This is a genomic window from Micromonospora chalcea, assembly GCF_028768405.1.
Classification (GTDB): domain Bacteria; phylum Actinomycetota; class Actinomycetes; order Mycobacteriales; family Micromonosporaceae; genus Micromonospora; species Micromonospora chalcea.
Genome location: NZ_CP118233.1, coordinates 6302635 through 6358693, shown reverse-complemented (window position 1 = coordinate 6358693; position 56059 = coordinate 6302635). Strand labels below are relative to the sequence as shown.

The window sequence follows — 56059 nt, the reverse complement described above, 5'->3', positions numbered from 1 at the left end:
TCGGCCCGGACCGCGAAGCGCACCAGCGACACCGAACCGATGAAGCCGAGCAGGGAGAGCACCACGAGCACGGGCAGCGTGGTGGCGTGCCGGTTCACGGCGGCCTCCGCCCCCACCGCGGCGAGCATAGCCGACAGCAGCAGGTCGGCGCCGACGACCCGGTCGAGCAGGGACGGGCCGCGGTAGATGCGGGCCAGGGCGAGCAGCGCGGTGGCCGAGAGCAGCACGGTGAGCGCGACGGCGAGCAGGACTGTCACGGGTGGTTCCTCCGTTCGGCGGGTTCGAGGTCGAGCCGGCGTACCTCGGCGGGAGATCCGATGGCGCGGACGATGCGCCGTTCGACGGCGAGCACGCGCTCGCGGCTGCCGGTGATGTCCTCGGGGCCGCGCACGTCGAGCACGTGCACGTAGAGCACGCCCGCGGCCCGGTCGACGTCGATGATCAGCGTGCCCGGCACCAGCGAGATCACCTCGGCGGTGAGCGCCAGGTTGAGGTCGGTACGCACGCGCAGCGGCACCGCGATGATGGCGCCGCGCGGGCGGTAACCGAAGCGCAGCGCCACGGCGGCCACGTGCAGGCTGGCGCTCACCAGCTCCGCGATGAAGGTGATCAGGAAGACCAGCAGCGCGCGGGGGCGGAACCGGCCGCCGAACGTGACCGGCGGCAGCGGGAAGAACAGCAGCACGGCCGCGCCGACCACCAGCCCGGCGATGAGGTTGCCCACTGACACGTCGCCCCACAGCAGCAGCCACGCGGCGACCAGCCAGCCGAGCGCGAGCGCCTGGTCGCGGCGCCGCCCACCCCGGCCCACCACCTGAATCGGCGCGTCGGGCTCGGGCGCGGCCCGGGGTACGCCCGTCGGCTCCCCGGTCGCGCCCCCGCCCGGGGGCAGGTCGTCGGTCATGGCACGTCCCGGGGCAGGACCGCCCGCACGTACGGGGTGCGTTCGCGCAGGTCGGTGGCCGCGTTCGAGGTGACCTGGAACAGCGGCCCGGCCGCCAGCGTGAACAGCACGCCGAGCGCGACCAGGGCGGTGGTGGCGCCGACCATCAGGCCGGGCAGCCGGGCCGGCACGGTGGTGGAGGCCAGCCGGGGCGCCCGCCAGAACGCGATGTTCCACACCCGGGAGGCCGCGTAGAGCGTGAGCAGGCTGGTCAGCGTGCCGGCCCCGACCAGCACGGCGGGCAGCGTCCCGCCCGCCGCCACGCCGGCCTGGAGCAGACCCAGCTTGCCGAGGAAGCCGGAGAACGGCGGGATGCCCGCCAGGTTCATCGCCGGGACGAAGAAGAGCACGCCGAGCATCGGGGCGACCCGCGCCAGCCCGCCGATACGGCGCAGGTCGGTGCTGCCCGCCCGCTCCTCGACCAGGCCGGCGACCAGGAACAGCGTGGTCTGGATGGTGATGTGGTGCACCACGTAGAAGATCGCCCCGGACAGGCCGGCGACGCTGCTCAGCGCCACCCCGAAGATCATGTAACCGATGTGGCTGACCAGCGTGAACGACAGCAGCCGCTTCAGGTCCGACTGGGCCACCGCGCCGAGGATGCCGACCACCATGGTCAGGCCGGCCACCACCATCAGCAGGCCGGCGACCTGGCCGCCGGGGAACAGCAGCGTCTCGGTGCGGATGATCGCGTACACGCCGACCTTGGTGAGCAGGCCGGCGAAGACAGCGGTCACCGGCGCGGGCGCGGTCGGGTAGCTGTCCGGCAACCACGCCGACAGCGGGAACACCGCCGCCTTGATCCCGAACGCGAGCAGCAGCATCAGTTGCAGCGTCAGGCGTACGCCCGACGGCAGCGCGTCCAGCCGGCCGGCGAGCTGCGCCATGTTCAGCGTGCCGGTGGCCGCGTACACCAGCCCCACCGCGGACAGGAACAGCAGCGACGACAGGATGCTGACCACCACGTACGTCGAGCCGGTGCGCAGCCGCACCTCGGTGCCGCCCAGCGTGATCAGCACGAAGCTCGCCGCGAGCAGGATCTCGAAGCCGACGAAGAGGTTGAACAGGTCCCCGGCCAGGAAGGCGTTCGTCACGCCCGCGGTGAGCACCAGGTACGTGGGGTGGTAGATGCTCACCGGCGCGGTCTCGCTGGTCTCCCCCCGGCCCTGGCCGATCGAGTAGAGCAGCACGCACAAGGTCACCGCTGAGGAGACCAGCACCATCAGCGCCGCCAGCTGGTCGGCCACCAGCACGATGCCCACCGGCGCCGGCCAGCCGCCCACCTGCACCACCACCGGCCCGAACCGGTACGCCTCGACCAGCAGCACCGCCGCCACCACCAGGACGCTGGACAGGCAGAGCACGCTTATCGACCGCTGCAGGCGGGGCCGCCCGGACAGCAGGAGGGTGAGCGCCGCGCCGAGCAGCGGCACCACCACCGGCAGCGGCACGAGCCCGCTCATGTCTCACCGTCCCGGCGCAGCCGCCGGCGGGCCGGCTCCGGGTCCACCTGCTCCGGGTCGTCGTCCGGGCCCTCGCCGCCGTGGTCCGCGGTCGACACCTCGTTGCTCTCGGCGAGCCGGACGATCTGCCGGTCCTCCAGGTCGTCCTGCACCTCGTCGTCGCCGCTGGTGTACCAGCTGCGGTACGCGACGGCGAGCAGGAACGCGGTCAGCCCGAACGTGATCACCACTGCGGTGAGCACCATGGCCTGGGGCAGCGCGTCGCTCATCTCACCCTGCGGGGAGGAGCCCACGAACGGTGCGGCGCCGGCTCGCCCGCCGAGCAGGATGAGCAGGTTCACGCCGTTGCCGAGCAGGATGATGCCGAGCAGGATCCGGGTCAGGCTGCGTTCCAGCAGCAACGTGACACCGGCGGCGACGAGCACCCCGACCGCCAGCACCAGCACCAGCGTCGGACCGGCCGCGCCCCTGGTCACTGAGCCACCTCTGTTCGCGACTGCGGGGCTCGCAAACCCGGCTCACTCCTCGCGCTCACGGGTGCCACCTCTGTTCGCGACTGCGGGGCTCGCAAACCCGGCTCACTCCTCGCGCTCACGGTGGCCCGTCCCGCTGGACGATCAACCCGCGTCCCGCCTCGCCGGCGGCCTCCACGTGCCGGTCCACCTCGGCGCCCAGGCTGCGCAGGATGTCCAGCACCAGCCCGACCACCACCAGGTAGACGCCGATGTCGAAGAAGAGCGACGTGACCAGGTAGAAGTCGCCGATCACCGGCAGCCACAGGCCGACCTTGACGCTCTGCAGCACGTCGCCGGTCAGCGCCAGCCCGAGCACCCCGCTGCCGACCGAGATGCCCAGACCCGCGCCGAGCACGGTGCCGGCCCCGACCGGCGCCGCCTCGGCCAGCTCGTACCGGCCGCCGGCCAGATAGCGCAGGGCCAGCGCGAGGCCCGCCACCAGGCCGCCGGCGAAACCGCCACCGGGGGCGTTGTGCCCGGAGAAGAGCAGGAACAGCGAGAAGATCAGTACGGTGTGGAAGATCAGCCGGGTGACCACCTCGAACACGATCGAGCGCCGCCGCTCCGGCAGCGTCTGCCCGCCGCGCAGCCACACCGTGCGCCGGTCACCGGCGCGCATCGCGACCGGCCGCGGGCGGCGCGGACGCGGCCCGGTGCGGGAACGCTCGTAGATCAGGCTGGCCACACCGGTCGCGGTCACCACGAGCACCGAGATCTCCCCCATGGTGTCCCAGGCCCGGATGTCCACCAGGGTCACGTTCACGACGTTGCGGCCGTACCCCTCGACGAGGGCGAGCTGGGGGAAGTCGGCGGAGATCGACGGCGCCCGGCGCGCTCCGGCCGCGGTCAGCGCCAGGCCGGCCATCACCACGCCGGCGGCGATCCCGATGCCGCGCCGCACCCAGCGGCTGCGGCGCAGCGGACGGGCCGAGAAGCGTTCCGGCAGCCGGCGCAGCACCAGCACGAACACGGCGATCGTGGCGGTCTCCACCAGGAACTGGGTCAGCGCCACGTCCGGCGCGCCGTAGAGGACGAACATCATCGCGGTGCCGTAGCCGGTGACCCCGACCAGCAGCATCGCGGTGAGCCGGCGACGCGCGCCGACCGCGAGCAGCGCGGCCACCGCGATCACCACCGCGACCACGAGCTGGGCCGGGTTGTCCCACACCGCCAGCTCGACCCGCCACGGCGCGGTGGCGAGCATCGCCCCGCCGGGCACGAACACCAGCGCGAGCAGCACCGTACCGAGGTACTGCGGCAGCGAGCCGCGCTGGGTGGCGCCGGTGACCTCGATGGCGAGCCGGTCGAAGCCGTGCGTCACCCACTCGTACCCCTGGTTGCCGCTCACCGGCGAGCGCAGCCGCGCCAGCGCGGGCGCGAGCGGGCCGCGGACCAGGTGCAGCGCCGCGCCGCCGGCCAGCACGAGGGCGGAGAGGCCGAGCGCCGCGGTCGGCCCGTGCCAGAGCGCCAGATGCTCCTCGACCGGTCCGAACAACTCCGCGTACGGCTCGAACAGGCCGCTCAGCCACCCGGCGGCCGGACCGGCGGCGAGCCCGGCCACGGCGAGCAGCGCCGGGGGTACGAGCATCGCGGCCGGTGGCCGGGCCACCTCCGTGTCCGCGACGCCGGGCCGGGTGCCGAACGCGCCCCAGACGAACCTGATGCTGTACGCGACGGTGAGCGCGCTGCCGGCCACCAGCACGGCGAGCACGAACGGGTCGCCGGTGAACGCGGCGAGCACCGACTCCTTGGCCACGAACCCCAGCAGCGGCGGCACGCCGGCCATCGAGGCGGCGGCGAGCGTGGCGACGATCGCCAGCCACGGCGCGGCCCGGCCCACCCCGGACAGGTCCCGCAGGTCACGGGTGCCCGCCTCGTGGTCGAGGATGCCGACGACCAGGAACAGCGCCGCCTTGAACAGCGCGTGCGCCGCCAGCATCGCCACGCCGGCCAGCGCCGCCTTCGGGGTGCCCGCCCCGAACAGCACGGCGAGCAGCCCGAGTTGGCTGACCGTGCCGTACGCCAGCAACAGCTTCAGGTCGGTCTGCCGCAGCGCCGCCCAGCCGCCCAGGACCAGCGAGAGCAGCCCGGCGACGACGGTGACCGGCCGCCACGGTCCGGCCGCGGCGAGCGCCGGGCCGAGCAGTCCGATGAGGAAGATGCCGGCCTTCACCATGGCCGCCGCGTGCAGGTACGCGCTGACCGGTGTCGGCGCGGCCATCGCCACCGGCAGCCAGGCGTTGAACGGGAACACCGCCGACTTCGCCAGCGCGCCGGCGAGGACGAGCAGCACCGCCAGCGCCAGGTATCCGCCGCCGGGCAGCGGCGCGGACGCCACCGACGACCAGCGGTAGCCGCCCGCGTGGTGACCGAGCATCAGGAACCCGACGAGCATCGCCAGGCCGCCCAGCGTGGTCACGGTGAGCGCCTGCGCGGCCGCCCACCGGCTGGACCGGCGCTCGGTGCTGTGCCCGATCAGCAGGTACGAGAAGACGGTGGTCAGTTCCCAGAAGACGTAGAGCAGCAGCAGGTCGTCGGAGACGACGAGGCCGAGCATCGCCCCGGCGAAGGCGACCATGACGGCGGCGAACCGGGCCAGCCCGACCGACCCGGGCTCGAAGTAGCGGGCGGAGTAGACGAGCACCAGTGCGCCGACGCCACCGACCAGCAGCAGCATCAACCAGGACAGCGTGGTGACCCGCAGCGCCACGTCGAACTGCAGCTCCGGGATCCACTGGTACGTCTCGACGACCGCGCCGCCGTCGCGTACCGCCCCGGTGTGGGCCACCGCCCAGACCGCGGTTGCGGCCGGGGCGAGCGCGAGCAGCAGGCAGGCGCGCGGACCCCACCGGCGGACCAGCAGCGGGGCGAGCAGCGCCGCCACCAGGTGCACGATCAGCAGGACGAGCACGCGTACTCCCGGTCGAGGTGACAGCGCGCCGGAACACGCTGGGACACAACCGATCAGACTTCACAACCAACCCCAACCGCGCCCTTTTCCCCAAAAGCCACCCATCTCCCACCCACCCACCCACCCCACCCGCCTTCTCGCGGTGATCAAGGAGTTTGTGTCCGGAGCAGGCCCGTGCGCTGACACAAACTCCTTGATCAACGCGGAGTTCGGGCGCCGGTCAGGTCGGGTGGGCCGGTCAGGACAGGGCGGTGGAGTCCAGCTGGCGGGCGGCCCGGTCGACGGCGCGCTGGGCGACGGCGAGGGACCGCAGTGGCAGCCGGGCGTCGCGGCTCTCCCGGCGCTGGACGAAGTAGTGCACGGCGGCCCGCACGCGCGCCCGGTCGGCGGCACTGGAACGGGCGGTGGCGAGGATCATCTCGCGCAGCCGCCGGGCCAGTTCCTCGGCCAGTTCGAGGTCGGGACCGCGCAGCCCGGCGCGGAGCGCGGCCAGCCGGCCGTCGACCTGACGGAGGAGCAGGTCGGTGCCGGGCCCGAAGCCTCGTTCCTCGACGGTCATCCACGCCTCCAGCCCACGCCGCATCGCGAGTGAAGTTACTTTATGTTGCAGTGCACAAGCAACCAGTTAAGTAAGACTTAACGGAATAACCACCCATTTCCCTCCCTGAGCGTCGTCGCCGGGACAGATCGCTCCGGCGAGGCGGCCGGATGTCACACCGGCGCGGCAGGATGGGGTCGTGGCGGACGAGGTGACCCGGTCGGGCGGGGTGCTCCAGGAGTTCGGCGCGGCGACCCGGGAGTGGTTCACCGCGGCGTTCGCCGCGCCCACCCCGGCCCAGCAGGGCGCCTGGCACTCGGTGGCCGCCGGGCGCAACGCCCTGGTCGTCGCGCCGACCGGCTCCGGCAAGACGCTCGCGGCCTTCCTCTGGTCACTGGACCGGCTCGCCAAGGAACCGCCGCCGGCCGACCCCCGCCGACGCTGCCGCGTGCTCTACGTCAGCCCGCTCAAGGCGCTCGCCGTCGACGTCGAACGCAACCTGCGTGCCCCGCTCACCGGGATCCGCCAGGCCGCCGCCCGGCTCGACCTGGCCCCGCCCGACGTCACCGTCGGCATGCGAACCGGGGACACCCCGGCCGACGAGCGCCGCGCCTTCGCCCGCACCCCGCCGGACATCCTCATCACCACGCCCGAGTCCCTGTTCCTGCTGCTCACCTCCGCCGCCCGCGACTCGCTGCGCGGCGTGGACACGGTCATCCTGGACGAGGTGCACGCGGTCGCGGGCACCAAGCGCGGCGCCCACCTCGCGCTGTCCCTGGAACGCCTCGACGCGCTGCTGGAGCGGCCCGCCCAGCGGATCGGGCTCTCCGCCACGGTCCGGCCGATCGACGTGTGCGCCCGCTTCCTCGGCGGTGCCCGCCCGGTCGACGTGGTGCAGCCGCCGGCCGACAAGACCATCGAGGTGAGCGTCCAGGTCCCGGTGGAGGACATGACGCGCCTCGACGAGCAGGAGCCACCGGAGGACGACCTCGGCGGGCTCGCCCCCCGCCGCCCCTCGATCTGGCCGGCCGTCGAGGAACGCGTGTTCTCGCTGATCCGCGCGCACCGGTCCACGATCGTGTTCACCAACTCCCGGCGCAGCGCCGAACGGCTCTGCGCCCGCCTCAACGAGCTGGCCGCCGAGGAGTTGGAGGCGGCGTCCGCCCCGGATGGCAGCCGCGTGGCCCGGGGCGGGGAGCCGGTGCGCGTATCCGATCTGCTGCCCGGCGTCGACGGCCCGCCGGCCGGCGACGAGGCCGGGCTCGACGACGCCGACGGGCTCGGCCCGATGTCCGGCGGCGGGCCGGCCGACGGGAGCCGGGCCCGGCGCGGGGCGGAGGCGTTCGGCGGGCCGGTGGGGCCGGTGCGCGCGCCGCGGCAGCCGGCCGAGGTGATGGCGCAGTCCGGCGCGGCGACCGGGGCCCCGGCGGTGATCGCGCGGGCGCACCACGGCAGCGTGTCCCGGGAGGAGCGCAAGCAGATCGAGGAGGCGCTCAAGTCCGGGCGCCTGCCCGCCGTGGTGGCCACGTCCAGCCTGGAGCTGGGCATCGACATGGGCGCCGTCGACCTGGTGGTGCAGATCGAGGCGCCGCCGAGCGTGGCCGCCGGGCTGCAACGGGTCGGGCGGGCCGGGCACCAGGTGGGCGCGGTCTCGCGCGGCGTCGTCTTCCCCAAGCACCGGGGCGACCTGCTCTCCTGCACGGTGGTGGCCGAGCGGATGGGCGCCGGGGCGATCGAGGAGCTGCACTACCCGCGCAACCCGCTCGACGTGCTGGCCCAGCAGATCGTCGCGATGGTGGCGCTGGAGCCGTGGCGGCTCGGCGACCTGGCCGTGCTGATCCGCCGGGCGGCGCCGTTCGCGGAGCTGCCCGACTCGGCGCTGCACGCGGTGCTCGACATGCTCTCCGGGCGCTACCCGTCCACCGCGTTCGCCGAGCTGCGGCCGCGGCTGGTCTGGGACCGCGCCACCGACGTGCTGACCGGCCGGCCCGGCGCCCAGCGGCTCGCCGTGACCAGCGGCGGCACCATCCCCGACCGGGGCCTGTTCGGTGTGTTCCTGGCCGGCGCCGAGCGGGCCGCCCGGGTGGGTGAGCTGGACGAGGAGATGGTCTACGAGTCCCGGGTGGGTGACGTGTTCCTGCTCGGCTCGTCGTCCTGGCGGATCGAGGAGATCACGCCCGACCGGGTGCTCGTCTCCCCCGCGCCGGGGCAGGCGGCCCGGATGCCGTTCTGGAAGGGCGACCAGCTCGGCCGTCCGGTCGAGCTGGGCCGGGCGATCGGCGCCCGGGTCCGGGCGCTGCTGCGGCAGTCCGACGCCGACGCGGTGGCGGCGCTGCGCGCCGGTGGGCTGGACGACTGGGCCGCCGGCAACCTGATGAACTACCTGCGCGAGCAGAAGGCGGCCACCCGGTCGCTGCCGGACGACCGGACGGTGGTGGTCGAACGGTTCCGCGACGAGCTGGGCGACTGGCGGCTCGCCGTGCACTCGGTGCTCGGCGCGCGCGTCAACGGGCCGTGGGCGCTCGCGATCGGCCGCCGGCTGGCCGAGCGGTACGGCGTGGACGCCCAGGTCATGCCCTCCGACGACGGCATCGTGGTGCGCCTGCCGGACACCGCCGAGACGCCGCCCGGCGCCGACGTGGTCGTGTTCGAGCCGGACGAGATCGCCCAGCTGGTCGAGGAGTCGGTGGGCACGTCCGCGCTGTTCGCGTCCCGGTTCCGCGAGTGCGCGGCCCGGTCGCTGCTGCTGCCCCGGCGTGACCCCCGGCGGCGGCAGCCGCTGTGGCAGCAACGCCAGCGGGCCGCGCAACTGCTCGACGTGGCCCGCGAGTACGCCGACTTCCCGGTCACGCTGGAGGCCGCCCGCGAGTGCCTCCAGGACGTCTTCGACCAGCCCGCTCTCGGCGAGCTGATGCGTGACCTGGCTGCCCGCAAGGTACGCCTGGTCGAGGTGGAGTCCGAGCGCCCGTCGCCGTTCGCGCGGTCGCTGCTGTTCGGGTACGTCGGCGCGTTCCTCTACGAGGGCGACGCCCCGCTGGCCGAGCGGCGGGCCGCCGCGCTGGCGCTCGACTCCGGGCTGCTCGGCGAACTGCTGGGCCGGGTCGATCTGCGGGAGCTGCTCGACCCGGAGGTGCTCGCCGAGACCGCCCGTCAACTGCGCTGGCGCACCGAGCAGCGGCGGCCCCGCGACCCGGAGGACGTGGTCGAGCTGCTGCGCGTGGTCGGTGACCTGAGCAGCGCCGAGCTGGCCGAGCGGGGCGTGCCGGAGTCCTGGGCCGACGAGCTGGCGGCGGCGCGGCGGGTGCTGCGGGTCCGGATCGCCGGCGAGGACCGCTGGGTGGTCGTGGAGGACGCCGCCCGGCTGCGCGACGCGCTCGGCGTGGCGCTGCCCGTCGGGGTCGCCGAGGCGTACCTCGCGCCGGTGGCCGATCCGCTCACCGACCTGGTCGCCCGGTACGCCCGCACGCACGGCCCGTTCGCGGCGGCCACCTGCGCGGCCCGGTTCGGGCTCGGTGTGTTCGTGGTGGAGCAGGCGCTGCGGCGGCTCGCGGCGAACGGCCGGGTGGTCTCCGGCGAGTTCGCCCCGGACACGGTGGGCACGCAGTGGTGCGACGCGGAGGTGCTGCGCCTGCTGCGCCGCCGCTCGCTGGCCGCCCTGCGCCGGGAGATCGAACCGGTGCCGCCGCGCGCGCTCGCCACGTTCCTGCCCCGCTGGCAGCAGGTCGGCTCGTCGGCCCGGGGCGTCGAGGCGGTCGCCGCCGCCCTCGAACAGTTGCAGGGCGTGAACGTGCCGGCGTCCGCGCTGGAACGCCTGGTGCTGCCCGCCCGGGTCGCCGACTACTCCCCCGCCCAGCTCGACGAGCTGTGCGCCAGTGGTGAGGTGGTGTGGGCCGGCGCGGGCGCGATCTCCGGCGGCGACGGGTGGGTGACGCTCGCGTACGCCGACGTCGCCCCGCTGCTGCTTCCCCCGCCGGACGAGGCGCTGACGCTGACCCCGCTGCACGAATCAGTGCTCGACGCGCTCGCCGACGGGCAGGCGCTGTTCTTCCGGTCGCTCTCCGACCGGGTCGGCGCCACCGACGACGCCGCCCTGTCCGGCGCGGTGTGGGACCTGGTGTGGGCCGGTCACCTCACGAACGACACGCTCGCCCCGTTGCGGGCCGCGCTCGGCGCGGGCGGGGCGCACCGGTCCCGGCCGTCGGCGCCGCGCACCCGCTACCGCCGGCCCGGCCGGGTGGCGCTGCCCAGCCGGGGCGGCCCGCCCACAATGGCCGGTCGCTGGTCCCGGCTGCCCGAACGCGACAGCGATCCCACCCGACGTGCTGCCGCGCTCGCCGACCTGCTGCTGGAACGGCACGGCGTGGTGACCCGGGGCGCGGTCGTGGCCGAACAGGTCACCGGTGGTTTCGCCGCCGTCTACCCGGTGCTGTCCGCGCTGGAGGAACGCGGGGCGGCCCGGCGCGGCTACTTCGTGGAAGGGCTGGGCGCGGCACAGTTCGCGGTGCCCGGCGCGGTCGACCGGATCCGGGCGCTCGCCGACGACTCCCAGGGCCGGGGCGGCCCGGCGGTGGTGCTCGCCGCCACCGATCCGGCGAACCCGTACGGCGCGGCGCTGCCCTGGCCCGAGCGCGTGGTCGACTCCGGCGACGGCGCGGCCCCCGCCACCGGGCACCGGGCCGGGCGCAAGGCGGGCGCGCTGGTCGTCCTGGTCGGTGGTGACGTGGTGCTGTACGTGGAGCGGGGCGGCCGGACGATCCTGTCGTTCACCGACGACACCGACACGCTCGGCGCGGCCGGCAAGGCGCTCGCCGACGCGGTGCACTCCGGCGCGCTCGGCGCGATCTCGGTGGAACGCGCCGACGGCGAGGCCGTGCACGCGTCCCCGCTGCGCGACGCGCTCACCGCCGCCGGTTTCCGCGCCACCCCGCGCGGCCTGCGGCTGCGCGGCTGACCGCCCGGCCGCCCCGGTTAGGGTGTGCCGGTGGCCTCGATCCGGGTACGCCAGGCGCGCGACGAGGACCGCGCGGCGCTGGCGGCGTTGCACGAACGGGAGTGGGGCGGGCCGATCGTGGTGGTCCACGACACCCGCTACGACCTGCGTGACCTGCCCGCGCTGGTGGCGGTGGACGAGACCGGCGGGTTCGCCGGGGCGCTGGCGTACCGGGTCGACGCCGACGGGCTGGAAGTGGTCAGCCTGGCCGCGGCGGCACCGGGCAACGGCGCGGGCACCGCCCTGCTGGCCGCCGCGCAGGAGACGGCCACCGCCGCCGGGGCGGACCGGATCTGGCTGGTCACGACGAACGACAACCTGGGCGCGCTGCGCTTCTACCAGCGCCGGGGGCTGCGGATCGTCGCTGTGGACGCGGGCGCTGTCGACCGGGCCCGCGCGGTCAAGCCGACGATCCCGGAGGTCGGGGCGGACGGCATCCCGCTGCACGACGAGTTGCGCCTGGCCCGGCGCCTGACCGTGGCGGAGCGGCGATGAGCGGCCCGGTCTCCGCGGGCCAGGGCCGCGCCACGCCGGACGACGTTCCGAGCTGTGTCTCGCTGACCACCGACTACGGGCTGGCCGACGGGTTCGTGGCGGCGTGCCACGGGGTGCTGGCCCGGCTCGCCCCGGCTGTCCGGGTGATCGACGTGACGCACCTGGTGCCGCCGGCCGACGTACGCCGGGGCGCGGCCGTGCTCGCGCAGACAGTGCCGTACCTGCCGTGGGGCGTGCACGTGGCGGTGGTCGATCCGGGTGTCGGCACCGCGCGGCGCGGCATCGCGCTGGCCGCGCCCGGCGGGCTGCTGGTCGGGCCGGACAACGGGCTGCTGCTTCCGGCCGCCGAGGCGCTCGGCGGGGTGAGCGCGGCGGTGGAGCTGACCAACCCGGACTGGCTCGGCCCGGCCGTCTCCCGCACGTTCCACGGGCGGGACGTGTTCGCGCCGGTGGCCGCGCGGCTGGCGCTGGGCGCGCCACTGGCCGGGGCCGGTCCGGCCGTGGATCCGGGCACGCTGGTCCGGCTGCCGGAGCCGGTGGTCCGCGCCGAGCCGGGCAGCCTCACCGCCGAGGTGCTGACCGTCGACCACTTCGGCAACGTCCAGCTCGCCGCGCCGGGCACGCTGCTCGACGGCCTGCCGCCCCGGGTGCTGGTGAACGGCCGGGAGGCGGTCCACGGCCGCACGTTCGGCGACGCCCCGCCCGGCGCCCTGGTGGTCTACGTCGACTCCGCCGGCCTGGTCGCCGTAGCGGTGAACACCGGCCGAGCCGCAGAAACCCTCCACACCACCCCCGGCGCCCTCCTCACCCTCACCACCCCCCACCCCTGACCCCCGCGATCTTGCAGTTGGCGCCCCGGCACAGAGGACAAATGCCCCACCGAAAGGGCCGAAACTGCAAGATCAACGGGAGTCAGGGGGCGAGAGGGCAGGGTCAGCAGCGGGGGACGGTGCCGCCGTAGATCGAGGACAGGTACGCGTGGCTGACGTAGGTGCCGCCGACCAGGCGGTACCACCTCGTCGTGGTGCGATAGGTACCGGTGATCTTCTGCCCGGTCACGTAGCACTGCACCGGCACCTGGGCGTACGTGGCGGCCAGGCCACGGCTCGCGTACGAGGTGCCCGCCCCGGCGCGCAGGTTCAGCGGCCCGGAGCCGACGACCGCTCGCGCCCCGCCACCTGTCCACAGCAGCATTACGTCCACCCACGCGTTGTCGGTGAGCCGCAGCCCGTCCCAGAACGTCCCGTCGGCCAGGTCCAGCCCGGCCGGGTTGCGCACGGTGCGTCCGAACTGGTCCAGCCCGCCGTTGTAGTTGCTCTGGTACGCCGCCTGGGCCTCGGGCCGCCCGCGCGGCAGGTCCTTCCAGTTTTCCCGGATCGACGACGGGTTCCACCAGTCGTCGCGGGTGTTCCACGGGCCGACGTCCCAGACCGGGGCGTACTCGCAGCGGCTTCCGCTGGTGGTGCAGACCTTGACCGTGTAGTCGCCGGTGCCACGCGGGGACAGTCCGCGCCGGCTGGGCAGCGCCGCGAAGTGGTCCCGGGCGCGTACGGTGTGCCCGTTCGCGGTGGTGCCGCCGACCAGGCCGATCCGGGTCGCGTACACCCGGTAGGTGAGCGGGGCGGCCGGCTGGACCGCCGTGGTGGCGGCCGAGTCGGCGGCGAGCGTCAGCCCGGTGACGGTGGCCTCCGAGGCGGCGTCCCGGGTGGTCAGCACGACGCGCGCCTGCACCCGGCGGACCGGTTCGTCGAACACGGCCTCGGCGGCGTCGCGCCACTCGGTCCAGCCCCGGGCGCGCCAGCCGCGCACCTGGGCCACCGCCGTACCCCCGTCGCCGGTGCGGGCGGTTAGCCGGGCGCGTACCCGGGTGGCGGGCCGGTCCAGGACGCGCGGCGCGGAGAGCAGGATGCCCTCGGCGACCGGACCGCCCACGGCGGCCGGGCGGGTGCGGGCGGAGGGGCGGGGATCGGCCAGCCGGAGGCGGCCGGAACGCCAGGCGACGTTGACGTCGTCGCCACCGGCGACGGCGAGGTCGACGGACCAGCGTTCGGGGTCGGGCGCGCCGGCGCGAGCCGGCACGGCGGTGGATGGGTGCGCGGCCGACGCGGGCGTGCCGGGCAGTCCGGTGGCCACGGTGAGCAGGGCAGTCAGGGCGACGACGATACGACGTCCGGAATGAGCCATCAGCATTCTCCTCAGAACCCCCTGATCGTTGCGTTTCCGCTGATCAAGTGGAACCTCAGTACAAATGGCGACACATGCGAATTCTGTTCGGTAGGGAACAATGGCGGAGTGCCCGAAGGCGACACCGTCTGGAACACCGCGCGCGTCCTGGATCGCGCGCTGGCCGGGGCCCGGCTCACCGGGTCCGACTTCCGCGTGCCGCAACTCGCCGCCACCGACCTGACCGGCTGGACCGTGCGCGAGTCGGCCAGCCGGGGCAAACACCTGCTGCTGCGCCTCACCGCGCCCACCGCAGCGCAGTGGACGCTGCACTCGCACCTGCGGATGGACGGCGCATGGCGCGCGTACACCCCGGGTGAGCGCTGGACGGCGCGGCCGGCGCACCTGATCCGCGTGGTGCTCCGCTCCCCCGGCGCGGTCGCCGTCGGCTACCACCTGCACGAGCTGGCGCTGGTGCCGACGGCCGAGGAGCTGTCGCTCGTCGGTCACCTCGGCCCGGACCTGCTCGGCCCGGACTGGGACGCCGACGAGGCGGTACGCCGCCTCGCGGCCGAGCCGGAGCGCACCATCGGTGAGGCGCTGCTCGACCAGCGCAACCTCGCCGGGGTGGGCAACCTCTACAAGTGCGAGGTGCTGTTCCTGCGCGGGGTGTCCCCGTGGACGCCGGTGGGCGCGGTGCCGGACCTGCCGGGCACCGTCGCGCTGGCGCAGCGGCTGCTCGCGGCGAACCGGGGCCGCTGGACGCAGAGCACGACCGGGGTGCTGCGCCGGGGTGGCACCAGCTACGTCTACGGCCGCCGGGCCCAGCCGTGCCGGCGCTGCGGGACGGCCATCCGCAAGGAGGAGCTGGGTGAGCGGGTCACCTACTGGTGCCCGGTCTGCCAGCCCGACCGTTCCTGACGTGGAACTTCCACGAAACGCCAAAGATCGCCGAGATAGGGACGATTGGGTACTTCCGTCCCACCCCCGTGGCGTCGCATGCTGCGATTGACCGCTCACCGATCGTCAGCAGCGCGTACGCCCGCCACGCCGGGGTGTCGGCCGGCGCGCCCCGACCCCGGGGAGAGCCATGGTGCTGTTCCGCAGACTCCGGCCGGGACGGCCGGACCGGGCCGGAGTCGCCGAAGAAACCGCGTTCGCCGGTTCCGCGGCGCGGGGCGTTCCCGCCGCGCGCGCCGGCGACGAGGAGCCGGGGACCACCCCGGCGAGCCTGGACCCGGCAGCCGTCCCGCGCCTGTTCGGCCCGGTGCCGAACACCGCCGCCAGCCCGCTGCCCACGCTCGACGCCGACGGCCGCCCGGCGCCCGGCACCGGCATCCGCAAGTTCGTCGACCCGCTGCCGCTACCAGGGCAGCCCGCCACCGACGGGCTCGGCGCCCGCCTGCCCGTCGCCGTCCCGGACACCATCACCTGGCCAGGCTGCGACTACTACGAGATCGGCCTCCAGGAGTACGCGCAGCGCCTGCACCGCGACCTGCCGGCCACCCGGCTGCGCGGCTACCGGCAGCTCAACCTGGGCACCGACGCCGCCGGCCACAACACGGTCAGCCCACCGGACCGCCCCTGGCACCTCGGCCCGATGATCGTGGCGCGGCGGGGCCGCCCGGTCCGGATCAAGTTCATCAACCAGCTCCCCACCGGACGGGCGGGCGAGCTGTTCCTGCCGGTGGACGAGACCGTCGACGGGGCCGGCGCCGGCCCGCTGGACGGTCCCGCGCCGTACCCGCAGAACCGGGCCGTGCCGCACCTGTCCGGCGCGCAGACCGGGTGGATCAGCGCCGGCAACCCGTGGCAGTGGGTGACCCCGGCCGGCGAGATCACCCCGTACCCGGCCGGGGTGGGTGTCACCCCGGTGCCGGACATGCCGCCGCCCGGCGCGGGCGCCACCACGCTGTACTTCCCGAACGAGCAGAGCGGCCGGCTGATGTGGCTGCACGACAACACGCTCGGCCTGTCCCGGCTCACCGTCTACTCCGGGCAGATCGCGCTGTACCTGCTCACCGACCCCGCCGAGGACCGCCTCGTGGACGACGGCGTGCTGCCCGCGGAACAGTTCCCGCTGGTGATCGAGGACAAGACGTTCGTACCCGACGACGCGCAACTCGCCGCCCAGGACCCGACCTGGGACCGGGACCGCTGGGGCGCCAAGGGCAGCCTCTGGCACCCGCACGTCTACCAGCCCCGGCAGAACCCGTACCGGCTCACCGGCGGCAACCCCACCGGCCGCTGGGACTACGGCCCGTGGACCCACGACCCGGACGGCGGCGCCAGCCCGTGGGTCGCCCCGGTGCCGAACCCGCACCACGACCCCGACGCCGACCCGGACGAGCCGCCGCTGGCGCCCGCCGTGCCGCACCCGTCGGCGGTGCCCGAGGCGTACGGGGACACCCCGCTCGTCAACGGCGTGGTCTACCCGTACCTGGAGGTCGCCCCGCGCGCGTACCGGTTCCGGATCCTCAACGCCTGCGCGGACCGGGCGCTGAACCTGCAGCTCTACCGGGCCGCCTCGGACGGCCCGATGTGGGCCGACGACGGCAGCCCGGCCGACCCGGACGCCGGCGAGGTGCCGATGGTCGAGGCGGTACGCGCGCCCGGGCGGCCCGCGTACTGGCCGGTGGACGGGCGCGACGGCGGCGTGCCCGACCCGGCCGCCGCCGGACCCGACCTGATCCAGATAGGCAACGAGAGCGGCCTGCTCCCCGCCCCGGTGGTGCTCGCCAACCGGCCGGTGGACTACCGCTACGACAGGCAGGACCCGACGGTGCTCAACGTGGACGGCCACGCGCTGCTGCTGGCCCCCGGCGAGCGGGCCGACGTGATCGTGGACTTCGCCACCGTGCCGCCGGGCAGCACGCTGATCCTCTACAACGACTGCCCCGCGCCGCTGCCCCGGTTCGACACGCGCTACGACCACCACACCGGCGCGCCCGACCGGACCGGCTCGGGCGGGCTGCCGCCGACCCGGCCCGGCTACGGCCCGAACACCCGCACGCTGCTCCAGATCCGGGTCACCGGCACACCGGCCGAGCCGTACGACACGCGCCGGCTCGCCGACCGGCTGCCAGGGGCGTACGCGCACAGCCAGCCGCCGCCGATCGTGCCGCAACCGGCGTACGACGCCGCGTTCGGCGCCCACACCCCGCGTCCGACGCTCGTCGGCGCGCGGGACGGCTCGGTCACGTTCACCCCGCCCGGCGCGGCGGCCCCGGTCACGCTGCCGCTGGCGGTGAAGTCGGTCGGGCAGGTGTTCGAGCCCCGGCACGGCCGCGCGGTGGGCCGGCTCGGAGTCGGCCACCCGGTCAGCGGGCCGCTGCTGCCGGCCACGCTGCCGCTGGGCCCGGTGGAACCCGCCACCGAGGTGCTGCACGCCACCGACCCGGCCGTGCCGGTCGGCGCGCCGGGCGACGGCACGCAACTGTGGCGGATCGTCGGCGACGCGCCGCGCACCCATCCGGTGCACATCGAAGGCTGCGACGTGCAACTGGTCAACCGGGTCGGCTGGGACGGCACGCTGCGCCCGCCCGAGCCGGGCGAGCTGGGCTGGAAGGACACCGTCCGGGTCAACCCCCGGGAGGACGTCGTGGTGGCGCTGCGTCCCGTACCGCCGCCCCTGCCGTTCAAGATCAGCGACAGCGTACGGCTGCTCGACCCGTCCCGGCCCGCCGGCGCGCGGCTGGACGCGAGCCCGGTCAGTCCGGCCGACGGCCGCCCCGCCACGGTGGTCAACCAACTCGTCAACCTGGGCTGGGAGTACCGCTGGCAGACCCGCTCGGCGGGACTGCGCGACCAGGGCATGAGCCGTCCGCTGGTGCTGCGGGTGGCACCCAAGGCGCCCACCGGGCTGACCGCCACCCCGGCGCCCGGCAGCGCCACCGCGCTGCCCGCCATCGCGCTGACCTGGACCGGCAACGGCAGCCGCCCGGTGCCCACCAGCCACCTGCTGCAACGCGCCACCGACAGCGCCTTCACCGCCGGGCTGACCGAGATCACCGTGGCCGCCACCGCGACCCGCTACACCGACGCGACAGTCACCCCCGGCGTCACCTACCACTACCGGATCCGCGCCGAGAACGCGGTGAGCTGCTCGTCCTGGTCGAATGCCGTACCGGCGGCGGTGCGTCTGGCCGCGCCGGCCCGGCTCACCGCGGCGGTGCCGCCGACCGCGCCGCTGCGGGTGGCGCTGCGCTGGGCGAACCACTCCTTCGCCACCGGTGTGGACGTGCAGCGCGCCACCAACCCGACGTTCAGCAGCGGCCCGGGGACCACCGCCATCGCCGTGGGCGAGAACCACGTGGACCCGGCCGTCGCGCCGGACACCACGTACTACTACCGGGTACGCACGACGTACCTCGGCGCGGCGTCCCCCTGGTCGACAGTGGCCCGGGTGACCACCCCGGCCCGGCCGACGACGCCCACGGCGGTGAGCGTCATCGCGAGCGCGCCGGGACCGGACACCGCCACCGTGACGCTGAGCTGGTCGGCCGAGACGCCGGCCGGACCGGGCGCCGGCTTCATCGTGCAGCGCGCCACCGACGCCGCGTTCACCAGGGAGCCGGCCACGTTCCGCGTCACCGGCCGCGGCTTCACCAACACCGGCCTGGCGCGCTCCACCACCTACTACTACCGAGTACGCACGACGAACGTGGTTGGCACGTCCCCCTGGACTCCACCAACCCCCATAACCACCCCCACCTAGCCCTCCCTCTCAGGGTCGATCATGAAGTTGACGGCAGTTTCCGAGATCAACAACACCGCCAACCTCATGATCACCGGCGCTGGCGGGGCGATGGGCGGGTGTGGGGGTGCCTGACCGCGAGTTGCCCGCCCGGGCGGCCCGACGCCCTCCGCCCGCCCCCTGTCCGCGCCGGTGATCAAGGAGTTGGTGTACGGATTCGGCCCGCCTCAGGACACAAACTCCTTGATCAACGCGGGGGACGACCAGCGCGCGGGACGATCAGCGCGCGGGACGATCAGCGCGCGGGACGATCAGCGCGCGGACGATCGGCGTGCGGCGGGGGCGGTCAGCGTCCGGGCTGGGGGGCTCGGAGGGGGGTGCGGAGTTCGGCCAGGGCGGAGGCCACCCCGTGCAGCAGGTCGGTGGCCTCGGTCAGCCGCGCGGCGGCCGGGTGCGCGGTGTTGGGGCGGGCGTCCTCGGCTACGTAGCCGGCGGCGGCCACCACCAGCCGCTCGTACGCGGCCACCCCGTCCTCCAACTGGGCCACCAGCGTGGCGTGCACCTCGTCCAGCGTGCTCTGCGGGGTCAGCTTCGCCGCGCGTTCCACGCCCGCCACCCGGTTCGCCAGCTCACGCAGGGAACGATCGGCCTCGGCCGCCTCCCGGACCGCCGGCTCGGCCAGACCCGTCAGCCGTCCGGCGAGCCCGGCCAGGGTGAGCGCGGCCCGGTCCAGCCGTGCCCACGGCTCGGCCGCGGCGGTGCCGCGCAGCGCCATGCGGGAGCGGACCCGGCGTACCTCGGCCAGGACACCCGGCCCGACGGGCAGCCGCTCGACGGCGGCGACCAGCCGGGCGCGGGAGCGGGCGGCGGCCTCCGCCGGGTCGAGCGCGGGCGGCGCCGGCACTGCTGCGAGCGCCCGGTGGTCGGCCCAGCGCCAGGCGGCGATCGCGATGGCGCTGCCCGCGGCGCCGGCCCAGGCCGCGTCCGGCAGGCCCAGTCCGGCGTACGGGGTGAGCACCGCCGCGGCGCCGCCGAGCCCGCCGGCCAGCACGCTCCACCGTCGCGCCGAGTTGCGCAGCCTGCGCAACCTGCGGAAATATCGGGCCCGCTCGTCGGCCATGGTGTTCGCCCCTCCGTCAGCCGGTCGTGCTCTCCCCGGTGCCGCGTTCCCGGCTCATGCTGGCCCGGATCTCGTCGAGCCGGGCGGCGGCGGCCGGGTCGGCCGGCTGCCCGACGGCGGGGGTCTCCTGCCGGCCACCGAGCTGCTCGCCGGCCATGCTCGACCGGATCTGTTCCAGTCTCGCCGATCCGGCCGAGTCGAGCGTGGCCTTCTGGATCTCCAGCATCCGGCCCTCGACCGAGTTGCCGGCCAGCTCGGCGCGGCCCATGGCGGTGGCGTAGCGGCGTTCGATCCGGTCGCGGACCTCGTCGAGCGACGGGGTGTTGGCGGGTGCGGTGAGCGACGACATCGACTCCAGCGAGCGGGCCACGCTCTCCTGCATCTTGGCCTGCTCCAGCTGGCTGAGCAGCTTGGTGCGCTCGGCCAGCTTCTGCTGGAGGATCATTGAGTTGTTCTCGACCGCCCTGCGGGCCTGGGCGGCCGCGCCGAGCGCCTGGTCGTGCAGCGTCTTGAGGTCCTCCAGGGCCTGCTCGGCGGAGACCAGCTGGGTGGCCAGCATCTGGGCGGTCTGCTCGTAGCGCCCGGCCTCGGCCTCGTCGCCCCGGCCCCGGGCCTGGTCGGCCACTGCGAGCGCCTGCCGCGCGTTGCCCTGGAGCTGTTCCACCTCGGTCATCTGCCGGGACAGCTTCATCTCCAGCTGGCGCTGGTTGCCGATCACCGCGGCCGCCTGCTGCACCAGCGCCTGGTGCTGGCGCTGCGCCTCCTCGACGGCCTGCTGGATCTGCACCTTCGGATCGGCGTGCTCGTCGATCTTCGCGCCGAAGAGCGCCATCAGGTATTTCCAACCCTTGACGAACGGGTTAGCCATCTCCGCCTCGTCCCCTCAGTAGCGTCGCGCCTACATCGTTCCAGCCGGACGCCACTCCGGCACCCGTACGCTCCTGATCAACAGTACGACGCGGACGCCAGCACCGCCCACGACGCGACAGCCGGGGTCAGGCGGCGCAGACCACGTCCCGCTCCGCGGGGCGTACCCGGGTGCTGCGCAGCGTGGCCTTGAGCGGCGAGTCCTGCCGGACCTGGACGGCGACCGCGCCGTCGGTGGTGACCTGCCGGACACCGCGGTTGGTCGCCTTACGCACGGCGGCCGTGGCCACCGGGGCCGGCTCGTCGGCCACCGGGACCAGCACGCCGGGCATCTGCTCGGCGAGGGCGACGGTGTCGCTCACCTCGCGCAGCAGTTCCGACAGGCGGGCGCCGAGCGCGTCGCAGATGGCGGCCAGCAGCTCGCTCGACGGTTCCTTCTGGCCGCGTTCGATCTCGGAGAGGTAGCCCAGGCTGACGTTGGCGGCGGACGACACCTCGCGGAGGGTGCGGTGCTGCCCCTGCCTGCGTGTCCGCAGCGCGTCACCGATCACCCGGCGTAGCAGGACCATCGCACCTCCCCCTGGACGGGACCACCATGCCCGGCCGAGCCGCGCCGGGCGCCGGACGCGGAAACCGCTCCGGCGCCGACGGCGACCGTCGGAGCCTTCCCGCAACCGTACCCGTTGGTTGCCACGACGACATCCCACCCCGCCTCTGAAAATCCGTGCGGATCGGCCGGCCGGCGGGCGGGCCCGCGGCCGGGCGTGTCGGCGCCGGGCCGGCTCATCGGGGGCCGACCCCCGCCGCCTCGGTGGCGTCGGCGTCCTCGGGGAGCTGGATGCGGTCGGCGAGCAGCCGCAGCGCCTCGATCACCACGGCCGAGCGGATGTGGTCGCGGCCGCCGTCGAGGTCGAGCCGGCGCACCTGCGTGCCGTCCGGCCCGGCGACCGCCACGTAGACCAGGCCGACCGGCTTGCCGTCCTGCGGCTCCGGCCCGGCGACGCCGGTGGTGGCCAGGCCCCAGTCCGCGCCGCACCGCTGCCGTCCGCCCTCGGCCAGGGCGGCGGCCACGTCGGGATCGACCGGGCCGCGCTCGGCCAGCAGGTCCTCCGGTACGCCGGCGAGCGTCGCCTTGAGTTCGGTGGCGTAGACCACCATGCCGCCCCGGTAGATCGAGCTGACCCCGGCGATCTCCACGACCGCCGCGGCGAGCAGCCCGCCGGTCAGCGACTCGACGGTGGCCAGCGTCTGGCCGCACTCGTGCAGGCGGTGCACGACGGAGGCCGCCGGGTTGCCGGCGGGCCGCTGGTGTCTCTCGTCGGTGTCCATGCCCGCCCTCTCTTCCCGCGCCAGGGCGGCTTACTCTTCGGCCGCCCGGAGCGACGAGCCGGCTGCCCGGGTCAACGGGCCGGACGCCGCAGCCGCAACGCCTGGGCGATGTAGTCGAACCCGGTGACCACGGTGACCACCACCGCCGCGCCCATGATCCACGGGCCGATCGCGGCGAGCGCCTCCGGCATCGGCCAGAGGTACCAGGTGATCGCCAGGATCTGCAGCGCCGTCTTGACCTTGCCGCCCCGGCTGGCCGCGATCACGCCGTGCCGGATCACCCAGAAGCGCAGCGCGGTGATGCCCAGCTCACGGGCGAGGATCACCACAGTCACCCACCAGGGCAGCCGGTCGTAGACGGAGAGCAGCACCAGCGCGGCGCCGGTGAGCGCCTTGTCGGCGATCGGGTCGGCGACCTTGCCCAGCGAGGTGACCAGCTCGAACCGGCGGGCGATCCAGCCGTCGACCAGGTCGGTCGCCGACGCCACCACGAAGATCAGGCAGGCGGCCATCCGCCAGCCCGCGTGGGTCATCGCGGACGCGACCACGGTGGCCGCGAAGACGGGCACCAGCACCAGGCGCGCGCCGGTCAGCACATTCGCCGCGTTGAGCAGCGGTACGGGGGCGGCCGCCGTCGACTCCGCGCCCGTCATGTCCCGCATCGCCCCACGTGGCTTCCCCGCTTCGTCCGGGCCCGCCGTCACCGTACCGCGCCGGGCGCCGCCGAGATCATCTCATCCGGTACGGCGACCAGGTCCACGCCCTCGGTGGCGGTGACGGTGGCCCGGACCAGGTCACCGGGGCGCAACGCGGCCAGGTCGACGCCGCCGCCGACCGGCGCGACGAGCGTGGTCGAGCCGTCGACCTCGGGCGCCTGGTGGGCGGCCCGCCCCTCCACCACGCCGTCCGCGACCGAGTCCACAAGCACCTCCACCGTCGCGCCGAGGCGCTCCTCGGCGCGCTGCGAGCAGAGTTCGTCGGCCAGCGCGCTGAGCTTGTCGTACCGCCGCTTGATCGTGGCGGCGGAGACCTTGCCGGCCAGGCCGGCGGCCTCGGTGCCATCCTCGTCGCTGTAGTCGAACATGCCGATCGCGTCCAGCCGCGCCTCGGTCAGGAACCGGACCAGCTCGGCCACGTCCTGCTTCGTCTCGCCGGGGAAGCCGACGATGAAGTTGCTGCGCGCGCCCGCGTCCGGCGCCAGCGCGCGGGCGGAGGCGAGCAGCTCCAGGAACCGGTCGGTGGAGCCGAAGCGCCGCATCCGGCGCAGCACCGGCTCGCTGGAGTGCTGGAACGACAGGTCGAAGTACGCGGCCACGCCGGGCGTGGTGGCGATCACCTCGACCAGGCCGGGCCGGGTCTCGGCGGGCTGGAGGTAGCTGGCGCGGACCCGCACGATGCCGTCGATCGCGGCGAGTTGCGGCAGCAGCTTCTCCAGCGCGCGCGGGTCGCCCAGGTCCTTGCCGTACGAGGTGGAGTTCTCGCTGACCAGCACCAGCTCGCGGACGCCGGTCTTGGCCAGCCACTCGGCCTCGGCGAGCAGCTCGTCCGGGGTACGCGAGACGAACGCCCCGCGGAACGCCGGGATGGCGCAGAACGCGCAGCGCCGGTCGCAGCCGCTGGCGAGCTTCAGCGAGGCCACCGGGCCGGTGTCGAGCCGGTGCCGCAACACCTGCCGCAGGTGGGCCGGGGTGTGCGCGTCGGTCTCCGGCGCGACCCGGGCCGGGGTGCCGTGCCCGGGCAGCGACACCGCCGCGTCGCGGCGCTTCACCGGGGTCAGCGGCAGCAGCTCCCGCCGGTCGCGGGGAGTGTGCGCGCCGATCGCCTCACCGGCGAGCACCGAGTCGAGCCGGGCGGCGATGTCCGGGTAGTCGTCGAAGCTGAGCACCGCCTGCGCCTCGGGGAGGCTGTCGGCCAGCTCACGGCCGTACCGCTCGGCCATGCACCCGGCGGCGACGACCTTCGCGCCGGTGTCGGCGGCGGCCAGCAGCGTCTGGATCGAGTCCTGCTTGGCCTTCTCGACGAAGCCGCAGGTGTTCACCACCACCACGTCGGCACCCTCGCCGTCGGTGGTGACCTGCCATCCGTCGGCGTGCAGCCGGGCGGCCAGCTCCTCCGAGTCGACCTCGTTGCGGGCGCAGCCGAGGGTCAGCAGGGCGACCCGGCGCCCGTCGGATTGCGGGGTGGAGGAGGTGGCAGACACCATCCGAGGGTACCGGGCCGGTTCCGTACCGCCACGCCGCCCGTCCGGCACGCTCAGCGGGCGGGAGCGGCCACGCGGGCCAGCCGGTCGAGCAGGAACACCTCGGTGCCGGCCAGGCCGGTGGAGCAGAAGACCGAGATCTGGTCCGCGCCGGTCCGGCCGGGGACCGCCCCGGCCAGCACCGCGCCCAGGTCGCGCAACCGACCGGCGTACGGCTCGACGGCGGCGAGCATCGGCGGCACGTACGCGGCGGCCTGCCCGGGTGAGTCGGTGACCAGCAGGTCGGCGGCGTCGAGCAGGTCGGGGCCGAACTCGTGCCGGTCGGTCTGCTTGAAGCCGACGGTGTTGACGTGCGTGCCGGGGGCCAGGTCGGCGGCGTCGATCACCGGGACGGTGCTGGTGGTGGCGAGCACCACCACGTCGCGGTCGCGCACCGCGGCGGCGGCCGAGCCGACGGCGCGGGCCGGCAGGCCCAGCTCGGCGCGGACCCGGGCGGCGAACGCCTCCCGCCGGGCCGCCGAGCGGCTGTACACGGTCACCTCGCGCAGCGGCCGGACCGCCGCGGCGGCCCAGACCTGGGTCCACGCCTGCCGGCCGGAGCCCACCACGCCGAGCGTGGCGGCGTCCGCGCGGGCCAGGGCGTCCACCGCCACGCCACCGAGTCCTCCGGTACGCCGGGAGCCGAGTTCCTCGCCGACGGCGATGGCGCGTACCGCGCCGGTGGTCGCGTCGTGCAGCACGACCAGTTGACCGCTCTCCGGGTGGCCGAACGTGTCGTAGGAGCGGAAGCCGTACCACTGCCCGGTGAGGTGACCGGCGGTGAGCACCATCCGGCCCCCGCCCAGCGGCGCGGACGCCCGGGGCGGGGCGATGAGCCGCCCGGCGTATGCGGCCAGCAGCGCGTCCCGCATGGCCGCGACGGTGAGCGGGGCGTCCACGGCGGCCGCGACGTCGTCGTCGGAGAAGAGCACGGTCATGCCTTCCATCGTGCAACCTGAAGTTGACGTCAACTCCACCCATGGTGGGCTTTCTCACCCCGCCGCCCGTTCCGCCCGGCCGGTGCTACCGTCGGCCACGACGGCCCGCGGGCCGTCCCGGACGAGTGGTGGGCGTACCCGGTCAGGCCAAGACGCCCCGCGTGACCCGACCGTCGCCCGGCCCGCTCCGCGCCGGGCCCGCCCGTCAGAGGTGATCTCATGGCCTGGCTCGTACTGGTGCTCTCCGGACTCCTGGAGACCGCGTGGGCGATCGCGCTCGATCGCAGCGCCGGCTTCACCCGTCCCCTCCCCTCCGCCGTCTTCGGCGTCACGCTCGTCGGCAGCATGGCCGGCCTGGCGTACGCGCTGCGCGACATCCCGGTCGGCACCGGCTACGCGGTGTGGGTCGGCATCGGCGCGGTGGGCACCGCGCTGGTGGGCATGCTCGCGCTCGGCGAGCCGGTCAACCTGCCGCGCGTGGCCTGCCTGCTGCTGGTGGTCGCCGGCGTGATCGGATTGAAGTTGTTCGCCTGATCGATGCCGCATCCGGTTTGGACGACGCGGCGGCCGGGGTACCGGATCTTTCGTTGACCGGTAGCGAGATCACTCACGGAGGAACCCCATGGCCGACATCCACGCCAGCGCCCGTCCGCGTACCAACGCCGCCCGGATCTGCACGATCATCGCGTTCGTCTTCGCGGCTCTCGCGATCTTCCTGTCCCCGCTGATCTTCGGCGTCCTCGGCCTGATCCTCGGCATCGTCGGCGCCGTCCTCGGCGACAAGCCGCTGGGCTGGTACGCCGCCGCCGCGAGCGTGGTCGGCGCGATCATCGGCGCCGTGCTCGTCGCCGCGCTGCTCAACTGAGCCGGAAACCGCCGACGGCGGCTCCCACCTGACGGTGGGGGCCGCCGTCGTCCGTCGTGGGTCGTCAGTCCTCGCCGCCGCGCAGGCCGGCCAGGACCTCCTCCAGCTCGTCCGGCTTGACCAGCACGTCGCGGGCCTTGGAGCCCTCGGACGGCCCGACCACGCCGCGGGTCTCCATCAGGTCCATCAACCGGCCCGCCTTGGCGAAACCGACACGCAGCTTGCGCTGGAGCATCGAGGTCGACCCGAACTGCGAGGTGACCACCAGCTCGACCGCCTGCACGAGCAGGTCCAGGTCGTCGCCGATGTCCTCGTCGATCTTCTTCTTGCTGTCCTGCGCCGGGGCGAGCACGTCCGGGCGGAACTCCGGCTCCCGCTGGTCCTTGCAGAACTTGACCACGTCGGCGATCTCGCGCTCGGTGACCCAGGCGCCCTGGATGCGCTGCGGCTTCGACGCGCCCATCGGCAGGAACAGGCCGTCGCCGCGGCCCAGCAGCTTCTCCGCGCCGGGCTGGTCCAGGATGACCCGCGAGTCGGCGAGCGAGGAGGTGGCGAACGCGAGCCGGGACGGCACGTTCGCCTTGATCAGGCCGGTGACCACGTCCACCGAGGGCCGCTGGGTGGCCAGCACCAGGTGGATGCCGGCGGCGCGGGCGAGCTGGGTGATCCGGACGATGGAGTCCTCCACGTCGCGCGGCGCGACCATCATCAGGTCGGCCAGCTCGTCCACGATCACCAGCAGGTACGGGTACGGCCGCATCTCCCGCTCGCTGCCCGGCGGCGCCTTGATCTCGCCGTTGCGCACCTTGCGGTTGAAGTCGTCGATGTGCCGGACCCCGTTGGCGGCGAGGTCGTCGTAACGCATGTCCATCTCGCGGACGACCCACTCCAGCGAGTCGGCCGCCTTCTTCGGGTTGGTCACGATCGGCGTGACCAGGTGCGGGATGCCCTCGTAGCCGGTCATCTCGACCCGCTTCGGGTCGATCAGCAGCAGCCGCACCTCGTCCGGCGTGGCCCGGGTCAAAATGGACACAAGCAGACTGTTGAGGCAACTCGACTTGCCCGCGCCGGTGGCGCCCGCGATCAGGATGTGCGGCATCTTCGCGAGGTTGGCCACCACGTAGCCGCCCTCGATGTCCTTGCCGAGCGCCACCACCATCGGGTGGTGGTCGCTGGTCGCCTCGCGGGAGCGCAACACGTCGCCGAGCGACACGTTCTCCGGGTCGGTGTTCGGGATCTCCACGCCGACCGCGCTCTTGCCCGGGATCGGGCTGAGGATGCGCACGTCCGGCGACTTCACCGCGTACGCGATGTTGCGGGACAGCTGGGTGATCCGCTCGACCTTGACGCCCGGGCCCAGCTCCACCTCGTACCGGGTGACCGTCGGGCCGCGGGTGAACCCGGTGACCGCGGCGTCCACGTCGAACTGCTCGAAGACGCCGGTCAGCGCGGCGATCACCTCGTCGTTGGCCTTGCTCCGGCTCTTCGGCTTGGCGCCGCTGCCGAGCAGGTTCGCCGGCGGCAGCGTGTAGTCGCCGGCCAGCCCGGTGAGCGCGAGCTGCTCGGCGCGGGTGGGCAGCGGCGAGTGCTCCGGCGGCTCGACCGGCTTGCGGTTCGCCGGCACCCGCGGCGGCTTGCGCGGCAGCACGAGCGTCTCCTGGAGGTCGACGCCGGCCAGTTCGTCGTCCGGGTCCAGCGGCTCCAGCGGCGACGGCATCCGCTTCGCCGGCCGCTTACGGGCCGGCTTCGCCGCCGCCTCGGCCTCGGCTTCCTCCTCATCGTCCTCGGGCGCGGCCGGGTCGGCGCGCAGGCCGAGCCGCTCCGGGATCTTGTTGATCGGGGTCGCGGTGACCACGAGCAGGCCGAACACCAGCAGCAGAAGCAGCAGCGGCATCGCCACCCACGCGGTCACCGCCGACTTCAGCACGTCGCCCACGCCCGCGCCGATCAGGCCGCCGGCGTAGTCGCGCTGGACCTCGTCGACCGGGTTCTGCCCGATGTGCAGCATCGAGGCGGTCGCCAGCATCATCGAGCCCCAGCCGACCAGGCCGCGACCGCGGTGCTCGGGGTCGGCCGGGCTCCGCATCAGCCGCCACGCGCCGACCATGAACAGCACCGGAAGGATTATCGAGATGGCGCCGATGAACAGCCGTACGGTGTCGGCCAGGTGCCGGCCCACGGGCCCGGCGCCGCCGCCCCAGATGCCCACCGCGCTGAGGATGGCCAGGCCGAACAGCAGCAGCCCGGCGCCGTCGCGGCGGTGCTCCGGATCCAGCTCCCGGGTGGACGCGGCCTGCCGGCCGGCGGCCCGGAACGCCCAGCCCACCGTGTGGGCCAGTCCCATCCAGACGGCGCCCGCGGCGCGGCCGACGAACGCGGCCGGGGCCGGCCCGCGGCGCGCCGGCCGCCGCGCCGGTTTCCGCGCCGCCGCCTTCTTCGCCGGTTGCCGGGCGCGGTTGTTCGTGGTGCCACGCGGCGACGCGCCGCGCCGCCGGCTCGCCTGAGAGGTACGGCCCGCCATAGAGTCACGGTAACGGCGGCACCCGGTGGAACGCCGCTTTTCCGGGTCGTGTCCGCGCGTCGCAGCACGGGTCGGACCGTCGTTTGTGTTATTCGCCTCAGAAGGGATGCCCGATGGCGTCGCCGGAGATCGAGGACGGTCCGGACGGTCCGCTGACCGGACACCCCCAGGCGCTGCGCCCGCTGACCGGCGAGCTGATCGCCGCCGTGCTGGCCCACCGGGGGTACGCGGTGGTCGAGGAGCCCGACGGCGCGCTCGTGGGCCGCTGGGAACGGAACCTGATCTGGTTCCACCGCCGGGGCGCGGCAGGTGAGCTGCTCCAGGTACGCACCGTCGTCGCGCCGCACTTCGGCATCGAGCACGTGCCCGAGCTGCACGCCTTCTGCAACAGGTGGAACCACGACCGGCTCTGGCCCAAGGCGTACGTGCACGTGGCCGACGACGGGTCGGCCCAGATCTGCGGCGAGGTCACCACCGACCTGGAGCGCGGCGTCACACCGCACCAGCTCGACCGGCTGGTCGACTGCGGTGTCACCACCGGCTGTCAGCTGGCCGCCGCCGTCGCCGAGCTGACCGGCGGGACGCTCCGATGACCACGGCACGCGACCGGGGGCTGGCCGCCGCGCTCGCCGACGCCCGGGACCGGCCCGACGGCGAGGAGCGCTGCGCCGAGCTGGAGCGGATCGCCTCCCGCGCGGACGCCACCGGTGACCCGCGTACCGCCCTGTCGGCGCGGTTCGCGCTGGTCGAGGCGTACCTGCACCTGGGTGAGCGGTGGCGCGCGGTGGAGCCGGTGCGGCGGATGCGGGAGACGGTGGCCCGGCACCCCGGGCTGCTGGACGCCCGGCCCGACGAGCTGACCCGGCTGCGCCGGCACCAGCGGCAGGCGGTGGAGGCGCTGTTCGGCACGCCCCGGGTGGGCCTGGATCAGGCCCGGTCCCTGTTGGACACGCTCGCCGGGGAGCTGGGCGAGGACGCCGCGCCGGTCGCGGAGCTGCGCTGCCGCGTCGCCGACCACCTCGGCGACGAGCCGGCGGCCCGCCGGGCGTACGAACGCTGGTCGGCCGCCGACGCGACGGACCCGGTGGGTGGCTGTGCGGGGTGCGCCCCGGCGCGGCGGGCCGACCTGCTGGCCGGGTGGGGTGACCCGGAGGCGGCGCTGGCGGCGCTCGCGCCGGCGCTGACCGGCTGGGTCGAGCCGCAGGGGCCACCGACCCGGCGGGCCGAACGGCAGACCGCCGCGACAGTGGCGACGACCTGCACCGACCAGCCCGAGCGGGCGCTCACCGTGGGGCTGCTGCCGTGGCTGCGCACCGGCGCGGTGACCGAGGCGGCCCGGGCGCACGTACGCGCGTACCGCCGGCACCGCCGGGAACGGGCCGCGTTTCCGCTGCTCGCCGCGCACCTGCGCTTCTGCGCGCTGGGCGGCTACCTGCATCGCGGGCTGGAGGTGCTGACCGAGCAGCTGCCCCGGCTGGACCGCCCGGCCGACGACCTGTCCGCGATGGAGTTCGCCGCGGCCGGCGCGCTGCTCTGCGGGCTGGCCGCCGAGGCCGGGCTCGGCGGGCGGCGGATCCACCGCCCCGGGCACGGTTCCCGGCCGGCCGCCGAGGTGGACGTGGCGACACTCGGGGCGCAGCTCCAGGCGCTGGCCACGGCGCTCGCCGGCAGCTTCGACGCCCGCAACGGCACCGGGCACCAGTCCGGCCGGATCGCCTCGTGGCTGGCCGAGCGGCCGCTCGCCGCGCCGGTGTCGCTGGCCGCCGAGAGCGAGTTCGACGAGGAGCCGGAACCGGACCCGGCCGAGCCCGGCCCGCCCGGCCCGGAGGAGCCGGCCCCGCTGGACGCGGCGCTGCTCGCCGCCGCGCTCGACGCCCGGGGCGAGCCGTACACGCCTGAGCCGGACGGCACACTCGTCGGCCGGTGGGGCGAGGCCACGATCCAGTTCCGCCTGCTCGGCCGCCACGGTGACGTGCTGCACGCCCGCGTGGTGGCGCAGCGGCGGCTGCCGGCCGAGCGGCGCGCCGAGGCGTACGCCTTCTGCAACGCCTGGAACCACGACCGGCTGCTGCCCGCCGCCTACGTGCACGAGCCCGGCGACGGAACGCTGGTGCTGGCCGCCGGCGTCTCCACGGACCTGTCCTGCGGGGTCGCCCCGGCGCAGCTGGAGGTGCTGGTGGCCGCGGCGGTACGCACCGGCGCGGCGTACGCCGAAGCGGTCGCCGCCCTGGCCTGAGCCGCCGAGCCGACCGGCCGGTCCGCGACGCGGCGCGGCCCCCGACCACCGGGCGGTGGTGGTCGGGGGCCGCGGTCGGTGCGGCGGTCAGCGGGCGGAGAACGCCAGCGTGTACTCGCCGGAGCCGGACAGTCCGGCCACCCGGTACCGGTAGGCGCCGGCCGGGCCCTCGACGGTCAGCCGGGCCACACCGTCGGCGCTGGTGGCGCGGGCCACGGTACGGAACGCGCCGTTGGTGAAGCGTTGCAGCTCCAGCGTCACCCGGACACCGTCCGGCGCGGCCAGGCACGCCTCCTGGGTGCCGCCGGGCACCCGGAAGAAGCGCCCGTCCGGCTGCACCTGGACCCGCCCGGCGGCGATCCGGCCGCTCCGGCTCACCTGGCCGGCGCACTCGGTGTCACCGGCCGGCGGGGTCGGCGGGACGGTCGCCGGCGGGGCGGTCTCCCCGCCACCGGCGGGCGGCTGCGTCGGGGCCGGCTGGCCACCGGCGGTGACGAGCGTGAGGTTGTTGCGCTGGAGGATCTCGTTGACCGGCTGGAAGAACGTGACCCCGCCCCGGGTGCAGTCGCCGGAGCCGCCGGAGGTGACGCCCTGCGCCTGGTCGCCGGAGAGCCACGCGCCGCCGGAGTCGCCCGGCTCGGCGCAGACGTTCGTCCGGGTCAGCCCGGTGACAGTCCCCTCCGGATAGTTGACAGTGGCGTTCTTGGCCTGGACCAGGCCGCAGCGGGTGCCGGTGGTGGAGCCGGACCGGCAGATCGAGGCCCCGACCGGCGCCTCGGTGGAGCCGTTGACCGCCACCGTGCGGCCGTCGCTGAAGTCGGTCACCACGCCCTGCGGCGTCCAGTCGCCGTTCACCCGCACGAACGCCCAGTCGTCGCCGGGGAACGAGGAGGCCGCGAACGTGCCCTGGGCGACCCGGTTGGATCCGGTGGTGCGGTCCCCCGGCCGGCCGCAGTGCCCGGCGGTGACGAATCCGCCCACCACCGAGAAGCCGACCGAGCAGCGGCCGGCGTTGTTGATGAAGAAGGCGTCGCCGCCCCGCACGTCGAACAGCGGGCGCGGGGCCTCGTCGGCGGTGCGTACCCGGACCATCGCGGTCTTCGACCCAGCGGCCGCGGCGAACCGGCGGCCGTCGGCCTCCGCGCCCGGACGGGCGACCACCACCACCGTGTTGTCGGTCACGTCGACGTACCAGCCGGCGATGTCCGGGCTGGCCGCGCCGCCCGCCGCGTCGAGCCGGGACTTCACCGCGTCCAGCTCGGCGACGCCCCGGGCGACCCGCTTCGGGACCGCGCCGGCCGCCTTGACCCGCGCCTCGCCGGCCGCGTCGGCCACCGCCACGGTGAGCGTCGCGCCGTCCGCGCTGAGCCAGCTGCCCCCGTAGCCGGCACCGAGTTCCGCACGCAGCCGGGTGACCGTGCCGGCCGCCCACCGCTCGGTGCGCAGCCGCTTCACCGCCTGGTCACGGGTGAGGGAGAGGTCGCGGCCCATCGCGTCCAGGACCTCCGGGGCGACGCCGTCGGTGGCCGGCGCGGCCCGCCGGGGTTCCTCGCCGGCGAACGACGGTACGGTCACCGCCGCCGTCAACCCGGCCGCCGCCACCAGTACGCCGATGGCTGTCATCCGTCTGCGGTCCATCCGCCACGCTCCTCCCGGCCGGCGCAGGGGCACGCCGGCCGTCCCGGAGTACGGAGACGGACGCCGATCGGATGAGGGTTACCGGAGGGTTTCGACGCGGCGTGTCGGGACGTACCCGGAAAGCGACGGCGCCGGCCCACCGTGGACGGTGGACCGGCGCGCGGCGCGGTCGGGTCAGACCTCGACGACTGTCGGGACGATCATCGGCCGGCGGCGGTACGCGTCGTTGACCCAGCGTCCGACGGTGCGGCGGACGATCTGCTGGAGCTGGTGCGGGTCGGTGATGCCGTCCGCGGCGGCCCGGTTCAGCGCCTCGGTGACCAGCGGAACCACCGCGTTGAACGCGGCCGGGTCCTCGGAGAAGCCCTTCGCCGAGACGGTCGGCCCGGCGACCACCTTGCCGGTGACCGAGTCGACCACGACCGTCGCGGCGATGAAACCGCCGTCGCCGAGGATCCGCCGCTCGGTGAGCAGCGACTCGCTGACGTCGCCGACGGCGAGGCCGTCGACGTAGACGTACCGGCTCTTGACCCGGCCGACCAGGCTCGCGCGGCCCTCGACCAGGTCGACCACGTCGCCGTCCTCGCAGAGCACGACCCGGTCCGGCGCGACGCCGGACTCGATGCCGAGCCGGGCGTGCGCCCGCAGGTGCCGCCACTCGCCGTGCACCGGCATCAGGTTGCTCGGGCGGACGACGTTGAGCAGGTAGAGCAGCTCGCCGGCCGGGGCGTGGCCGGAGACGTGCACCTTCGCCACGTCCTTGTGCACCACCACGGCGCCGGCGCGGGCCAGCCGGTTGATCACCCGGTAGACCGAGGTCTCGTTACCGGGCACCAGCGAGGACGCCAGCACCACGGTGTCGCCGGGCGCGATGGTGATGTGCCGGTGGTCGCCGCTGGCCATCCGGCCCAGCGCGCTCATCGGCTCGCCCTGCGAACCGGTGGACATCAGCACGATCTGCTCGGGCGGCAGGTTCGTGGCCTCCTCGATCCCGACCACCAGGCCGGGCGGGATGTTCAGCAGGCCCAGGTCGCGGGCGATGCCCATGTTGCGGACCATGGACCGGCCGATCAGCGCCACCTTGCGGCCGTGCTCGACCGCCGAGTCGAAGACCTGCTGCACCCGGTGCACGTGCGAGGCGAACGAGGCGACGATGATCCGCCCCTTGGCCTTCGCGAAGATCGAGTCGAGGACCGGGCCGATCTCCTTCTCCGGCGTGACGAAGCCGGGGATCTCCGCGTTCGTCGAGTCCGACAGCAGCAGGTCGACGCCCTCGGCGCCGAGCCGGGCGAACCCGGCCAGGTCGGTGATCCGCCCGTCCAGCGGAAGCTGGTCCATCTTGAAGTCGCCGGTGTGCAGCACCAGGCCGGCGGGCGTACGGATGGCCACCGCCAGCGCGTCCGGGATCGAGTGGTTCACCGCGAAGAACTCGCACTCGAACGGGCCCAGCCGTTCCCGGCCGCCCTCCCGCACGGTCAGCGTGTACGGCTGGATCCGCCGCTCGGCCAGTTTCGCCTCGACCAGCGCGAGCGTGAACTGGGAGCCGACGAGCGGGATGTCCGGCTTGTGCGCGAGCAGGTACGGCACCGCGCCGATGTGGTCCTCGTGGCCGTGCGTGAGCACGATCGCCTGCACGTCGGCCAGCCGGTCCAGGATCGGGCCGAAGTCGGGCAGGATCAGGTCCACGCCCGGCTGCTCGACGTCGGGGAACAGCACCCCGCAGTCGACGATGAGCAGCTTGCCGTCGTACTCGAAGACGGTCATGTTCCGGCCGATGGCGCCGAGTCCGCCGAGCGGGATGATCCGCAGGCCGCCCTCGGGCAGCGGCGGGGGCAGCTCACCCTCGATGTGCGCCTCGGTCACGCGTCACCTCATTCTGCGACGCCGTCGCGCGGCGTCCGTCGTGTCGTTTGTTCATTCGGGCAGGGGCAGGCCCGCCGCCGCGCAGTCGGCGCGCAGCTGGGCCAGTTCGTCGCCGGTGGCGTCCACCAGCGGCGGTCGCACCGGGCCGGCCGGGCGGCCCTGGGCCGCGAGACCCGCCTTGACCAGGATCGTGCCCTGGGTGCGGAAGATGCCGGTGTAGAGCGGCAGCAACTGCCGGTGCAGGGCGAGCGCCCGGGCGTTGTCGCCCGCCTCGAACGCCTCGATCATCTGCTTGGTCGGCGCGCCGGTGAAGTGGGTGGAGGTGCCGACCACGCCGACCGCGCCGATCGACAGCATCGGCAGGGTGAGCGCGTCCTCGCCGCTGTAGAACGCGAGGTCGCTGCGGGCCAGCACCCAGGAGGTGGCGGTCAGGTCGCTCTTGGCGTCCTTCACGGCCACGATGCGGCCGTGCTCGGCCAGCTTCACCAGCGTCTCGGTGGCGATCTCCACGCCGGAGCGGTGCGGGATGTCGTAGAGCATGACCGGCAGGCCGGTGGCGTCCGCGACGGTGGTGAAGTGACGCAGCAGCCCGGCCTGCGGCGGCTTGTTGTAGTAGGGCGTCACCACCAGCAGGCCGTGCGCGCCGGCCTTCTCGGCCTGGGTGGCCAGCTCGACTGTGTGCCGGGTGTCGTTGGTGCCCACCCCGGCGACGATGCGGGCCCGGTCGCCCACCGCCTCGGCCACGGCGCGGATCAGCGACTCCTTCTCCGCGTCGGTGGTGGTCGGTGACTCACCGGTGGTGCCGTTGAGGACCAGCGCGTCGTTGCGCTGCTCGTCCACGAGGTACTCGGCCAGCCGGGCGGCGCCGGCGAGATCGAGCCCGCCGTCCGGCGTGAACGGGGTCACCATGGCCGTCATCACTCGCCCGAACGGGCGCGACGCGCCCCGGCTCGGGGCGGCGGAGTGGTCGTGCGTCATGCTCACAACCTAGCGGACGACCACCGGTGACCCGGCGGCGAAGGGCGACAGGTCACTCGGCGTACGGGGACGCCGCCACCTCGGTGCCGTCGGGCAGGGTGGAGATCTCGAAGTCGGCGAACACGTTCGGCGCGACGCTCTTGAGCTGCCGCAGGCACTCCACCGCCAGCTCGCGGATCTCCACGTCGGCGTGCTCGGTGGCGCGCATCTTGACGAAGTGCCGCCACGCGCGGTAGTTGCCGGTCACCACGATCCGCGTCTCGGTCGCGTTCGGCAGCACCGCCCGCGCCGCCTGGCGCGCCTGCTTGCGGCGCAGCGTCGGGTTGGGCTCGTCGGTGAAGCGGGCCTCCAGCCCCTCCAGCAACTCGGTGTACGCCCGCACCGCCGCGTCGGTGGCCTCGACGAACTTCTTGTGCAGCTCCGGGTCGTCGGCGATCACCGACGGCTCGACCATCGCCGCGTCCCGCTCCGGCACGTAACGCTGGGAGAGCTGCGAGTAGGAGAAGTGCCGGTGCCGGATCAGCTCGTGCGTGAACGACCGCGACACGCCGCTGAAGTAGAAGCTCACCGAGCCGTGCTCCAGCACGCTCAGGTGGCCGACCTCCAGGATGTGCGCCAGGTAGCCCGCGTTGGTGGCGGTGGCCGGGTTCGGCTTCTTCCAGCTCTGGTAGCAGGCCCGGCCGGCGAACTCGGCGAGCGCCTGCCCGCCGTCGGCGTCGGTGGACCAGGGCACCTCTTCGGGCGCCTGGAACTGGGTCCACGCGATCAACTTGACCTGGGGCTGCACCATCTCCGGCATTCCTGGGACTGTAGTTGGCCCTCGCCCGGCGCGGAAATCGGGCGCGCGGCCGACCTGCCGCCCAGCTCAGCCCGGGTGTCCAAGATCTCCCGGCCCTCGCGTCAGCGCGGTCCCTAGGTGGGAGGCTAGACGTAGAGCGAGGTGAAGGGCGCCCACGGCAGGTTGCGGGCCACCGAGAAGACCCCCCAGGCGGCCAGGAACAACCCGATCGCCTTGGGGCTGAACCGCGGCTCGGGCAACTTCCAGCCGAACGCCCGGTTGCCGGCCCAGGCCACGAAGAGCCAGGTCAGGAACGGCAGCGCGAACACGAACAGGAAGTGGTGCCGGGCGGCGGCCGGCAGGTCGCCATGCAGCACGTACCAGAGCGCGCGGGTGCCGCCGCAGCCCGGGCAGTCGAGCCCGGTGGTGAGCTTGAGCAGGCAGGTCGGACGGGCGTCCGGGTCGCTCTGCGTCGGGTTGCTGATCATCGCGTACGCCAGGCCGAGGACGACGCAGCCGAGCGCGGCCAGCGGCACCGCCCAGCGCGGGGCGCGGGCGTGCAGGCGCAGGACCATACGGGTGAACCGGTCGGTCTCGACCGGCTGGTACGCGACCGGGTACGGCCCCTGCCACGACCCGTCGGGAGCGTGCGGCCCAGCGTGGACGTGCGGCTCACTGTGGGCGTGCGGGTCGGGCTCGGTGGCAGGCCGGTCAACGCTCGTCACGCGCTCACCGTACACCGGCCACGCCCACCAGCGCGGCGGCCAGCGGCCCCGCGAGGTCGCCTGCGGCGGGCGGGGCGACCGCGTCCAGGCCGAGCCACCCGGCCAGCCGGTACAGCTCGGCGGCGAGCGCCACAGCGGTCTCCCCCGGGTCGGCGCCCGGCTCGACCCAGGCGGCCGGCACCAGCAGCACGCCGGCCTTCCGGTCGGCCTTGAGATCGACCCGGGCGGTGAAGCGCTCGCCCTGGCGGAACGGCAGCACGTAGTAGCCGTACACCCGCTGCGGCGCGGGCACGTAGATCTCGATCCGGTAGGTGAAGCCGAACAGCCGCTCCGTGCGCGCCCGCTCCCAGACCAGCGGGTCGAACGGGCTGACCAGCGTGTTGCCGCGTACCCAGCGGGGCATCCGGGCGTCGGCGTGCAGATAGGCGGGGTGCCGCCAGCCCTGCACGGTGACCGGGGTCAGCTCGCCCGCCTCGACCAGGTCGGCCACCGCCTGCCGCGCCCCGGCCACCGGCAGCCGGAAGTAGTCGCGCAGCTCCGGCTCGGCGGCCACGCCGAGGCAGCGGGCCGCGATCGAGACGAGCGTCCGGTACGCCTCGGCGTCGGTCGGGGTGGGCGCGTCCAGCACGGCGGCCGGGAGCACCCGCTCGGGCAGGTCGTAGCGGCGGGCGAACGAGTTGGTGCGCTCGGCGGCGGTGACCTCGCCGGCCCAGAACAGGAACTCCAGCGCCCGCTTCACGGCGGACCAGTTCCAGCCCCAGTTGCCGGTCTCCCGGGGCGCGTCGTGCTCGATCTCGGCCGCGGTCAGCGGGCCCCGGGCGGCCACCTCGTCGCGGACCCAGGCGACCAGCCCGGGCTGCTCCTGGGCGATCCGGCGCATGCCGCCCCACGCCTCGTCGCGGGCCTTCGCCATCCGCCAGCGCAGCGCCGGGTGCAGCCCGACCGGCACCAGCGACGCCTCGTGCGCCCAGTACTCGAACAGCTCACGCGGGCGGCGGTAGGCGGCGGTGTCCAGCAGCGCGGTCGGGTAGGGCCCGAGCCGGCTGTAGAGCGGCAGGTAGTGCGCCCGCTGGAGCACGTTCACCGAGTCCATCTGGATCAGCCCGACCCGGTCGAGCACCCGGCGCAGGTGCCGCCGGGTGGGCACGCCGGCAGGCGCCGGGTCGGCGAAGCCCTGGGCGGCCAGGGCGATCCGGCGGGCCTGGGCGAGGGAGAGCGATTCCGGTACGGCCATCGCCGGCGACCCTAATCCAGCGGTACGACACCGGGAGCGGCGGCTGGACCGATCGCCCGTCTGGGCATAGAACGGACAGATGCTCACCATTCGCCGGGAGGAACCGGACGACGCCGAGGCGATCGCCCGGGTGCACGTCCACGGATGGCAGTCCGGTTACGCCGGGATCATGCCCACGGAGGTGCTGGCCCGGCTGAACCCGGCCGCCTGGGCCCAGCGCCGCCGCGACCTCGGCACCGCCGACCCGGAGCACCCGTTCACCACGCTCGTCGCCGAGGACGGCGGCACGATCGTCGGGTTCACCACGTTCGGGCCGTACCGGAACAACCAGGACCGCGGCGACCTGGACCCGGCGCACGGTGAGCTGTTGGCGATCTACGTGGAGCCCGCGTACTGGGGTTCGGGTGTCGCCCGGACGCTGCTCGCGGCGGCCCGGGACGGTCTGGCCGAGCGGGGCTGGACCGGGTACCGGCTCTGGGTGCTCGCCGACAACGCCCGGGCGCGCCGCTTCTACGAGCGGGCCGGGCACTCACCGGACGGCGAGGAGTCCACCTATCCGGTGCCGCTGTCCGGCGGACTCCCCCCGCTCCTGCTCCGCGAGCTGCGCTACACCGCCGGAGGCTGACCCGGCCGGGACCTCCCCGCCGGGACGCCCACCGCCGTCCGGGGTGAGCCAGCGCCGGATCGGCAGCCCCAGCAGCAACGCCAGGCTGATCCACACGTACGTGTTGCTGCCGAGGAAGCCGTCCACGCCGGTGAAGTCCTTCTCCCAGGCCCAGACGATCCGGCTGCACAGCAGCGCGTACCCGATCAACGCGGCGGCCAGCAGCAGACGGCGCCGCCGGCTGCGCGCGGGCGCCGCCATGCCGTTGTCCACGAGCAGGATCAACCCGGGCAGCAGCCACACCAGGTGGTGCACCCAGGTGACCGGGCTGACCAGGCACATCACGGCGCCGGTCAGGGCCAGGCCGGTGGCCTCGTCGCCGGCGGCCACCGCCGCCCGCGACCGCCACGCCCACACCACGAGCGTCAGGAGTACGAGCGCCAGCCAGGCGATCGTGCTGGGGTGCTGCGGGTCGAGCCGGGCGACCACCCCGCGCAGCGACTGGTTGGAGACGAACGCCAGCTCGCCGACCCGGTCGGTGTTCCACAGCGCCTCGGTCCAGAACTCCCGGGAGGCGTCCGGGAAGAGACCGGCGGCCACGAGCGTGGCGACGGCAGCCGTGCCGACCGACGTGGCGGCGGCCCGCCAGCGGCCGGTGACCAGCAGGTAGACGATGAAGATGCCGGGCGTCAGCTTGATCGCGGTGGCCAGGCCGATGCCCACGCCCGCCCAGCGGCTGCGGGCCGGCAGCAGCCACAGCAGGTCCACCGCCACCAGGAACAGCAGCAGCATGTTGACCTGGCCGAAGTTGACCGTCTCGCGCATCGGCTCGTACGCGGCGGCCAGGCACAGCGCGACGGCGAGGGCGAACCAGCGGGTCCAGCCGGAGCGGCGGGCCACCGGGTCCAGCAGCCGCCAGATCACCACGGCGCTCGCCAGCACCGTGAGCGTCACGCTCACCACGATCGCGGCGTTCCACGGCAGGTACGCCATCGGCAGCATCACCAGCGCGGCGAACGGCGGGTAGGTGAAGCCGTACTGGGTGCCGGGGCGCAGGAAGTCGTAGATCTCCCCGCCGTCACGCGCCCAGTAGGTGAGCGCGCCGTAGTAGACCTGCAGGTCGAAGAAGCCGTGCCGCACCGCCGCCACGGACAGGAACACGGTGACCGCCGCGGCGAGCGCCGCCACGGCGACGGCCTGCGTGATCGTGCGCCCGGCACCCTGCGCCACCGTCACCCTCCTCGCCCTGCGTAGGCTCACGTGCCATGGCTGCAGGCTACGTCCGGCCCGCGCGTCCCGAGGACGCCGGCGAGATCGCACGCGTCCAGCTCGCGACCTGGCGGGTCGCGTACCGCCGGATCCTGCCCCGGCACGTGCTCGACAACCTGGACGAGGCGTACCTCGCCCGGCGGTGGAGCGCGGCGGTGCAGGAGCCCCCCTCGGGCGCGCACCGGGTGCTGGTCGCCGTCGAGGAGGCGGCGCAATCCTATCTGGTGGGGTTCATCGCCTCCGGTCCGGCCGACGCCGAGGCGCTGGCTCCCGGTGAGCCGGCCGACGCGCTCGCGTCGGGCGTCGCGGCGGTGACCGACCTGCTGGTGGAGCCCCGGTGGGGGCGGCGCGGGCACGGCAGCCGGCTGCTCGCCGCGGCGGTCGAGCACTGGCGCGCCGACGGGCTGACCCGGGCGGTGGCGTGGGCGTTCGACGCCGACGCGGCGACCCGCAACTTCCTCGGCTCGACCGGCTGGGAGCCGGACGGCGCGACCCGCGCGCTGGACGTGGACGACATGCTCGTCCCCCAGCTCCGCTTCCACGTGGCGGTCCCGGAGGAAAATCTTCCGCCGCAGCGATGAGTTCCGCTCGTCTCGCCGGTCCACCCTCGCGTGGGTGGGCCGGCGGTCCCGGCACGGGGCAGGACCGCCACCCCACCCCCTCACCGCACCACCCCACCCCCACCGCGTCGATCATGAAGTTGGCGGCAGGCGGGGAGATCGAAAAGGCCGCCAACCTCATGATCGACCGGGGGCAAGCTCGGGGGTGAGGGTCAGGCTGGGGGGAGGAGCTCGGCTACCAGTTCGTCGTCCTCGAACGCGCCTGTGGGGTAGAAGCCCAGGGACGTGTAGAGGGCGGCGGCGGGCTTGTTGTCGGGGTGGTAGCTCAAGCGGATCGGCCGGCCCGCCTCGGCGAGCCGGTCGGCGATCGTCCGCACCGTCGCGCGGCCCAGCCCCCGGCCCTGCTCGGCGGCGTCGATCACCATGCCGCCGATCCAGCGCGACTCGTCGTCGTCCACGCCCCACATGACATGGCCGACGACAGTCTCGTCGGCGTAGACGGCCAGCGAGTTCCAGACGTCCGAGCGTTCGGTGAGAAGCAGGTAGCGGGCGGCGAGCGCGGCCACGAAGGCGCGCTGGTCGTCGTGCGGCGCGACGTCCGCCACGGCCCGCCAGTTGTCGTCGTCCACCGGGCGCAGCGTCACCCGGCGGCCGGTGCGGTCGGATTGTCCGGAATCGATCATGGAAAGCAGCCTAGGTCGACGCCCCCGACCAGGCAAAACGGTTTCCCGCAGCAGGCCGGGGGCACACCGCAGCAGTCAGTCGAGCAGGGCGTCCAGGCCGACCGTCAGACCGGGCCGGCGGCCCACCTCGCGGACCGCGAGCAGCACGCCGGGCATGAACGACACCCGGTCGTACGAGTCGTGCCGGATGGTCAGCGTCTCACCGGTGGTGCCGAACAGCACCTCCTGGTGGGCGACCAGGCCGGTGGCGCGCACCGCGTGCACGCGTACCCCGTCGATGTCGGCGCCGCGGGCGCCGGCCACCTCGTCGCGGGTGGCGTCCGGCACCGGCCCGAGCCCGGCGTCGGCGCGGGCCGCGGCGATCAGCCGAGCCGTGTGGGTGGCGGTGCCGCTCGGCGCGTCCAGCTTGCGCGGGTGGTGCTGCTCGATGATCTCGACCGACTCGAAGTGCCGGGCCGCGCGCGCGGCGAACTGCATCATCAGCACCGCGCCGATGCCGAAGTTGGGGGCGATCACCACGCCCACGCCGGGACGGCCGGCCAGCCACTCGCGTACCTGGTCGAGCCGCTGCTCGGTGAAGCCGGTGGTGCCGACCACCGCGTGCACGCCGTTCTCGACGCACCAGCGCAGGTTGTCCATGACCGCGTCCGGGGTGGTGAAGTCGACGACCACCCCGGCGCCCGCCTGCGCCACAGTGGCCAGATCGTCGCCCTGGTCGACGGCCGCGACCAGCTCCAGGTCGGCGGCGGAGTCGACCGCCTTGCAGACCTCCATGCCCATCCGGCCCCGGGCGCCCAGCACACCGACCCGGGCCACCGTGTTCTGCTGCTCAGTCACGGGCCACAACCTATCCCAGCCCGCACGGCGCGGTCCGGCGGACCGCACCGACGCCCGGCATCCGGCGAACCGGCGCGGCCGACGCCCGGCCGACCGGACCGCCGCCGCTCAGCGGTCGACGGTGAAGCTGCCGGAGTCGAACGGGCCCACCACGGCCAGCGACATCGGCCGGCCGAGCAGCTCGGCGGCGAGCGTGTTCACGTCGTCGAGGGTCACCGCGTCCACCCGGGCCAGCAGGTCGTCCACCGGCATCAGGTTGCCGTAGAGCAGCTCGCCCTTGGCGAGCCGGCTCATCCGCGAGCCGGTGTCCTCCAGCCCGAGCACGAACGAGCCCTTGCTCATCCCCTTGCCCCGGGCCAGTTCCGCCTCGGTGATCCCCTCGGCGGCGACCCGGGCCAGCTCGGCGCGGGTCAGGTGCAGCACCTCGTCCACCTTGCCCGGAGCGCAACCGGCGTAGACGGCGAACACGCCGCTGTCGGCGTACTGGCTGGCGTAGGAGTAGACCGAGTACGCGAGGCCGCGCTGTTCCCGGATCTCCTGGAACAGCCGGCTGGACATGCCGCCGCCGAGCACGTTGTTGAGCACGCCGAGGGCGAAGCGCCGCTCGTCGGTGCGGTCGATGGCCGGGCAGCCGAGGACGACGTGCGCCTGCTCGGTCTCCTTCGGCTCGACGAGCGTGGTGGCCGGCTTGGTGCGTACCCCCGGGGTGGACGGGCGGTGCGACGCCGGCGCCGCCGGGTCGGTGTCCAGCGGGGTGCCGCGCAGCGCCTGCCGGACCAGCTTGACCACCGCGGCGTGGTCGAGGTTGCCGGCGGCGGCGATCACGATCCGCGGCGGGGTGTAGCGGCGGCGGTAGAAGCCCTGGATCTGCCGCCGGCTCATCGGCGTGACGGTCTCCTCGGTGCCGGAGATGAGGCGGCCCAGCGGGTGGTCGCCGTAGACGGCGCGGGTGAACAGGTCGTGCACCTCGTCGCCGGGCTCGTCGTCGTGCATGGCGATCTCTTCGAGGATGACGCCGCGCTCGGTCTCCACGTCGGACGGGGTCAGCACCGAGTCGGCGACCAGGTCGCACATGACGTCGATGGCCAGCGGCAGGTCCTCGTCCAGCACCCGCGCGTAGTAGCAGGTGTATTCCTTCGTGGTGAAGGCGTTGGTCTCGCCGCCCACCGCCTCGATCTGGGACGAGATCTCCAGCGCGCTGCGCTTGTTGGTGCCCTTGAACAGCAGGTGTTCCAGGAAGTGCGCGGCGCCGGCCTGCGGGCCGGTCTCGTCGCGCGACCCGACCGCCACCCAGATGCCGAACGACACGCTGCGCATGGCCGGGATCGCCTCGGTCAGCACCCGCAGCCCGCTGGGCAGCACGGTACGGCGGACGGTGCCGCCGAGCGGGTCGTCGCTGAGCGTCCGGGTGACCGCGCGGGCGGCCGAACCCGGCCCGGTCGACGTCACCCCCCGTCCCGTCGAGGCGGCTGACGAACTCACGAGCACCTGCTCTCCGGATGACGAGGGACGGCGGGACGTACGACGGCTCCAGCTCGCGCAGGCGACCTGGAGCCGTGGTCCGGCCCGGGTGACGCGGACGTCACCCGGGCCGGCGGTGGATCAGCTGTGCCGGGTCCGGCGACGCGGACGGGACTCGCCGCCGCCCTCGCCGCCCTCGGAGCGGCGCTCGCCGCGCTCCCGGTCGCCACCCCGGTCACCCCGGTCACGCGGGCCGCGGTCGCCGCCGCGGTCCCGGCCCGACGGACGGTCGCCACCCTCGGCGGCGGCCGGCGCCTCGGCGCCCTCCGGGCGGATCTTGTCCAGGTAGATCTTGCCGCGGGCGTCGATGTCCGCGATCTCCACCTCGACCTTGTCGCCGACGTTGAGGAAGTCCTCGACCTTCTCGACCCGCTTGCCGTCGCCCACCTTGGAGATGTGCAGCAGGCCGTCGCGGCCCGGCAGCAGCGAGATGAAGGCGCCGAACGCGGCGGTCTTCACCACGGTGCCGAGGAACCGCTCGCCGACCTTGGGCAGCGTCGGGTTGGCGATGCCGTTGATCCGGTCCACCGCGGCCTGGGCCGCCGGCCCGTTTGTGGCGCCGACGTAGATCGTGCCGTCGTCCTCGATGGAGATCTCGGCGCCGGTCTCGTCCTGGATCGCGTTGATGGTCTGGCCCTTCGGGCCGATCACCATGCCGATCTTGTCGACCGGGATCTTCACGGTGGTGACCCGCGGCGCGTAGTCCGACATCTCGGCCGGCGCCTCGATGGCCCGCTGCATCACGTCGAGGATGGTCTGCCGGGCCTCGTGCGCCTGCTGCAGCGCGGCGGCCAGCACGTCCGACGGGATGCCGTCGAGCTTGGTGTCGAGCTGGAGCGCGGTGACGAAGTCCCGGGTGCCGGCGACCTTGAAGTCCATGTCGCCGAACGCGTCCTCGGCGCCGAGGATGTCGGTCAGCGTCACGTACTGGGTCTTGCCGTCGACCTCGTCGGAGATGAGGCCCATGGCGATGCCGGCGACCGGCGCCTTCAGCGGCACACCGGCGGAGAGCAGGCCCAGCGTCGAGGCGCAGACCGAACCCATCGAGGTGGAGCCGTTGGAGCCGAGCGCCTCGGAGACCTGCCGGATGGCGTACGGGAACTCCTCGCGCGAGGGCAGCACCGGGATCAGCGCCCGCTCGGCGAGCGCGCCGTGGCCGATCTCGCGCCGCTTCGGCGAGCCGACCCGGCCGGTCTCACCGGTCGAGTACGGCGGGAAGTTGTAGTTGTGCATGTAGCGCTTGCGGTTCTCCGGGGACAGCGTGTCCACCATCTGCTCCATGCGCAGCATGTTCAGCGTGGTGACGCCCAGGATCTGGGTCTCGCCGCGCTCGAACAGCGCCGAGCCGTGCACCCGCGGCAGCACGCCGACCTCGGCGGTCAGCGGGCGGATGTCACGCGGGCCGCGGCCGTCGATGCGGACCTGCTCGCGCAGCACCCGGTTGCGGACCTCGGACTTGGTCAGCGAACGGAACGCGGCGGACAGCTCCTTCTCGCGGCCCTCGAAGCGGCCGGTCAGCTCCTCGGCGACCTTGGCCTTGATCCGGTCCAGGGCCTCCTCGCGGTCGGCCTTGCCGGCGATCTTCAGCGCCTCGGCGACCTCGGCGCGGGCCACCTCGGCCACCGCGTCGTACGCGTCGTCCTGGTAATCCAGGAAGATCGGGAACTCGGCGACCGGCTTGGCGGCCACCTCGGCCAGCTCGCTCTGCGCCCGGCACAGCTCGCGGATGGCCGGCTTGGCGGCCTCCAGGCCGCTGGCCACGATCTCCTCGGTCGGCGCGGTGGCGCCGCCCGAGATCAGGGTCACCGCGTTCGGGGTGGCCTCGGCCTCGACCATCATGATCGCGACCTCGCCGTCGGCCAGGGTGCGGCCGGCCACGACCATGTCGAACGTGGCCCGCTCCAGCTCCTCCAGGGTCGGGAAGGCGACCCACTGGCCGTCGACGTGCGCGACCCGGGTCGCGCCGATCGGGCCGGAGAACGGCAGGCCGGACAGCTTGGTCGACATCGAGGCGGCGTTGATCGCCACCACGTCGTACGGGTGCTGCGGGTCGAGCGCCAGCACCGTCTCGACGACCTGGACCTCGTTGCGCAGGCCCTTGACGAACGACGGGCGCAGCGGCCGGTCGATCAGCCGGCAGGTGAGGATGGCGTCCTCGCTGGGCCGGCCCTCACGGCGGAAGAACGAGCCGGGGATCCGGCCCGCGGCGTACATCCGCTCCTCGACGTCCACGGTCAGCGGGAAGAAGTCGAACGACTCGCGCGGCTGCTTGCCGGCCGTGGTGGCGGAGAGGACGACCGTCTCGCCGAGCTGGGCGACGACGGAGCCGGCGGCCTGGCGGGCCAGGCGGCCGGTGGAGAAGGTGATCTCACGGGTGCCGAAGGACCCGTTGTCGATCACCGCGGTGCGGGATTCGGTGCCGAGGTTGGTCTCGGTCATGTGCTGTGGTGCTCCTTCGCGTCGTCGGCCGACGACACGGGAACTGCTCAGGCGGCCGGTCTTCGATCGAAGCGCCCGGGTGGGCCGGCGTCGTGCCGGGATGCCCGGGGGCCACTACCGGAGACCGGTGCTGACCGGCTCCCTCTTCGGGTGTCGCGCGGCCGGGTTCTTCGGTGGTACTGCAACGGGGGAGCGGCCAGGCGGCCACTCCCCCGTCAGGTCATCGGCGCAGGCCGAGCCGCTCGATGAGCGACCGGTAGCGGTTGATGTCCTTCTTCTGGACGTAGTTCAGCAGCCGGCGGCGCCGGCCGACCAGCAGCAGCAGCCCACGGCGGCTGTGGTGGTCGTGCTTGTGCACCTTCAGGTGCTCGGTGAGCTCAGCGATCCGCTTGGTCAGGACCGCGACCTGCACCTCGGGCGAGCCGGTGTCGCCCTCGGCGGTCGCGTACTCCTGGCGGATCTTGGCCTTGGCTTCCTGGTCGAGCGCCATGTTCTCCCTGTTTCGTGGGTCATTCGATGAGGTCCGGAGCGGTCGTGGTGACCGGTGCAACGGACCGGTTCCTCGCACCCGCGGCGTCGTGCAGGCACGCGAGGCCCCCGTCGGTCAGCCGACGTCTCCGCCAGCCTACCAGCCCCCGGGCCGGACGGCCGGTCAAGGTCGCCCGAGCGGGTCAGGACACCGCCCGGCGGGTGCGCTCCACGTCCTCGGCGATCTGGGCCACCAGCGGCTCGATCGCGTCGTACGTCCGCTGCTCGCGCAGGTGCGCCACGAAGTCCAGGGCCAGCCGCTCGCCGTACAGGTCGCCGGTGAAGTCCAGCGCGTACGCCTCCACCCGCCGTTCCCGGCCGGAGAACGTCGGGTTGGTGCCGATCGACACGGCCGCCGCGAGCGGTTCGCCGTCGCGGCGCACCAGGCGGGCCGCGTACACGCCGTCGGCGGGCACCGCCGCGTACCTGTGGGTCAGCAGGTTGGCGGTGGGGTAACCCAGCTCACGTCCGCGCTGGTCGCCGCGGACCACCACGCCCTCGACCCGGTGCGGGCGGCCGAGCGCCGCCGCCGCCGCGCCCACGTCGCCCGCGTCGACGCAGGACCTGATGTACGTGGAGGAGAAGACCGTCCCCGCCTCGGCGACCAGCGGCGCCCCCTCGACGGCGAAGCCGAAGGTGCGGCCGAGCCGTTCCAGCAGCGGCACGTCCCCGGCCGCCCGGTGCCCGAACCGGAAGTTGTCGCCGACCACCACGAGCGCGGCGTGCAGGTGCTCGACCAGGACGTCGTGCACGAACGCCTCGGGTGGCAGCCGGGAGAACTCGACCGTGAACGGCACCACGCAGAGCACGTCCACGCCGAGCGCCTCGATCAGCTCGGCCTTGCGCGCCGGCTCGGTGAGCACCGCCGGGTGCGAGCCCGGGCGCACCACCTCGGCCGGGTGCGGGTCGAACGTCACCACCACCGACTTGACGCCCAGCTCCCGGGCGCGCGCCACGGTGTGCCCGATGGTGGCCTGGTGCCCCCGGTGCACGCCGTCGAAGACGCCGATGGTGACCACCGAGCGTCCCCAGCCGCCGGGCGCCGCCTCGTACCCCCGCCACCGCTGCATGCCGTTCCTCCCCTGTCCGCCCGCGCCGTTCAGGCCGGGGCCAGCACGATCTCCGCGCGGGCCCGACCGTCCCGCTCGCTGACGATAGCGATCAGCCCGCCCGCCGGGTCGAAGACCGCGTACGGCCCGGTGATCCCGGCCGGGGTCAGCGGCCCGCCGTGGGAGAGCACCCGGGTCTCGTCGGCGGTGGCGTCCCGGCGCGGGAAGAACCGCGCGGCGGCGGCGTCCAGCGGCAGGTTCACCACGTCGGGCGCGCGCTGCTCCAGCTCGTCGAGCGTGGCCGCCTCGGCGAGCGTGAACCCGCCCACCGCGGTGCGGCGCAGCGCGGTGAGGTGGCCGCCGACGCCGAGCGCGGCGCCCGCGTCACGGGCCAGCGCCCTGATGTACGTCCCGGACGAGCAGGTCACCTCCACGTCCACGTCCACCACGTCCGGGACGTCCCGGCGGATCGCCCGCACGTCCAGCCGGGAGACGGTGACCCGGCGGGCGGGCAGCTCGACCGTCTCGCCGTCACGGACCCGCTTGTACGCCCGCTGGCCGTTGATCTTGATGGCGCTGACCGCGCTGGGCACCTGGTCGATCTCGCCGGTGAGGGCGGCCAGCGCGGCGCGTACCCCGTCGTCGGTGACCGCGCCGGCCGGGGTGGTCGCGACCACCTCGCCCTCGGCGTCGTCGGTGACGGTGGCCTGCCCCAGCCGGATCGTCGCGGCGTAGCTCTTGCCGGCGCCGATCACGTACGTGAGCAGCCGGGTCGCCCGGCCCACCCCGATCACCAGCACGCCGGTGGCCATCGGGTCCAGCGTGCCGCCGTGCCCCACCCGGCGGGTACGGGCCAGCCGGCGGATCCGGGCCACGACGTCGTGCGACGTCATGCCGCCGGGCTTGTCGACCACGATCAGACCGTCTGTGCTCACGACCGCCAAGCCTGCCAGACGGCGCCGATCCTCCCTGCGGGGGATACCGCCCTGCTTCGGCGGGGTGTCAAGATCGTGCGCCCCCGCCCCGTCTGCCCGGGAAGTCCGATGACCGATCACCGTTCCGTCCCCGATCCCCACGCCACCGATCGCCCGTCGGAGGACACGCTGGGACGGGTACCCGAGTGGCTGCGCCAGCCCGCGCCCGAGGTCGAGCCGGGCCGCGGCGACCGCCTGCGGATCGCGCTCGGCGGGCACTCCGGCAAGCTGCTCGGCGGCGTGGTCGTGCTGGCGCTGCTCGCGTTCTTCGGGCTCGTCGGCGGCCTCGGCTACCAGGGCTTCCAGCGCTGGCGGGAGCCGCCCGCCGAACACCCCACGGTGAGCCTGCCGGTCGGTGAGCAGGCGTCCTCGTCGGCCTCGCCGCCACCGGCCGCCGGCCCCTTCGACGGCACCCCGGCAGCCGGCTTCCCCGAGGGCACGGCCGGGATCGCGCTGCCCCGGGCCAAGCGGACCGGCGCGTTCACCGAGAAGCAGGTGGCAGACACGCTGGCCAAGGTACGCAAGGCGCTGATCACCGCCCGGCTGGACCGCACGTTCTTCACCGCGAAGGACCCGGAGCGGCTGGTCCGCCAGTTCGCACCGGACGCGCGGGCCGGCGTACGGGACGACTTCCCCACCGGCGAGGCGGGCACCTACTCGACCCGGCTCGCCCCCGGCGCCCGGCTCACCGACGACGAGCCCCGGGTCAAGGGCCGGATCAGCTACCGGGCGACGAAGGACCGGGACGGCATCCGCATCCTGGAGGTGACCACGAACTTCGTCTGGGCGTACGCGTTCTCCACCACCCGCCCCGCCCCGGGCGCCGGCGTGGTGGTGGTCCACGACACGGTGAAGTGGAGCATGCCGCACCCGGCCGACGTGACCACCGCCTCCGCCGGGCTGTGGATCGAGCGGGCCGACTCGTACGCCTCCAACATCGACTGCGTCGCGCTGGACAAGGGGCTGCTCGCGCTGGGCCGGCCCTCGCTCGCCGGTCCGGCCGACCCGGACCCGGACGCGGTCTTCGACCCGGACAAGACGGTCGACCTGCCGGACACCTGCTGACCCGCCCACCTCACCACGCCACCCCGCGGCAGGAGCCCCCGATGAGCGACGCCCCGCCACCGCACCGCGCCCGGGTCGACCTGCCGGACTGGATGCGCAATCCGGAGCCGCCCCGCCGTACGCTCGGCCGCCGCCTGTCCGACCTGGTCGACGGCGTACCGGCGCTGGCGGCGGCGCGCCGCCGGATGTGGGCCTGGCAGGGCCGGACCCGGTTCGGCGAGCGGCATCCCACGGTGGCCGCGATCGGGGCGTTCGTCTTCGTCCTGGTGACCGCGACGCTGCTGGTCGTCGGCACGCTCTACCTCGCGTGGGCGATCCGGCAGGGGCGGATCTGACCGGCACGGAAACGGGACAGCGGGATCGGCGGCCGGGTGCGATGATCATGCGCCCCCTGCCCCTGCACCCCTCTGGAACGCCGCATGAGCACCGAAGACGGGACCACACCGCCCGAGCCGGATCCCTACGCCGTCGCCTCCCGGGGCGCGGAGATCCAGCTGCCGAGCTGGATGACCGGCGCGGACGCGGACGTCCCGCTGACCCGCGGCGAGCGCTTCCGCATGGTCTGGTCGCGGCAGCGCGGCAAGCGCCGCGTCGCCTTCGTGGTGGTGCTGGCGCTGGCGCTGATCGGCGGCACGGCCGTGCTCGGCCGGGTCACCGTCGACCGGGTACGGTCCGGCACCGCCGCCGCGGCGTCGGCCGAAGCCAGCCCGTCGCCGGTGCCGCTCAGCCGGGTGGGCGAGCCGCGCGACCTGTTCGCGGGGACCATCGGCGCGGACTTCGCGGTGGGTGAGGCCGGGATCGTCCTGCCGGAGGCCACGGCGCGGCCCCCGTTCACCGCCCGCGAGGTGGCCGCGGCGCTGACCCAGGTCCGGGCCGCGCTGGTCCAGGCCCGGCTCGACCTGTCCATGATCCTCGGCGACACGGAGCCGTTCCTGGCGCTGCTGGCGCCGGCCGCGCGCGCTCAGCTGCGTACCGACTTCGAGGACTTGTCGTTCGTGAACTACGCCACCCGGATCGGCTCGCAGGACAGCGCGGACGAGATCCGGGTCCGGGGTGAGATGCGCTACCGGGCCGTCACCGGCGACGACGGCCGGCCGATCCTGCGGATCACCACAGAGTACGTCTGGATGTACGCGTTCGACGTGCCGCGGACGACACCGGGCCGGGCCGGGATCGCCGCCATCCGTGACCGGGTCGTCTGGGAGGTCCCCCACCCCGAAGGGTTGCCGGCGGCGAAGCGCGGGCTCTGGCTCGTCTCCGCGCAGGCGAGCACGAACAACGTCGACTGCGCCCGGCTGGACGAGGGCTTCTTCGTGGTCGAGCCGTGGATGGGCGGCCCCGGTTCGTTCCAGCCCTGCTGACCGGCGTCAGCGGACCGCGCCGACCACCGCCCACGCGCCCGAGCGCATCCGCAGCAGCAGGCCGGCCAGCCGCAGCACCACGAACAGCGTCAGCCCGGCCCAGATCCCGCCCAGCCCGAGGTCGAACCCGTAGGCCAGCCAGATCGCCGGCAGGAACCCGCCGAACGCACACACGATCGTGAGGTTGCGCAGGTAGCGCACGTCGCCCGCGCCGATCAGCACCCCGTCGAGCGCGAACACCACGCCGCCGATCGGCTGGAGCGCGACGAACCAGGGCCAGGCCGTCATGGCCTGCTCGCGTACCTGCGGATCGGAGCTGAACCACGACGGCACGACGCCGGCGCCGGCGGCGATCAGCACCGCGAAGGCCACGCCGCACAGCCCGCCGAGCAGCGCGACGCGGCGGGCCAGGAACCGCGCGCCGGCTGCGTCGCCGCCGCCCAGCGCGGCGCCGACCAGCGACTGCGCGGCGATGGCCAGCGCGTCGAGCACCAGCACGGTGAAGAACCACAGTTGCAGGGCGATCTGGTGCGCGCCCACCGCGGCGGCGCCGAAGCGGGCCGCGACGGCGGTCGCGGACAGGAAGCTGGCCTGGAACGCGACACCGCGCACCAGCAGGTCCCGGCTGAGCACGAGCTGCTGACCGATCACCCGGGGCCGGGGCCGCAGCGAGACCCGCTCGCGCACCAGCGCGGCCGCGAACAGGACGCCGGAGAGCGTCTGCGCGATCGCGTTCGCCACCGCCGAGCCGACCAGCCCGAGCCCGGCCGGATAGACCAGCAGCGGGCAGAGCACCGCGGAGAGCAGGTTGGGGCCGAGCACGAACAGCAGCGGCCGGCGGGTGTCCTGGATGCCGCGCAGCCAGCCGTTGCCGGCGGCAGCGAGCAGCAGGCCGGGCGCGCCGAGCGCCGCGACCCGCAGCCATCCGGCGGCGGCGTCGGCCACCTCGCCGGGGCCGCCGACGAGGGTACGCGCCAGCGCGCCCCCGCCGATGCCGATGGCGACCGCCACCAGCACTCCGGTGGCCAGCGCGAGCCAGGACGCCTGCACGCCCTCGGCCACAGCGGCGGCCCGGTCCCCCGCCCCGAAGCGGCGGGCCGAGCGCCCGGTGGTGCCGTACGCGACGACGGTGCCGACCCAGGCGGTGAGCGTCATGACGGTGCCGCCGACGGCGAGCGCGGCCAGCGGCACCCGCCCGAGGTGACCCACCACTGCGGTGTCGACCAGGACGTAGAGCGGCTCGGCGGCCAGCACCACGAGGGCGGGCAGCGCGAGCGTGGCGATCCGCCGGGGTGTGGCGGCGGTGGCGGGGGCGGCAGTCGTGCTCATCGACGCCGATCCTGGCACGCTCCCGGTAAGGTCCGCAAGGCGGGGGGCTACTTACTTACGTCGGCCAGGAACCGCGCCGTGTCACGCCGCAGGCAGCGCAGCCGGGAGGTGTCGCAGAGCACCAGCAGGTCGGCGCGGGGCAGCCGGAGGTCGAGCGTGCTCGCGTAGTTGCCGTCCATCACCCAGGCCGGGCGGGCGGCGAGCGCTGCCACCTCGGCGCGGAAGTCGGCCGGGGCCGGTGCGGTCCAGCCGGGGCGCCAGTAGTGCCGGTCGAGGTGGATCAGCGGAAGGTCGAGTCGCCGGGCCAGTTCACCGGCGAGCGTGCTCTTGCCGGCGCCGGAGGCGCCGACGACCAGGATGCGTCGCACCGGGTGACGGTAGCGCCGTCCGGCACGGCGGTCGGTCCCGAGCGGCGGTGACGTCGGCGTCGGGCCACGGGTGCGGCCCGGCCGGCGTCACCGCCGGACGGCGTACGTCACTGACGGGTGTCCATCGAGGTCTGCAGCGCGCGGCGCATCTGCTCGCGCGCCTCGTCGGTGGTGGTCTCGGTCTGCGGCTTGCGCTTGCTGGGCATCTGAGGTCCTTCCAGGGTGCGGTCCGCCGGACACGGCGGCCCTACGGGCGCCCGGCTGCGGTCCGGGATCACCGGAGCGGCTCGCCTGGCAGCGTGAGCCCGGGTCGGTCTGACCCTGGAGGGAGGCGAGGCCGGGTGCGGCAGCACCGCCCGTGACCAGCGCCGCGAAGCGCCGGCCCTCACCCAAATTAACGTTCACTTTCCAGATGCTGCCCACAGTTCCCGAAATGCGGAAAGATCAACCTCGTCGTCCGGCTCGGCCGGCCGCGTCAGCGCGCCAGGAAGTGCCAGCCCAGCCACCACCAGAAACCGAACAGGCCGATCCGCCCGACCGGCACCGGGCCCACCTCGTACCGCATCACGAAGGCGCAGACGTCGGCCAGCGACGGGACCCGCGAGCCCTCCCGGCGCGCCACCCATTCGACGACCGCGAACAGCACGAGCGAGACCAGAAACCCGCCGATCGCCAGTGCCCGCATCATCGGCGCACCAGTCCCCAGAACGTGGACAGCCACGCGAACCAGGCCGCCGAACGGATCACACTGTCCTCCAGCAGCGGATCGGCCAGCCGGGAGAGGGTGGGGAAGTCGTCACCCGCCGCCGCCATGAACGTCGCCCCCTCGAAGACCCCGAAGACGGTCACCGGCACCAGCCACCAGAGCGCGACCGACGGCAGCCGGCGGGGCGCCGGGCGCCGGGGCACCCGGTTGCTCAGGCCGACCCAGATCAACCCTCCGCCGGTGGTGAGGATGTAGAGGTTGGCCGCGGTCGAGAAGGACGGAAGTTGACCGCCGACCAGGGACAAGCAGATCAGCACCGGCACGGAGACGACCGGCCGGTCCCAGGCCCGGGGCGCCTCGACGGTGAGCTCACGGGGATGATCCATCACCCGATTGTCCCCAGCGTCACGCACGGCGGAAAGGCTGGCACGCCTCGTAATCCCTGGAAAAGCCGCCGATCAGCTCACACTTCCGATCATCGCCGCGCCTCGGCCCGGCAGAAATATCGGCACAATTCCGCTTTTAGCGGGCTACCAGCGTTGCGGTAGCGAGTTCGGCCCGGATCCGTCCGACCAGCTCGTCGAGCGCGCCCCGCCCGGTGAAGCCGGCCGCGAACCGGTGCCCGCCACCGCCCAGCGCCACCGCCACCGCGCTCACGTCCACCGCGCCCTTGCTGCGCAGCGACACCGCCCACTCGGCCTCGCCCGCCTGCTTGATCACGCAGCTCACGTCCGCCTCCTCGGTGCACCGCACCGAGTCGATGAGCGCCTCCAGCACGTACGCCGGCTGGTCGTGCCGGACCAGGTCCTCGCGGGTCGCGTACGTCCAGACGAGCCCGTGCCCGGCGGCGGCCGCCGGTTCCAGCGTGGCCCGGCCGAGCACCTCGCCGAACAGGCGGACGGCGCCGAACGGGCGGGTGTCGAACACCCGCCGGGAGATGTCGCCGGGCCGGATGCCGGTGGCCAGCAGACGCGCCGCCATCCGATGCACGGCAGGCGTGGTCGCCTCGAAGCGGAACGAGCCGGTGTCGGTGGTCAGCGCGACGTAGAGCCCGGTCGCCACCTCCGCGTCGAGCGTCGCCCCGAGCCGGTCCAGCAGCTCCAGCGCGACCACCGAGGTGGCGGCGGCGTGCGGGTCGACCAGGTTGATCCGGCCGAAGCCGGTGTTCGAGGCGTGGTGGTCGAGCACCAGCGACGTGCCCGCCGTGTCCAGCCGGCCCACCAGGTCACCCAGCCGCGACTCGCTCGCCGCGTCGAAGCAGATCACCAGATCCGGATCGGGGTACGTGTCGTCCTGCGGCACCAGCAGCTCCACGCCGGGCATCCAGCGGAACGGCTCGGGCACCTCCGGCGGGCCGGGGAAGGTCGCCTGGAGATCGCGTACGCCGAGCCGTCGCAGACCCAGCCCGAAGCCGAGCATGCTGCCCAGCGCGTCCCCGTCCGGGTTCACGTGGCAGATCAGCAGCACCCGCGCGTCGGCGGGAAGGTCGCGTACCGCCGCGACGGCCGCCGCCCACTCCGCTTCGGCCGGGCCGGCCGGCAGGCCACCCGCGACGGCGACCTCGGTCACCGGCGGTCGCCCTCGCGCGGCTCGTCGGCGGCGGCCGGCTCGTCGTCCGCGGCGTCCTCGTCGTCCTCGACCCGGTACGGCTGGGCGTCGCCCGCGTACGAGGACTTGGCGGCCAGCCGCTGCACCTCGGCGTCGGCGGTACGCGCTGCGGCGAGCAGGTCGTCGATGTGCTTGACCTGGTCCTGCACGTCGTCGAGGACGAAGGTCAGCGTCGGCGAGTGCCGCAGCCCGAGGGCCTTGCCGACCGTGCTGCGCAGCATGCCCTTGGCGCTCTCCAGCGCGGCGGCGGTGCTCGCCTGGGCCGCCGCGTCACCGAGCACCGTGTAGAAGACGGTGGCGTCGCGCAGGTCGGCGGTGATCCGGGCGTCGGTGATCGTGATCATGCCGAGCCGGGGGTCCTTGATCTGGCTGCGCACCACCGACGCGACGAGTTCCCGGATACGCTCCGCGTGCCGGCGAACCTTTGCCTGATCCGTCATGTCCCCCACCTCCGGGATCACCTCTACCGATGACGGCACCGGATCATCAGGCGATCCGGGCCGTCGGCCGGAGACGGCGGACGCGTGGGCGCCGCCGGGTCCGACCGCCCAACGCTGAAGAACACTACCCGCGCCCGGCCGGACGTCACGCGGCACGGCCGGACTGCCGCGCGACGGGCCGGCGCCTCTCAGTCGTCCTCGCCGTGCAGTCGACGACGGACCGACAGCAGCTCGGTCTCCGGGCGGGCGGCGACCAGCCGCTCGCAGGAGTCGAGCACCTCGCGGACATGGGCCGGCTCGGCGGCCACCACCGCCACGCCGATCTCCGCCCGGCCGTGCAGGTCGAGCGCCCCGACCTCGGCGGCGGAGACCTCGAACTTACGCAGCGCGGCGACGATCGGCCGGACGTACGACCGCTTGGCCTTCAGGGACCGGGAGTCACCCGGGAGCAACAGGTCGAACAGCGCGGTTCCGGTATACACGGCGAGCAACGGTACGCCTGCGGCGTGACTCCGCGCTGCCATTTGCTGGCCGGCTCGGGCTGGGCGGCGCTCTCTGCCTGGTCATCGACGGCCCTCGGTACCGCGAGCCGTCGTCCGGCCAGGATCCAGACGCACACGACCGCCATCGGTACCGCCGTCAGGAGCATCACCGTGATCTCACCGAGTTCTCC

Annotated in this window: 51 protein-coding genes and 1 riboswitch (2 of these 52 running past the window's edge); of the genes, 14 read left to right on the top strand and 37 right to left on the bottom strand. The window is 74.3% G+C overall.

Annotation, left to right across the window (positions count from 1 at the left end):
• The 6 genes from PVK74_RS28820 to PVK74_RS28795 all read right to left on the bottom strand — a co-directional run.
• Positions 1 to 257 carry the 5' portion of an MrpF/PhaF family protein gene (locus PVK74_RS28820; RefSeq protein WP_013284715.1) on the bottom strand. The gene continues 7 nt to the left of window position 1, outside the view, so 257 of the gene's 264 nt are visible here — the first part of the coding sequence; the start codon lies at positions 255 to 257; its stop codon lies beyond the left edge, outside the window.
• Positions 254 to 904: a Na+/H+ antiporter subunit E gene (locus tag PVK74_RS28815; protein WP_064447104.1), complete on the bottom strand. Its 651-nt coding sequence runs from the start codon at positions 902 to 904 to the stop codon at positions 254 to 256. Before PVK74_RS28815 ends, PVK74_RS28820 begins: the two co-directional genes overlap by 4 nt.
• Positions 901 to 2406: a Na+/H+ antiporter subunit D gene (locus PVK74_RS28810; RefSeq protein ID WP_064447103.1), complete on the bottom strand. Its 1506-nt coding sequence runs from the start codon at positions 2404 to 2406 to the stop codon at positions 901 to 903. The genes PVK74_RS28815 and PVK74_RS28810 overlap by 4 nt, the downstream gene beginning before the upstream one ends.
• Entirely contained in the window at positions 2403 to 2882 is a 480-nt protein-coding gene (locus PVK74_RS28805) for a Na(+)/H(+) antiporter subunit C (protein WP_043325764.1), read from the bottom strand. Before PVK74_RS28805 ends, PVK74_RS28810 begins: the two co-directional genes overlap by 4 nt.
• A gap of 115 nt (positions 2883 to 2997) precedes the next feature.
• Positions 2998 to 5832, bottom strand: coding sequence for a Na+/H+ antiporter subunit A (locus PVK74_RS28800; RefSeq protein WP_274477639.1), 2835 nt, complete (start codon positions 5830 to 5832; stop codon positions 2998 to 3000).
• Between the two features lie 238 nt (positions 5833 to 6070).
• A complete protein-coding gene (locus PVK74_RS28795; protein WP_030504176.1) occupies positions 6071 to 6391 on the bottom strand; it encodes a hypothetical protein in 321 nt (106 codons plus the stop codon).
• Between the two features lie 178 nt (positions 6392 to 6569).
• Between PVK74_RS28795 and PVK74_RS28790 the strand changes: the two genes are divergently transcribed.
• Genes PVK74_RS28790 through PVK74_RS28780 form a run of 3 tightly spaced genes read left to right on the top strand, consistent with a single transcriptional unit; the run spans position 6570 to position 12685 of the window.
• Positions 6570 to 11321, top strand: a complete 4752-nt coding sequence (locus tag PVK74_RS28790) for an Lhr family helicase (RefSeq protein WP_274477638.1) — start codon at positions 6570 to 6572, stop codon at positions 11319 to 11321.
• A gap of 30 nt (positions 11322 to 11351) precedes the next feature.
• Entirely contained in the window at positions 11352 to 11855 is a 504-nt protein-coding gene (locus tag PVK74_RS28785; RefSeq protein ID WP_104112925.1) for a GNAT family N-acetyltransferase, read from the top strand.
• The gene (locus PVK74_RS28780; protein WP_274477637.1) at positions 11852 to 12685 is read left to right on the top strand and encodes an SAM hydrolase/SAM-dependent halogenase family protein; all 834 of its coding nucleotides are present in this window, start codon (positions 11852 to 11854) and stop codon (positions 12683 to 12685) included. Before PVK74_RS28785 ends, PVK74_RS28780 begins: the two co-directional genes overlap by 4 nt.
• Before the next feature lie 103 nt (positions 12686 to 12788).
• Here PVK74_RS28780 and PVK74_RS28775 read toward each other — a convergent pair whose 3' ends face one another.
• The gene (locus tag PVK74_RS28775; protein ID WP_274477636.1) at positions 12789 to 14039 is read right to left on the bottom strand and encodes a hypothetical protein; all 1251 of its coding nucleotides are present in this window, start codon (positions 14037 to 14039) and stop codon (positions 12789 to 12791) included.
• Positions 14040 to 14147: 108 nt separating this feature from the next.
• Between PVK74_RS28775 and PVK74_RS28770 the strand changes: the two genes are divergently transcribed.
• Both PVK74_RS28770 and PVK74_RS28765 read left to right on the top strand, forming a co-directional pair.
• Positions 14148 to 14939, top strand: a complete 792-nt coding sequence (locus tag PVK74_RS28770) for a DNA-formamidopyrimidine glycosylase family protein (protein WP_064447098.1) — start codon at positions 14148 to 14150, stop codon at positions 14937 to 14939.
• Between the two features lie 169 nt (positions 14940 to 15108).
• Positions 15109 to 18735, top strand: coding sequence for a multicopper oxidase domain-containing protein (locus PVK74_RS28765; protein ID WP_274477635.1), 3627 nt, complete (start codon positions 15109 to 15111; stop codon positions 18733 to 18735).
• Between the two features lie 325 nt (positions 18736 to 19060).
• Here PVK74_RS28765 and pspM read toward each other — a convergent pair whose 3' ends face one another.
• From pspM to PVK74_RS28730, 7 genes are all read right to left on the bottom strand, one after another.
• On the bottom strand, positions 19061 to 19834 hold the full coding sequence (gene pspM / locus PVK74_RS28760; RefSeq protein WP_274477634.1) for a phage shock envelope stress response protein PspM: 774 nt from the start codon (positions 19832 to 19834) through the stop codon (positions 19061 to 19063).
• A 16-nt stretch (positions 19835 to 19850) separates the two neighbouring features.
• On the bottom strand, positions 19851 to 20702 hold the full coding sequence (locus tag PVK74_RS28755) for a PspA/IM30 family protein (protein WP_030503385.1): 852 nt from the start codon (positions 20700 to 20702) through the stop codon (positions 19851 to 19853).
• 127 nt (positions 20703 to 20829) lie between these two features.
• Complete coding sequence (locus tag PVK74_RS28750) at positions 20830 to 21270, bottom strand: helix-turn-helix domain-containing protein (protein ID WP_043325770.1); 441 nt, start codon at positions 21268 to 21270, stop codon at positions 20830 to 20832.
• Between the two features lie 214 nt (positions 21271 to 21484).
• Positions 21485 to 22030: a CinA family protein gene (locus PVK74_RS28745; protein WP_166455493.1), complete on the bottom strand. Its 546-nt coding sequence runs from the start codon at positions 22028 to 22030 to the stop codon at positions 21485 to 21487.
• A gap of 71 nt (positions 22031 to 22101) precedes the next feature.
• The gene (gene pgsA, locus PVK74_RS28740) at positions 22102 to 22683 is read right to left on the bottom strand and encodes a CDP-diacylglycerol--glycerol-3-phosphate 3-phosphatidyltransferase (RefSeq protein WP_030503388.1); all 582 of its coding nucleotides are present in this window, start codon (positions 22681 to 22683) and stop codon (positions 22102 to 22104) included.
• A 47-nt stretch (positions 22684 to 22730) separates the two neighbouring features.
• Positions 22731 to 24233, bottom strand: coding sequence for a 30S ribosomal protein S12 methylthiotransferase RimO (gene rimO / locus PVK74_RS28735; protein ID WP_043325775.1), 1503 nt, complete (start codon positions 24231 to 24233; stop codon positions 22731 to 22733).
• Between the two features lie 50 nt (positions 24234 to 24283).
• Positions 24284 to 25207: an ornithine cyclodeaminase family protein gene (locus tag PVK74_RS28730; RefSeq protein WP_274477633.1), complete on the bottom strand. Its 924-nt coding sequence runs from the start codon at positions 25205 to 25207 to the stop codon at positions 24284 to 24286.
• A 96-nt stretch (positions 25208 to 25303) separates the two neighbouring features.
• Positions 25304 to 25369, top strand: a riboswitch (guanidine-III (ykkC-III) riboswitch).
• A gap of 57 nt (positions 25370 to 25426) precedes the next feature.
• Between PVK74_RS28730 and PVK74_RS28725 the strand changes: the two genes are divergently transcribed.
• Positions 25427 to 25741 (top strand): DMT family transporter, encoded by a 315-nt coding sequence (locus tag PVK74_RS28725; RefSeq protein WP_043325778.1) that lies wholly within the window; start codon positions 25427 to 25429, stop codon positions 25739 to 25741.
• Between the two features lie 88 nt (positions 25742 to 25829).
• Positions 25830 to 26072, top strand: coding sequence for a hypothetical protein (locus PVK74_RS28720; RefSeq protein ID WP_043325780.1), 243 nt, complete (start codon positions 25830 to 25832; stop codon positions 26070 to 26072).
• Positions 26073 to 26136: 64 nt separating this feature from the next.
• Here the strand turns inward: PVK74_RS28720 and PVK74_RS28715 are convergent, their stop codons facing one another.
• A complete protein-coding gene (locus tag PVK74_RS28715) occupies positions 26137 to 28593 on the bottom strand; it encodes an FtsK/SpoIIIE family DNA translocase (protein WP_043325782.1) in 2457 nt (818 codons plus the stop codon).
• Positions 28594 to 28706: 113 nt separating this feature from the next.
• On the opposite strand from PVK74_RS28715, the gene PVK74_RS28710 reads away from it, so the two are divergent.
• Both PVK74_RS28710 and PVK74_RS28705 read left to right on the top strand, forming a co-directional pair.
• Positions 28707 to 29186: a type III secretion system chaperone family protein gene (locus tag PVK74_RS28710; RefSeq protein WP_043325784.1), complete on the top strand. Its 480-nt coding sequence runs from the start codon at positions 28707 to 28709 to the stop codon at positions 29184 to 29186.
• Positions 29183 to 30829 carry a type III secretion system chaperone family protein gene (locus tag PVK74_RS28705; RefSeq protein ID WP_274477632.1) on the top strand — a complete coding sequence of 549 codons (1647 nt, stop codon included), beginning with the start codon at positions 29183 to 29185 and terminating at the stop codon, positions 30827 to 30829. Before PVK74_RS28710 ends, PVK74_RS28705 begins: the two co-directional genes overlap by 4 nt.
• An 87-nt stretch (positions 30830 to 30916) precedes the next feature.
• Here PVK74_RS28705 and PVK74_RS28700 read toward each other — a convergent pair whose 3' ends face one another.
• From PVK74_RS28700 to PVK74_RS28675, 6 genes are all read right to left on the bottom strand, one after another.
• On the bottom strand, positions 30917 to 32467 hold the full coding sequence (locus tag PVK74_RS28700; RefSeq protein WP_064447093.1) for a S1 family peptidase: 1551 nt from the start codon (positions 32465 to 32467) through the stop codon (positions 30917 to 30919).
• Positions 32468 to 32641: 174 nt separating this feature from the next.
• Positions 32642 to 34330, bottom strand: coding sequence for a ribonuclease J (locus PVK74_RS28695; protein WP_043325788.1), 1689 nt, complete (start codon positions 34328 to 34330; stop codon positions 32642 to 32644).
• 51 nt (positions 34331 to 34381) lie between these two features.
• A complete protein-coding gene (gene dapA / locus PVK74_RS28690) occupies positions 34382 to 35308 on the bottom strand; it encodes a 4-hydroxy-tetrahydrodipicolinate synthase (RefSeq protein WP_043325790.1) in 927 nt (308 codons plus the stop codon).
• 52 nt (positions 35309 to 35360) lie between these two features.
• Complete coding sequence (thyX, locus tag PVK74_RS28685; RefSeq protein ID WP_043330542.1) at positions 35361 to 36098, bottom strand: FAD-dependent thymidylate synthase; 738 nt, start codon at positions 36096 to 36098, stop codon at positions 35361 to 35363.
• 134 nt (positions 36099 to 36232) lie between these two features.
• Complete coding sequence (locus PVK74_RS28680; RefSeq protein ID WP_274477631.1) at positions 36233 to 36826, bottom strand: DUF2752 domain-containing protein; 594 nt, start codon at positions 36824 to 36826, stop codon at positions 36233 to 36235.
• A complete protein-coding gene (locus PVK74_RS28675) occupies positions 36816 to 38045 on the bottom strand; it encodes a winged helix-turn-helix domain-containing protein (protein ID WP_043325793.1) in 1230 nt (409 codons plus the stop codon). Before PVK74_RS28675 ends, PVK74_RS28680 begins: the two co-directional genes overlap by 11 nt.
• 79 nt (positions 38046 to 38124) lie before the next feature.
• On the opposite strand from PVK74_RS28675, the gene PVK74_RS28670 reads away from it, so the two are divergent.
• Positions 38125 to 38670, top strand: coding sequence for a GNAT family N-acetyltransferase (locus tag PVK74_RS28670; protein ID WP_069089334.1), 546 nt, complete (start codon positions 38125 to 38127; stop codon positions 38668 to 38670).
• Here the strand turns inward: PVK74_RS28670 and PVK74_RS28665 are convergent.
• The gene (locus tag PVK74_RS28665; RefSeq protein ID WP_069089518.1) at positions 38575 to 39879 is read right to left on the bottom strand and encodes a glycosyltransferase family 87 protein; all 1305 of its coding nucleotides are present in this window, start codon (positions 39877 to 39879) and stop codon (positions 38575 to 38577) included. The two genes, PVK74_RS28670 and PVK74_RS28665, sit on opposite strands and share 96 nt — an antisense overlap.
• 35 nt (positions 39880 to 39914) lie before the next feature.
• Between PVK74_RS28665 and PVK74_RS28660 the strand changes: the two genes are divergently transcribed.
• Positions 39915 to 40499, top strand: coding sequence for a GNAT family N-acetyltransferase (locus tag PVK74_RS28660; RefSeq protein WP_187693667.1), 585 nt, complete (start codon positions 39915 to 39917; stop codon positions 40497 to 40499).
• Positions 40500 to 40690: 191 nt separating this feature from the next.
• Here PVK74_RS28660 and PVK74_RS28655 read toward each other — a convergent pair whose 3' ends face one another.
• The 7 genes from PVK74_RS28655 to truB all read right to left on the bottom strand — a co-directional run bounded on the left by PVK74_RS28655 (position 40691) and on the right by truB (position 48470).
• Positions 40691 to 41161, bottom strand: coding sequence for a GNAT family N-acetyltransferase (locus PVK74_RS28655; RefSeq protein WP_274477630.1), 471 nt, complete (start codon positions 41159 to 41161; stop codon positions 40691 to 40693).
• Positions 41162 to 41236: 75 nt separating this feature from the next.
• Positions 41237 to 41998 (bottom strand): 4-hydroxy-tetrahydrodipicolinate reductase, encoded by a 762-nt coding sequence (dapB, locus tag PVK74_RS28650; RefSeq protein ID WP_064447088.1) that lies wholly within the window; start codon positions 41996 to 41998, stop codon positions 41237 to 41239.
• Positions 41999 to 42106: 108 nt separating this feature from the next.
• The gene (locus PVK74_RS28645; RefSeq protein WP_199495900.1) at positions 42107 to 43447 is read right to left on the bottom strand and encodes a M16 family metallopeptidase; all 1341 of its coding nucleotides are present in this window, start codon (positions 43445 to 43447) and stop codon (positions 42107 to 42109) included.
• A 153-nt stretch (positions 43448 to 43600) separates the two neighbouring features.
• Positions 43601 to 45958, bottom strand: a complete 2358-nt coding sequence (locus PVK74_RS28640) for a polyribonucleotide nucleotidyltransferase (protein WP_043325800.1) — start codon at positions 45956 to 45958, stop codon at positions 43601 to 43603.
• Between the two features lie 220 nt (positions 45959 to 46178).
• Positions 46179 to 46448, bottom strand: a complete 270-nt coding sequence (rpsO, locus tag PVK74_RS28635) for a 30S ribosomal protein S15 (RefSeq protein WP_013284678.1) — start codon at positions 46446 to 46448, stop codon at positions 46179 to 46181.
• A 181-nt stretch (positions 46449 to 46629) separates the two neighbouring features.
• Positions 46630 to 47556, bottom strand: coding sequence for a bifunctional riboflavin kinase/FAD synthetase (locus PVK74_RS28630; protein WP_030503409.1), 927 nt, complete (start codon positions 47554 to 47556; stop codon positions 46630 to 46632).
• Positions 47557 to 47585: 29 nt separating this feature from the next.
• Complete coding sequence (gene truB, locus PVK74_RS28625) at positions 47586 to 48470, bottom strand: tRNA pseudouridine(55) synthase TruB (RefSeq protein WP_274477628.1); 885 nt, start codon at positions 48468 to 48470, stop codon at positions 47586 to 47588.
• Between the two features lie 108 nt (positions 48471 to 48578).
• Between truB and PVK74_RS28620 the strand changes: the two genes are divergently transcribed.
• The 3 genes from PVK74_RS28620 (at position 48579) to PVK74_RS28610 (ending at position 50935) form a co-directional block, all read left to right on the top strand.
• Complete coding sequence (locus PVK74_RS28620) at positions 48579 to 49574, top strand: hypothetical protein (RefSeq protein ID WP_043325802.1); 996 nt, start codon at positions 48579 to 48581, stop codon at positions 49572 to 49574.
• A 41-nt stretch (positions 49575 to 49615) separates the two neighbouring features.
• Positions 49616 to 49909, top strand: coding sequence for a hypothetical protein (locus PVK74_RS28615; RefSeq protein WP_274477627.1), 294 nt, complete (start codon positions 49616 to 49618; stop codon positions 49907 to 49909).
• A gap of 84 nt (positions 49910 to 49993) precedes the next feature.
• A complete protein-coding gene (locus PVK74_RS28610) occupies positions 49994 to 50935 on the top strand; it encodes a hypothetical protein (RefSeq protein WP_274477626.1) in 942 nt (313 codons plus the stop codon).
• A gap of 6 nt (positions 50936 to 50941) precedes the next feature.
• Here PVK74_RS28610 and PVK74_RS28605 read toward each other — a convergent pair whose 3' ends face one another.
• The 8 genes from PVK74_RS28605 to PVK74_RS28570 form a co-directional block, all read right to left on the bottom strand.
• The gene (locus PVK74_RS28605; RefSeq protein WP_274477625.1) at positions 50942 to 52264 is read right to left on the bottom strand and encodes an MATE family efflux transporter; all 1323 of its coding nucleotides are present in this window, start codon (positions 52262 to 52264) and stop codon (positions 50942 to 50944) included.
• Positions 52265 to 52311: 47 nt separating this feature from the next.
• Positions 52312 to 52632 (bottom strand): P-loop NTPase family protein, encoded by a 321-nt coding sequence (locus PVK74_RS28600; protein ID WP_274477624.1) that lies wholly within the window; start codon positions 52630 to 52632, stop codon positions 52312 to 52314.
• 475 nt (positions 52633 to 53107) lie between these two features.
• Positions 53108 to 53317 (bottom strand): DUF6186 family protein, encoded by a 210-nt coding sequence (locus PVK74_RS28595; RefSeq protein ID WP_176722875.1) that lies wholly within the window; start codon positions 53315 to 53317, stop codon positions 53108 to 53110.
• A complete protein-coding gene (locus PVK74_RS28590) occupies positions 53317 to 53724 on the bottom strand; it encodes a hypothetical protein (RefSeq protein ID WP_043325811.1) in 408 nt (135 codons plus the stop codon). The genes PVK74_RS28595 and PVK74_RS28590 overlap by 1 nt, the downstream gene beginning before the upstream one ends.
• 136 nt (positions 53725 to 53860) lie before the next feature.
• The gene (locus tag PVK74_RS28585; protein ID WP_274477623.1) at positions 53861 to 54907 is read right to left on the bottom strand and encodes a DHH family phosphoesterase; all 1047 of its coding nucleotides are present in this window, start codon (positions 54905 to 54907) and stop codon (positions 53861 to 53863) included.
• Positions 54904 to 55386, bottom strand: coding sequence for a 30S ribosome-binding factor RbfA (gene rbfA / locus PVK74_RS28580; RefSeq protein WP_113971781.1), 483 nt, complete (start codon positions 55384 to 55386; stop codon positions 54904 to 54906). The genes PVK74_RS28585 and rbfA overlap by 4 nt, the downstream gene beginning before the upstream one ends.
• A 188-nt stretch (positions 55387 to 55574) precedes the next feature.
• Positions 55575 to 55868 carry a DUF503 domain-containing protein gene (locus tag PVK74_RS28575; RefSeq protein WP_043325814.1) on the bottom strand — a complete coding sequence of 98 codons (294 nt, stop codon included), beginning with the start codon at positions 55866 to 55868 and terminating at the stop codon, positions 55575 to 55577.
• Positions 55811 to 56059: the 3' portion of a CPBP family intramembrane glutamic endopeptidase gene (locus PVK74_RS28570; protein ID WP_274477622.1), read on the bottom strand. It continues 717 nt past the right edge of the window; only the last 249 of its 966 coding nucleotides appear in the window; the start codon falls outside the window, past its right edge — the gene reads right to left on this strand; the stop codon is at positions 55811 to 55813. The genes PVK74_RS28575 and PVK74_RS28570 overlap by 58 nt, the downstream gene beginning before the upstream one ends.

Bases quoted from the DNA above. Each gene is read 5' to 3' on its own strand.
- PVK74_RS28775 (WP_274477636.1), bottom strand. From the start codon at position 14,039: ATGGCTCATTCCGGACGTCGTATCGTCGTCGCCCTGACTGCCCTGCTC.
- thyX (WP_043330542.1), bottom strand. From the start codon at position 36,098: ATGGTGCAGCCCCAGGTCAAGTTGATCGCGTGGACCCAGTTCCAGGCG.
- pspM (WP_274477634.1), bottom strand. From the start codon at position 19,834: ATGGCCGACGAGCGGGCCCGATATTTCCGCAGGTTGCGCAGGCTGCGC.
- rbfA (WP_113971781.1), bottom strand. From the start codon at position 55,386: ATGACGGATCAGGCAAAGGTTCGCCGGCACGCGGAGCGTATCCGGGAA.
- PVK74_RS28615 (WP_274477627.1), top strand. From the start codon at position 49,616: ATGAGCGACGCCCCGCCACCGCACCGCGCCCGGGTCGACCTGCCGGAC.
- PVK74_RS28620 (WP_043325802.1), top strand. From the start codon at position 48,579: ATGACCGATCACCGTTCCGTCCCCGATCCCCACGCCACCGATCGCCCG.
- PVK74_RS28630 (WP_030503409.1), bottom strand. From the start codon at position 47,556: ATGCAGCGGTGGCGGGGGTACGAGGCGGCGCCCGGCGGCTGGGGACGC.
- PVK74_RS28670 (WP_069089334.1), top strand. From the start codon at position 38,125: ATGCTCACCATTCGCCGGGAGGAACCGGACGACGCCGAGGCGATCGCC.
- PVK74_RS28730 (WP_274477633.1), bottom strand. From the start codon at position 25,207: ATGACCGTGCTCTTCTCCGACGACGACGTCGCGGCCGCCGTGGACGCC.
- rpsO (WP_013284678.1), bottom strand. From the start codon at position 46,448: ATGGCGCTCGACCAGGAAGCCAAGGCCAAGATCCGCCAGGAGTACGCG.
- PVK74_RS28655 (WP_274477630.1), bottom strand. From the start codon at position 41,161: ATGATCGATTCCGGACAATCCGACCGCACCGGCCGCCGGGTGACGCTG.
- PVK74_RS28605 (WP_274477625.1), bottom strand. From the start codon at position 52,264: ATGAGCACGACTGCCGCCCCCGCCACCGCCGCCACACCCCGGCGGATC.
- PVK74_RS28700 (WP_064447093.1), bottom strand. From the start codon at position 32,467: ATGGACCGCAGACGGATGACAGCCATCGGCGTACTGGTGGCGGCGGCC.
- PVK74_RS28705 (WP_274477632.1), top strand. From the start codon at position 29,183: ATGACCACGGCACGCGACCGGGGGCTGGCCGCCGCGCTCGCCGACGCC.
- PVK74_RS28750 (WP_043325770.1), bottom strand. From the start codon at position 21,270: ATGGTCCTGCTACGCCGGGTGATCGGTGACGCGCTGCGGACACGCAGG.
- PVK74_RS28715 (WP_043325782.1), bottom strand. From the start codon at position 28,593: ATGGCGGGCCGTACCTCTCAGGCGAGCCGGCGGCGCGGCGCGTCGCCG.
- PVK74_RS28710 (WP_043325784.1), top strand. From the start codon at position 28,707: ATGGCGTCGCCGGAGATCGAGGACGGTCCGGACGGTCCGCTGACCGGA.
- dapA (WP_043325790.1), bottom strand. From the start codon at position 35,308: ATGACGCACGACCACTCCGCCGCCCCGAGCCGGGGCGCGTCGCGCCCG.
- PVK74_RS28725 (WP_043325778.1), top strand. From the start codon at position 25,427: ATGGCCTGGCTCGTACTGGTGCTCTCCGGACTCCTGGAGACCGCGTGG.
- PVK74_RS28640 (WP_043325800.1), bottom strand. From the start codon at position 45,958: ATGACCGAGACCAACCTCGGCACCGAATCCCGCACCGCGGTGATCGAC.
- PVK74_RS28595 (WP_176722875.1), bottom strand. From the start codon at position 53,317: ATGCGGGCACTGGCGATCGGCGGGTTTCTGGTCTCGCTCGTGCTGTTC.
- PVK74_RS28815 (WP_064447104.1), bottom strand. From the start codon at position 904: ATGACCGACGACCTGCCCCCGGGCGGGGGCGCGACCGGGGAGCCGACG.
- PVK74_RS28610 (WP_274477626.1), top strand. From the start codon at position 49,994: ATGAGCACCGAAGACGGGACCACACCGCCCGAGCCGGATCCCTACGCC.
- PVK74_RS28675 (WP_043325793.1), bottom strand. From the start codon at position 38,045: ATGGCCGTACCGGAATCGCTCTCCCTCGCCCAGGCCCGCCGGATCGCC.
- PVK74_RS28755 (WP_030503385.1), bottom strand. From the start codon at position 20,702: ATGGCTAACCCGTTCGTCAAGGGTTGGAAATACCTGATGGCGCTCTTC.
- PVK74_RS28720 (WP_043325780.1), top strand. From the start codon at position 25,830: ATGGCCGACATCCACGCCAGCGCCCGTCCGCGTACCAACGCCGCCCGG.
- rimO (WP_043325775.1), bottom strand. From the start codon at position 24,233: ATGGTGTCTGCCACCTCCTCCACCCCGCAATCCGACGGGCGCCGGGTC.
- PVK74_RS28810 (WP_064447103.1), bottom strand. From the start codon at position 2,406: ATGAGCGGGCTCGTGCCGCTGCCGGTGGTGGTGCCGCTGCTCGGCGCG.
- PVK74_RS28780 (WP_274477637.1), top strand. From the start codon at position 11,852: ATGAGCGGCCCGGTCTCCGCGGGCCAGGGCCGCGCCACGCCGGACGAC.
- pgsA (WP_030503388.1), bottom strand. From the start codon at position 22,683: ATGACGGGCGCGGAGTCGACGGCGGCCGCCCCCGTACCGCTGCTCAAC.
- PVK74_RS28590 (WP_043325811.1), bottom strand. From the start codon at position 53,724: ATGGATCATCCCCGTGAGCTCACCGTCGAGGCGCCCCGGGCCTGGGAC.
- PVK74_RS28795 (WP_030504176.1), bottom strand. From the start codon at position 6,391: ATGACCGTCGAGGAACGAGGCTTCGGGCCCGGCACCGACCTGCTCCTC.
- PVK74_RS28765 (WP_274477635.1), top strand. From the start codon at position 15,109: ATGGTGCTGTTCCGCAGACTCCGGCCGGGACGGCCGGACCGGGCCGGA.
- PVK74_RS28660 (WP_187693667.1), top strand. From the start codon at position 39,915: ATGGCTGCAGGCTACGTCCGGCCCGCGCGTCCCGAGGACGCCGGCGAG.
- PVK74_RS28745 (WP_166455493.1), bottom strand. From the start codon at position 22,030: ATGGACACCGACGAGAGACACCAGCGGCCCGCCGGCAACCCGGCGGCC.